This is a genomic window from Streptomyces mabaensis (genome assembly GCF_053763515.1).
In genome coordinates this window covers 1-41926 of record NZ_JBSOPZ010000049.1, presented here as the reverse complement: position 1 = coordinate 41926, position 41926 = coordinate 1, and the positions used below count along the sequence as shown (strand labels likewise).

The 41926-nt window shown below is 72.3% G+C and carries 38 protein-coding genes; 19 read left to right on the top strand and 19 right to left on the bottom strand.

Annotation, left to right across the window (positions count from 1 at the left end; genetic code table 11):
• Nucleotides 1-424 precede the first annotated feature (424 nt).
• The 3 genes from ACWV17_RS30870 to ACWV17_RS30860 all read right to left on the bottom strand — a co-directional run bounded on the left by ACWV17_RS30870 (nucleotide 425) and on the right by ACWV17_RS30860 (nucleotide 2376).
• Nucleotides 425-1240: a sulfite exporter TauE/SafE family protein gene (locus ACWV17_RS30870; protein WP_455362246.1), complete on the bottom strand. Its 816-nt coding sequence runs from the start codon at nucleotides 1238-1240 to the stop codon at nucleotides 425-427.
• Between the two features lie 90 nt (nucleotides 1241-1330).
• The gene (locus ACWV17_RS30865) at nucleotides 1331-2041 is read right to left on the bottom strand and encodes a cation transporter (protein WP_455362247.1); all 711 of its coding nucleotides are present in this window, start codon (nucleotides 2039-2041) and stop codon (nucleotides 1331-1333) included.
• The gene (locus ACWV17_RS30860) at nucleotides 2041-2376 is read right to left on the bottom strand and encodes an ArsR/SmtB family transcription factor (protein WP_455362248.1); all 336 of its coding nucleotides are present in this window, start codon (nucleotides 2374-2376) and stop codon (nucleotides 2041-2043) included. Before ACWV17_RS30860 ends, ACWV17_RS30865 begins: the two co-directional genes overlap by 1 nt.
• Nucleotides 2377-3096: 720 nt before the next feature.
• On the opposite strand from ACWV17_RS30860, the gene ACWV17_RS30855 reads away from it, so the two are divergent.
• On the top strand, nucleotides 3097-3867 hold the full coding sequence (locus ACWV17_RS30855; protein WP_455362249.1) for an HAD family hydrolase: 771 nt from the start codon (nucleotides 3097-3099) through the stop codon (nucleotides 3865-3867).
• Here ACWV17_RS30855 and ACWV17_RS30850 read toward each other — a convergent pair.
• On the bottom strand, nucleotides 3774-4094 hold the full coding sequence (locus tag ACWV17_RS30850) for a hypothetical protein (RefSeq protein WP_455362250.1): 321 nt from the start codon (nucleotides 4092-4094) through the stop codon (nucleotides 3774-3776). The genes ACWV17_RS30855 and ACWV17_RS30850 overlap by 94 nt on opposite strands.
• A 194-nt stretch (nucleotides 4095-4288) precedes the next feature.
• On the opposite strand from ACWV17_RS30850, the gene ACWV17_RS30845 reads away from it, so the two are divergent.
• Nucleotides 4289-4672, top strand: coding sequence for a cold-shock protein (locus tag ACWV17_RS30845; RefSeq protein WP_355825214.1), 384 nt, complete (start codon nucleotides 4289-4291; stop codon nucleotides 4670-4672).
• Nucleotides 4673-4750: 78 nt separating this feature from the next.
• Here the strand turns inward: ACWV17_RS30845 and ACWV17_RS30840 are convergent, their stop codons facing one another.
• Genes ACWV17_RS30840 through ACWV17_RS30825 form a run of 4 tightly spaced genes read right to left on the bottom strand, consistent with a single transcriptional unit; the run spans nucleotide 4751 to nucleotide 8231 of the window.
• On the bottom strand, nucleotides 4751-5632 hold the full coding sequence (locus ACWV17_RS30840; RefSeq protein ID WP_455362251.1) for a 1,4-dihydroxy-6-naphthoate synthase: 882 nt from the start codon (nucleotides 5630-5632) through the stop codon (nucleotides 4751-4753).
• The gene (locus tag ACWV17_RS30835; protein WP_455362260.1) at nucleotides 5625-6302 is read right to left on the bottom strand and encodes a futalosine hydrolase; all 678 of its coding nucleotides are present in this window, start codon (nucleotides 6300-6302) and stop codon (nucleotides 5625-5627) included. Before ACWV17_RS30835 ends, ACWV17_RS30840 begins: the two co-directional genes overlap by 8 nt.
• A gap of 6 nt (nucleotides 6303-6308) precedes the next feature.
• The gene (locus ACWV17_RS30830) at nucleotides 6309-6821 is read right to left on the bottom strand and encodes a DUF2771 domain-containing protein (RefSeq protein ID WP_455362252.1); all 513 of its coding nucleotides are present in this window, start codon (nucleotides 6819-6821) and stop codon (nucleotides 6309-6311) included.
• A 27-nt stretch (nucleotides 6822-6848) separates the two neighbouring features.
• Nucleotides 6849-8231, bottom strand: coding sequence for an MFS transporter (locus ACWV17_RS30825; RefSeq protein WP_455362253.1), 1383 nt, complete (start codon nucleotides 8229-8231; stop codon nucleotides 6849-6851).
• 362 nt (nucleotides 8232-8593) lie between these two features.
• Here ACWV17_RS30825 and ACWV17_RS30820 point away from each other — a divergent pair, with 362 nt between their 5' ends.
• Both ACWV17_RS30820 and ACWV17_RS30815 read left to right on the top strand, forming a co-directional pair.
• Nucleotides 8594-9520 carry a DUF3027 domain-containing protein gene (locus tag ACWV17_RS30820; protein WP_455351089.1) on the top strand — a complete coding sequence of 309 codons (927 nt, stop codon included), beginning with the start codon at nucleotides 8594-8596 and terminating at the stop codon, nucleotides 9518-9520.
• An 889-nt stretch (nucleotides 9521-10409) separates the two neighbouring features.
• Nucleotides 10410-13547, top strand: a complete 3138-nt coding sequence (locus ACWV17_RS30815; protein WP_455362254.1) for a sacsin N-terminal ATP-binding-like domain-containing protein — start codon at nucleotides 10410-10412, stop codon at nucleotides 13545-13547.
• A gap of 13 nt (nucleotides 13548-13560) precedes the next feature.
• On the opposite strand, the gene ACWV17_RS30810 is transcribed toward ACWV17_RS30815, so the two are convergent.
• Nucleotides 13561-15999, bottom strand: a complete 2439-nt coding sequence (locus ACWV17_RS30810; protein ID WP_455362255.1) for an HAD-IC family P-type ATPase — start codon at nucleotides 15997-15999, stop codon at nucleotides 13561-13563.
• A 220-nt stretch (nucleotides 16000-16219) separates the two neighbouring features.
• Nucleotides 16220-16489, bottom strand: coding sequence for a DUF2530 domain-containing protein (locus ACWV17_RS30805; RefSeq protein WP_455362256.1), 270 nt, complete (start codon nucleotides 16487-16489; stop codon nucleotides 16220-16222).
• A gap of 174 nt (nucleotides 16490-16663) precedes the next feature.
• Between ACWV17_RS30805 and ACWV17_RS30800 the strand changes: the two genes are divergently transcribed.
• Complete coding sequence (locus tag ACWV17_RS30800) at nucleotides 16664-18136, top strand: NCS2 family permease (RefSeq protein WP_455362257.1); 1473 nt, start codon at nucleotides 16664-16666, stop codon at nucleotides 18134-18136.
• A gap of 20 nt (nucleotides 18137-18156) precedes the next feature.
• On the opposite strand, the gene ACWV17_RS30795 is transcribed toward ACWV17_RS30800, so the two are convergent.
• Entirely contained in the window at nucleotides 18157-18339 is a 183-nt protein-coding gene (locus ACWV17_RS30795) for a ribbon-helix-helix protein, CopG family (protein ID WP_455351094.1), read from the bottom strand.
• A gap of 157 nt (nucleotides 18340-18496) precedes the next feature.
• Here ACWV17_RS30795 and ACWV17_RS30790 point away from each other — a divergent pair, with 157 nt between their 5' ends.
• The 3 genes from ACWV17_RS30790 (at nucleotide 18497) to thpR (ACWV17_RS30780) (ending at nucleotide 20909) form a co-directional block, all read left to right on the top strand.
• Entirely contained in the window at nucleotides 18497-18934 is a 438-nt protein-coding gene (locus tag ACWV17_RS30790) for a MarR family winged helix-turn-helix transcriptional regulator (RefSeq protein WP_455351095.1), read from the top strand.
• A gap of 63 nt (nucleotides 18935-18997) precedes the next feature.
• A complete protein-coding gene (locus ACWV17_RS30785) occupies nucleotides 18998-20314 on the top strand; it encodes an MFS transporter (RefSeq protein ID WP_455362258.1) in 1317 nt (438 codons plus the stop codon).
• Between the two features lie 31 nt (nucleotides 20315-20345).
• Nucleotides 20346-20909 carry an RNA 2',3'-cyclic phosphodiesterase gene (gene thpR / locus ACWV17_RS30780; RefSeq protein ID WP_455362259.1) on the top strand — a complete coding sequence of 188 codons (564 nt, stop codon included), beginning with the start codon at nucleotides 20346-20348 and terminating at the stop codon, nucleotides 20907-20909.
• 108 nt (nucleotides 20910-21017) lie between these two features.
• Here thpR (ACWV17_RS30780) and thpR (ACWV17_RS30775) read toward each other — a convergent pair whose 3' ends face one another.
• From thpR (ACWV17_RS30775) to ACWV17_RS30765, 3 genes are all read right to left on the bottom strand, one after another.
• Complete coding sequence (thpR, locus tag ACWV17_RS30775; protein WP_455362259.1) at nucleotides 21018-21581, bottom strand: RNA 2',3'-cyclic phosphodiesterase; 564 nt, start codon at nucleotides 21579-21581, stop codon at nucleotides 21018-21020.
• Between the two features lie 31 nt (nucleotides 21582-21612).
• Nucleotides 21613-22929, bottom strand: a complete 1317-nt coding sequence (locus tag ACWV17_RS30770) for an MFS transporter (protein WP_455362258.1) — start codon at nucleotides 22927-22929, stop codon at nucleotides 21613-21615.
• A 63-nt stretch (nucleotides 22930-22992) separates the two neighbouring features.
• On the bottom strand, nucleotides 22993-23430 hold the full coding sequence (locus ACWV17_RS30765; protein WP_455351095.1) for a MarR family winged helix-turn-helix transcriptional regulator: 438 nt from the start codon (nucleotides 23428-23430) through the stop codon (nucleotides 22993-22995).
• A 157-nt stretch (nucleotides 23431-23587) separates the two neighbouring features.
• Between ACWV17_RS30765 and ACWV17_RS30760 the strand changes: the two genes are divergently transcribed.
• The gene (locus ACWV17_RS30760) at nucleotides 23588-23770 is read left to right on the top strand and encodes a ribbon-helix-helix protein, CopG family (protein WP_455351094.1); all 183 of its coding nucleotides are present in this window, start codon (nucleotides 23588-23590) and stop codon (nucleotides 23768-23770) included.
• Nucleotides 23771-23790: 20 nt separating this feature from the next.
• Here ACWV17_RS30760 and ACWV17_RS30755 read toward each other — a convergent pair whose 3' ends face one another.
• On the bottom strand, nucleotides 23791-25263 hold the full coding sequence (locus ACWV17_RS30755) for an NCS2 family permease (RefSeq protein ID WP_455362257.1): 1473 nt from the start codon (nucleotides 25261-25263) through the stop codon (nucleotides 23791-23793).
• A gap of 174 nt (nucleotides 25264-25437) precedes the next feature.
• Between ACWV17_RS30755 and ACWV17_RS30750 the strand changes: the two genes are divergently transcribed.
• Nucleotides 25438-25707: a DUF2530 domain-containing protein gene (locus ACWV17_RS30750; RefSeq protein ID WP_455362256.1), complete on the top strand. Its 270-nt coding sequence runs from the start codon at nucleotides 25438-25440 to the stop codon at nucleotides 25705-25707.
• A gap of 220 nt (nucleotides 25708-25927) precedes the next feature.
• Nucleotides 25928-28366, top strand: coding sequence for an HAD-IC family P-type ATPase (locus ACWV17_RS30745; RefSeq protein ID WP_455362255.1), 2439 nt, complete (start codon nucleotides 25928-25930; stop codon nucleotides 28364-28366).
• Between the two features lie 13 nt (nucleotides 28367-28379).
• On the opposite strand, the gene ACWV17_RS30740 is transcribed toward ACWV17_RS30745, so the two are convergent.
• Both ACWV17_RS30740 and ACWV17_RS30735 read right to left on the bottom strand, forming a co-directional pair.
• Entirely contained in the window at nucleotides 28380-31517 is a 3138-nt protein-coding gene (locus tag ACWV17_RS30740) for a sacsin N-terminal ATP-binding-like domain-containing protein (protein WP_455362254.1), read from the bottom strand.
• Nucleotides 31518-32406: 889 nt separating this feature from the next.
• Complete coding sequence (locus ACWV17_RS30735; RefSeq protein WP_455351089.1) at nucleotides 32407-33333, bottom strand: DUF3027 domain-containing protein; 927 nt, start codon at nucleotides 33331-33333, stop codon at nucleotides 32407-32409.
• Nucleotides 33334-33695: 362 nt separating this feature from the next.
• Here ACWV17_RS30735 and ACWV17_RS30730 point away from each other — a divergent pair, with 362 nt between their 5' ends.
• The 4 genes from ACWV17_RS30730 to ACWV17_RS30715 are packed head-to-tail and all read left to right on the top strand — an operon-like array spanning nucleotide 33696 to nucleotide 37176.
• A complete protein-coding gene (locus ACWV17_RS30730) occupies nucleotides 33696-35078 on the top strand; it encodes an MFS transporter (protein ID WP_455362253.1) in 1383 nt (460 codons plus the stop codon).
• Between the two features lie 27 nt (nucleotides 35079-35105).
• Nucleotides 35106-35618, top strand: coding sequence for a DUF2771 domain-containing protein (locus ACWV17_RS30725; RefSeq protein WP_455362252.1), 513 nt, complete (start codon nucleotides 35106-35108; stop codon nucleotides 35616-35618).
• 6 nt (nucleotides 35619-35624) lie between these two features.
• The gene (locus ACWV17_RS30720) at nucleotides 35625-36302 is read left to right on the top strand and encodes a futalosine hydrolase (RefSeq protein ID WP_455362260.1); all 678 of its coding nucleotides are present in this window, start codon (nucleotides 35625-35627) and stop codon (nucleotides 36300-36302) included.
• Nucleotides 36295-37176, top strand: coding sequence for a 1,4-dihydroxy-6-naphthoate synthase (locus ACWV17_RS30715; RefSeq protein ID WP_455362251.1), 882 nt, complete (start codon nucleotides 36295-36297; stop codon nucleotides 37174-37176). Before ACWV17_RS30720 ends, ACWV17_RS30715 begins: the two co-directional genes overlap by 8 nt.
• A gap of 78 nt (nucleotides 37177-37254) precedes the next feature.
• Here the strand turns inward: ACWV17_RS30715 and ACWV17_RS30710 are convergent, their stop codons facing one another.
• Nucleotides 37255-37638: a cold-shock protein gene (locus ACWV17_RS30710; RefSeq protein WP_355825214.1), complete on the bottom strand. Its 384-nt coding sequence runs from the start codon at nucleotides 37636-37638 to the stop codon at nucleotides 37255-37257.
• A 194-nt stretch (nucleotides 37639-37832) separates the two neighbouring features.
• On the opposite strand from ACWV17_RS30710, the gene ACWV17_RS30705 reads away from it, so the two are divergent.
• Nucleotides 37833-38153, top strand: coding sequence for a hypothetical protein (locus tag ACWV17_RS30705; RefSeq protein WP_455362250.1), 321 nt, complete (start codon nucleotides 37833-37835; stop codon nucleotides 38151-38153).
• Here the strand turns inward: ACWV17_RS30705 and ACWV17_RS30700 are convergent.
• Nucleotides 38060-38830, bottom strand: coding sequence for an HAD family hydrolase (locus ACWV17_RS30700; protein WP_455362249.1), 771 nt, complete (start codon nucleotides 38828-38830; stop codon nucleotides 38060-38062). The two genes, ACWV17_RS30705 and ACWV17_RS30700, sit on opposite strands and share 94 nt — an antisense overlap.
• Nucleotides 38831-39550: 720 nt before the next feature.
• Here ACWV17_RS30700 and ACWV17_RS30695 point away from each other — a divergent pair.
• The 3 genes from ACWV17_RS30695 to ACWV17_RS30685 all read left to right on the top strand — a co-directional run bounded on the left by ACWV17_RS30695 (nucleotide 39551) and on the right by ACWV17_RS30685 (nucleotide 41502).
• A complete protein-coding gene (locus ACWV17_RS30695; RefSeq protein ID WP_455362248.1) occupies nucleotides 39551-39886 on the top strand; it encodes an ArsR/SmtB family transcription factor in 336 nt (111 codons plus the stop codon).
• Nucleotides 39886-40596: a cation transporter gene (locus ACWV17_RS30690; RefSeq protein ID WP_455362247.1), complete on the top strand. Its 711-nt coding sequence runs from the start codon at nucleotides 39886-39888 to the stop codon at nucleotides 40594-40596. Before ACWV17_RS30695 ends, ACWV17_RS30690 begins: the two co-directional genes overlap by 1 nt.
• 90 nt (nucleotides 40597-40686) lie before the next feature.
• Entirely contained in the window at nucleotides 40687-41502 is an 816-nt protein-coding gene (locus ACWV17_RS30685) for a sulfite exporter TauE/SafE family protein (protein ID WP_455362246.1), read from the top strand.
• Nucleotides 41503-41926: the final 424 nt, after the last annotated feature.

The following is a 41926-nucleotide window of genomic DNA, read 5'->3' as shown; positions in this document are numbered from 1 at the left end:
GGGCGCTCCCTTCGGTCGCGTCGCTGCGCGATGGCCTTCGGCCACCCGTGACTGTCCGCCCCGTCCCGCTGGTGCAGATGAGTGTCGGGCGGCCCCGGGGAGCGGGGCCCCACCTGAGCCCCGGCAGTGGCCGCGCTTTCGTCGGTGACCTCAGCCCGGTGGGCAGGGCAAGACACGCACCGGGTTCGGGGGCTGCGCGGCTCGGCTAAGCGGCCGAGGGCCGCCTGTTGTGCTGGAACAACCGGTGTGAGTAGTTGAGGCACAGGAATTGCCCAGCTCCGCGCCGAGGGCCACGACATCAAGGACGAGGACGTCGCCCGGCTCTCGCCGGCCCAACCGGAGAGGAGCAGGCAGAAGGCCAGCGCACGTGACCTCGAATGACGAGGCCCCGGCATCGGGGAATATCCGAGCCGCGTCCGAAGAGTCAGTCGTGACGGGCGAGCTTGACCGCGGAAACGAGCAGGATCACGGCCAGCACGGGGATGAGCACCAGATCCGAGAACACGCCGAGCAGCAGCCCGCCCAGCACCGCACCGGCGATTGAGCCCGTGATCATGACCAGGGTGAAGCGGAGGCTGGCGCCCAGCACCGCGAAGCTGCCGTCACGGCTGTAGCGGGCGAAGGCCACCAGCATCGTCGGCAGCGATACCAGCAGCGACAAGCTCCCCGCCGTCTTGATGTCCACCGCGAACAGCAGCACGATCGTCGGGATCAGCAGCTCGCCCCCGGCTACGCCCATGATGGCCGCGACCACCCCGATGCCGAAGCCGGCCACCACACCGATTGGCACCTGCGCCCACAGTGGCAGCGCGAGCGTCCCCAGGGTGGTGCTGTGCGTGACCAGCAGGGCGGCGGCCATGAGCACCATCAGCCCCGCCAGCACCTTGTACAGGGTGGAGCTGCGCATCCGCACTGCCCAGGCGGCGCCGGCCCAGGCGCCCAGCAGGCTTCCTGCCAGCAGGTTGACCGCGATGGGCCAGTGTGCGGCTACCTCCGAGGCGGGGACCGCTGCCAGGCGGGCAGGCAGCGCCACCAGGACCACCACCAGGCTCATCGCCTTGTTCAGGATGACCGCGGAGAGCGCGGCGAACCCAAACAGACCGATCAGCAGCGGCAGGCGGAACTCCGCGCCGCCCAGACCGATCATCCCGCCCAGGACGCCAACGGCCGCTCCCGCGGCGAACACCCTGGGCATGGAGTGCGTCGAACGTACGGGAATGAGGTCCTCGTCGGTGGCCATGGCGGGCATCCTCCCTGGTCACGGGCACTGCCCGCGATGGCACAGGCTCACCTTCGGGGAAAGGCACCGGGTACTGGCTCACGTGGCCGCTCAGTTGCAGCAGTCGCAGCCGGGGCGGCAGCCGCAGGCGTCCGTCTCCTGCCGCTGGGTGGGGATCGCGGCGGCCGGATCCGCGCAGCAGCCCTTTCCCTGCCAGGCGTCGCGGCCTTCCTTGACGGCGATGGCGGCGATGACGAGGGCGGCGATCGGGTCGGCCCAGGACCAGCCGAGGGTGGCGTTGAGGACCAGGCCCACCAGGAGCACGGCGGACAGGTAGGTGCACAGCAGGGTCTGCTTGGAGTCGGCGACCGCGCTGGCAGAGCCGAGTTCGCGGCCCGCGCGGCGCTGGGCGGCGGACAGGAACGGCATCACCGCGAGCGACAGGGCGGCGATGACGATGCCGGGAACGGAGCGGTCGGCCTCGCCGGTGCCGGCCAGCGCCCGGATCGCGTCGACGGTGACGTACGCGGCAAGCGCGAAGAAGGACACCGCGATGATCCGCAGGGTCGTCTTCTCACGGGCCTCGCGCACGGCATGCTCGCGGGCGGAGAACTGCCAGGCGACCGCGGCAGCGGAGGAGACCTCGATGACCGAGTCCAGGCCGAAGCCAATGAGCGCGGTGGAGGAGGCGAGAGTGCCGGCGATGAGGGCGACGATCGCCTCGATGATGTTGTAGGTGATGGTCGCGGCGACCAGCAGCCGTATCCGGCGAGTAAGCGCGTCGCGGCGGGCCGGGGACGGGCCGAGGGATATCGCGGTCATCAGCAGCACCCTTTCTCGTCCGCCTCGATGCACGCGCGGTCGGCGGCGACTGCCACCACGGCGGAACGCAGGTCGTCCAGCGCGTGTCCGAGGCGCTGGTCGGCGAGTTCGTAGCGGGTGCGGCGGCCGTCGGGCACGGCGACGACCAGCCCACAGTCGCGTAGGCACGCCAGGTGGTTGGACAGCCGGGTACGGGAGATGCCGAGGGTATCGGCGAGGTCCGCGGGGTAGGCCGGAGCCTCGCGCAGCGCGAGCAGGATGCGGCAGCGGATCGGGTCGGCCAGCGCGCGGCCGAAGCGGGTCAGGGCGTCGAGGTCGGCGGCGAGGGTCAGCATGGACAAGACAGTACACTGATTCTTGAATTCAGGAAATCCTGAACCCGCCCTACCTTGAGGTGCTCACCGCCGAGATGACCGTCGCCCACGCTCCGGGGCGGACAGCGACGCGCTCGATCGCGTCGATCGCCAAGCTGCTGGTGTGCGGCAGGCCCGGAAGTGCCCGGACAGGGCTCTGAGCGGCCGTCAGGCCGAGGTATGACTACATCCGTCGGCATGCGGGGTCCGCATCACCCACCACCCGGTGGCCGCTGAGCCGGGGCCGGGCCCCTCCCGGAGAGACCGCGCCCCGCAACCGCCCACCGGCCTGCGGCCGGCAGCGGACCCGAGCCAACCGGCAAGCAGCCCCGGGCCCCGCCCCGGGGGCCGCCCCCCCCAACAAGCAGTAGCGGTGGAGGGACGGGAGTCCAGGGTGGCCGAAGGCCATCGCGCAGCGACGCGACCGTAGGGAGCGCCCTTGACGCCCGGCCCGCAACCGCCATCATCACCAACCGGGCGGCCCCCCACCCGAACCACCCGCCCCCGGGCGCGGATGCCACCCACCCACCGGCCTGCGGCCGCTGAGCCGGGGCCCGGCCCATCCCGGAGTGACCGCGCCCAACCCACCGGCCGGCGCAGCTCCCGCGGGGCGGCAGCGGACATCAAATCCAACTTGAGTTCAAGTCCTGGTAAGGCTTGGCTAAGGCTACGTTCCGCCGTTCCGCGCCCCGACTGGGCACAATGGCCGGCATGACATCCGGCAAGACCCTCAGCACGACGCCCAGCACGACGCCCAGCCCGACACCCGGCACGACACCTGGCACGGCACCCCTGACCGTCGGCTTCGACCTCGATATGACGCTGATCGACTCCCGCCCCGGCATCAAGGCCGCCTACCAGGCGCTTTCCGCCGAGACCGGGACGTTCATAGACGCCGACCTGGCCATCACGCGGCTGGGCCCGCCGCTCGAACAGGAGCTGGCGCACTGGTTCGAGGACGAGCACATCCAGGCGATGGGCGACCGCTACCGCGAGATGTATCCCACACACGCCATCGCCCCGACGCCCGCGATGCCCGGTGCGCGCGAGGCCGTGTCCGCGGTGCAGGCGCTCGGCGGCCGGGCGATCGTCGTCACCGCCAAGCACGAGCCGAACGCCAAGCTCCACCTGGCGCACCTCGGCATCGAGCCGGACGCGGTGATCGGCTGGCTGTGGGCGGAGGCCAAGGCGGAGGCGCTGCGCGAGCACGGCGCGACGGTCTACGTCGGCGACCACACCGGCGACGTGCGCGGGGCCCGTACGGCAGGCGCGCTGTCGGTCGCGGTCCCGACCGGCCCGTGCGACGAGACGGAACTGCGCGCCGAGGGCGCGGATGTGGTGCTGGCCGACCTGACGGTGTTTCCGGAGTGGCTGAAGGACTACACAGCCGGTCCCACGGCCGGTTCCACGGCCGGTTCCACAGCCGGTCCCACGGCCGGTTCCACGGCCGCGTCGCGGGTCGCACGCGCCTGACGGCGCTGCGCGGCGATCGAGCGGAGCACCCCGGCCCCGGCGATCAGGAAGCCGAGCCCCATCAGCATGCACACCGCGTAGGCGACGGAGGGGAACGGCTCCGTCCCCAGGAACAGTGGGGCGACAGTGACCAGAGTGGCCACCGCGCCGATGAAGAAGACGATCGCGCCGACCTGTACGAGCCGGTCGCCGGCGCCGGCGTTGTCCGTTCGGGTTTCGCTAGTCACCCGACCAGGGTAGTTCCCTGCGCGTAGGAACCACCCAGCGACGTCTTGTCACCAGCCCCTGGACCATTAGCCTTGGACGTGGCGGGTCACACGACCCGCTGTAGTGCTATCCAGAGCCGTTTTCCGTGGCCGCTTCCGGCGTGCCGCGGCTACGGCTTGTCAGTACCCCAACGAGCACAAGGACGAGGACAGACGTGCCTACCGGCAAGGTCAAGTGGTTCAACAGTGAGAAGGGCTTCGGCTTTCTCTCCCGCGACGACGGCGGCGACGTCTTCGTGCACTCGTCGGTGCTCCCTGCCGGGGTCGACTCGCTCAAGCCCGGCCAGCGTGTCGAATTCGGCGTCGTGGCAGGCCAGCGCGGCGACCAGGCCCTCTCGGTCACGGTCCTCGACCCGGCCCCCTCGGTCGCGGCCGCACAGCGCCGCAAGCCGGACGAACTGGCCTCCATCGTCCAGGACCTGACGACGCTCCTGGAGAACATCACCCCGATGCTGGAGCGCGGCCGCTACCCCGACAAGGTCCACGGAGCGAAGATCGCCGGCCTGCTGCGAGCGGTGGCGGACCAGCTGGACGTGTGACGCGGCCGGGGCCGATGAGGCAGCTGGGCCGGGGGCGGGGTGCATACCCCGCCCCCGGCCCATGTCGTTCGCCGGGCGTCAGGGGAAGTTCAGTGCGTCCGGTGGCAGGGGCGGGACCAGGCCCTCGGCTGCCGCTCGGGTGAGGAGCCCGCGGACCGCCGCATAGCCCGCGTCGCCCAGGCCGGCCGTGAACTCGTTGACGTACAGGCCGATGTGCTGGTCGGCCACCGACGGGTCCATCTCCTGGGCGTGTTCACGTACGTACGGGCGCGACGCCTCCGGGTCGTCCCAGGCCATCCGCACGGACGTGCGTGCGGCGTCGGCCAGTTGGCGCAGCGTCGCATCACCCAGCGAGCGCTTCGCGATGATCGCGCCGAGCGGGATGGGCAGGCGGGTGGTGGACTCCCAGTGCTCGCCCATGTCCGCGAGGCAGTGCAGTCCGTACTGCTGGTAGGTGAAGCGCGCCTCGTGGATGACCAGTCCGGCGTCGACCCTGCCGTCCCGTACGGCGGGCATGATCTCGTTGAAGGGCAGCACTACGACCTTGCCGACGTCGCCCGGGAGCGTGTCGGCCGCCCAGAGGCGGAAGAGGAGGTAGGCGGTCGAGCGCTCACTCGGTACCGCGACCGTCTTGCCGGTGAGGTCGAGGCCGGGTTGGCGGGTCAGGACGAGCGGGCCGCAGCCGCGGCCGAGCGCGCCGCCGCAGGGGAGCAGGGCGTACTCGTCCAGCACCCAGGGGAGTACCGCGTACGAGACCTTGAGGACGTCGAACTCACCGCGCTCCGCCATGCCGTTGGTGATGTCGATGTCGGCGAAGGTGACGTCGAGCGCGGGCGCGCCCGGGATGCGGCCGTGGGCCCAGGCGTCGAAGACGAAGGTGTCGTTCGGGCAGGGCGAGTACGCGATCCTCAGCGCGTCCTTGAGCGCCTTCTCCGGAGCAGCCCTCTGTGCGTCATCCATGGTCTCCCCAGCCATTCAGTACGGGCACGAGCTTCCCGAACCCCTCCGTGAGGGCGGCGAGCGCGTCGCCGATCCGCCAGGCGGCGCGGTCGCGCGGGCCGACGGTGTTCGAGATGGCGCGGATTTCGAGTACGGGGACGGAGTGCACCGCGGCGGCCTCGGCGACGCCGAAGCCCTCCATCGCCTCGGCCCCGGCGCGCGGGTGGCGGGCGGCGAGTTCGGCGGCGCGGGCGGCGGTGCCGGTCACCGTAGAGACGGTGAGTACGGGAGCGATCAGAGCGCCCAGGGCCCGGGCCACGTGGGCGGTGAGGCCGGGCGGCGGGAGGTGGACCGAGCGCCCGAAGCCGAGTTCCTCGACGGCGAGGTAGCCGTCGGGCGTCTCGGCGCCCAGGTCGGCGGCGACGATCGCGTCCGCGACGACGAGTGAGCCGGGGGGCGCGGCGGGCTGGAAGCCGCCGCCGATCCCGGCGGAGACGACCAGGTCGTACGGGGTGGTGGCGAGGGCGGTGGCGGCCCCGGCCGCGGCGGCGGCGGGCCCCGCACCGACGGCGACGACGTCGAAGACGACGGGCGACGCGGTCGGGTGGTTCAGGCCCGCCGTCGGGTGGTTCAGGCCGGTGGTGACGGCTTCAGCCTCCGCCGGTACCGCGGTCACCACCAGCACACGCACCATGCGTCAGCTGTCGTCGCGCTGGAGCTTGAAGTTCCAGACGGCTTCGGCCTTGCCCTTGCTCGGACCCTTTTCCGAGAACTGGATGATGCTGATCTTCCGGCTCTTCGCGGGCTCGCCCTGGCCGCCCGTGCCGAAGAAGTCGACACCCGGGAAGCTGCGGTACGTCTTGTTCGACTGGTCGGTGATCGGCTGGCCGTCCAGCGCGGCGATCCACTTCTTGCCGTCCTCGACGACCTCGGGCTCGACGCCGATACGCAGGGTCGTGCCCGGGGAGTACTGGATGGTCTTCGACGTCTTCAGGCCCTCGAGGCACTCCTGGAGCTTCTCGTTCGAGAGCCCCTTGCCGTTGTCGGCCCGGCAGGCGGCCTCGGCGGTCACGGTGCTCGTGCCGACCGTAAGGGTCGCCAGCGGCGTCGGCTTGGCGCCGCAGGCGGACAGGACGAGGAGTCCGGCGGACACGGCGCCGAGGGCGGCGGCGGTGCGGCGGCCCTTACCCGAGAAAAGCGGAGCGGTCATGTGCGGAAGGCTATCGCTCGGTCCCGCTCACGCCACGCGGGGGTGCGGCGTGCCGCGCCGGGCTCCCGCCAGCAGGCCCCGTGCGGCGGTCGCCGCGCCCAGGCCGATCAGCCCCGCCGCGACCGACATGCCCACGACTCCGTTGAGCGGCAGCGCCATGCCGATGGCTCCGCCCCCTACCCACGACATCTGGAGCAGCGTCTCGGAGCGGGCGAAGGTGGAGGTCCGTACCTCCTCCGGTACGTCCCGCTGGATCAGCGCGTCCAGCGACAGTTTCGCCAGCGCCTGGGAGAAGCCCGCGGCCGCGCCGAGCACCGCGACCAGGACCGGGCTGAACAGCGCGGCGGCGGTGACGGCTGCGGTCAGAGTGAGGGTCAGCACCGTGGTGATGATCACTTCGGGGGCTCGGGCCTTGAGCCAGGCACCGACCGCCGTACCGCAGGCGTTCCCGACGCCGGCCGACACTCCGACGATGCCCAGCGAGACGGCGGCGGACTGGCCGGCGAGCGGATGCTCGCGCAGCAGGAACGCCAGGAAGAAGATCAGGAAGCCGGAGAGGGCGCGGAACGCGGCGTTCGCGCGCAGCGCGCACGCCACGGACGGGCCGACCGTCCGCAGGCCCGGCTTGCGGCCGTGGGGATGGCGCTCGGGGTGCGTGATGAGCGAGGCCTTCCGCTCGCCCTTCGCCGAGTCGACCTTGTGCGGGAGGGTGAAGGCCAGGAACGTGCCGGCGGCGAACAGGACGAAGGCCCCGTAGAGCGGCCACTGCGGGCCGATGGCCTGCAGCCCCGCGCCGGCCGGGGCGGCGATGCCGGTCGCCACCAGGCCGGCCAGGGTCACTCTGGAGTTCGCCTTGACCAGCGAGAACTTGGGCGGGAGGAGACGCGGGACGACGGCGCTGCGGACGACTCCGTACGACTTGGAGGCGACCAGCACGCCCAGCGCGGCCGGGTAGAGCTCCAGCCCGCCGGTCGCGATCGCGCCGGACATGGTGAGCGCGAGGAGCGCGCGCGCCGCCATCGCGCCCGCCATCGCGGCGCGGCGGCCGTGCGGGAGGCGGTCGAAGAGCGGGCCGATGACGGGCGCGAGGAGGGTGAAGGGGGCCATCGTGATGGCGAGATAGAGCGCGACGCGGCCGCGTGCCTCGTCCGTCGGTACGGAGAAGAAGACCGTCGAGGCGAGCGCGACGGTGATCATCATGTCGCCCGCGCCGTTCACGGCGTGCAGTTCGATCAGCTTGCCGAGGCCCGATTCGCCGGCCCCGTGGGCGTGCGTGGCCCGGCGGATGCCCCTGGCCGTGCCGGTGAAGGGCAGGTGGAGGGCGCGGCCGACCGCCCGCCCGGCTCTGCTGACCGGGCCGGCTCCGTCGTCGGACGACCTTGCCGCTGCCACCCCGTCATAGTGCCCCAACCGACCCGGGGCGAGGGTGTGTACGGCGCGCCGGAACCCCTTCCGAACCCCTTCCGAACCCCTTCCGAACCCCTTCGGAACGCCTTCCGTCCCGAGAATCGGACGTGCAGGTGGGCCACGGGCGGCGGAGAGGGTAGCGTGCGTAGCGCGCCACCGGCGGTTGCTCTTGGCCGCGCGCCTCTTCGCGATCCCGCAGAATGGATGGCAGTAGGTGCGCCCGAGGCCGATCGGGTGCGGACGTCGACGCGGCCCTCTGGTCCGCTCCGCCCGCGCCACGTACGGACATGGACCGACCGGGCTGTACGGACCGGGCTGTATGGACCGGCGCACTCGTGAGACGGCGTAGGAGAGAAGCGAGACCTGTGAGTGCAGCGACGACGCGAAGCCGTACCCCTGACCGCCTGTGCGCCGAGGCGGTCGACCTCGCCCGTGCGGCGGCGGAGGAAGCCGCCGCGCCCGGGGTGGTGGGCGAACATGTCTCCGCTGTCGCGGAGGGTGACCGGGTTGTCACCCACTTCTTCGAGTGCAAGGAACTGGGCTACCGCGGGTGGCGCTGGGCGGTGACGGTCGCGCGGGCCTCCCGCGCGAAGATCGTCACCCTCGACGAAACGGTGTTGCTGCCCGGACCCGACGCGCTCCTTGCCCCCGAGTGGGTGCCGTGGAGCGAGCGGCTGCGTCCCGGTGACATGGGGCCGGGTGACCTGCTGCCCACCGAGGCGGAGGATCTGCGCCTGGAGCCTGGCTACTCCGGCGAGGACGAGCCGCCGCCGAACGCGGCGGTGTCGGACGAGATGTTCGAGCTGGTGGAGGCGGAGGACGCCGAGGTCACGGCGGGCCCGCCGTCCTCGCTGCCGGTCGCCCCGGAGCGGGGCTCGATCGCCGCGGTCGCCGCGGAACTCGGCATGCGCCGGGCGCGGGTGCTGTCGCGGTACGGGCTGCACACGGCGGCCGACCGCTGGGACGAGTCCTTCGGCGCGAAGACGCCGATGGCGCAGGCGGCTCCGGCGTCGTGCGTGTCGTGCGGGTTCCTGGTGCCGCTGGGCGGGTCGCTCGGGCAGGCGTTCGGTATCTGCGGGAACGAGTTCGGTCCGGCGGACGGGCATGTCGTGTCGCTGGCGTACGGCTGCGGTGGGCACTCGGAGGCGGCGGTCATGCCGAAGCCGTTGCGGCCGGCGCCGCCGGTGCTGGATTCGATGCGGGTGGACGAGTTCGCGCTCCGCCCGGTCCGGGACGGCGGATCGGTCCCGGAGGAACCGGAAACGGCGGACGGGGAACTGGGCCACTCGTAGCGCGTGGCCCTGGCGGGCCGTTGGGCCGGGCCGGGGTACGTCGCCCGTGGCGGCCGTTGGGCCGGGTCGGGGTACGTCGGGCGTGGCGCCGTTGGTGCGGCCCGGGGTACGTCGGCCGTTGCGCTTGCCCGGGGGACGCCCAGCCCGGGGCCCGTTGCGCGTGCCCAGGGGTACGTCGGCCCCGGGGCCGGGGTTCGGCTGCCGGGCCAGGGGTGAGGGCCGGGCGCCGGGGCCTCCGGGCGGGGCGTCCGGGACTGCATGATTTACGGCGCGTTCAGCGGTGTCGCATTGGGCGCCCAGAACCCCGCGCCACAAATCACGCTTCCACGTCCCGAACACCCCACCCTCCAACCCCGCCACCCTCCCGTCGGCGCCGGCCGCTCGGGCCGCCGCGAAGCGGTGTGGTGGGGCTTGCCTCGTCCGATCGCGCCTCGCTTGTCCGCGGGCTGCCGCGGAGCGGGCGCGCTCCGTGTTGTTCGCGCGCGGAGCGGCGCGTTGGGCTGGGGGCTTGGCCCCGTGCGTTCCGTCCGGCCGCGCCCCGTTTGCCTCCGGGGCGGGCGAGGTGGGCTTGCGCCCGCCGGCCAGCCTGGCCGTCCGGCCCAGGCCAGGGTGCTCCGGCTGGATGCGCTGCACGTGGGGTGCCCCTTCAGCTTGCGGCGGGCCGGTGCTTCTGTGCCGGACAGCGGGCGCGCTCCCTGTTTTCGCGCGCGGAGCGGCGCGTTGGGGGTGTTTCGTGTTGCGGAGCCGGCGCGGTGGGGCCGGGGGCTTGGCCCCGGGTTCGGGGAGGGGCGGTAGGGGAATTCTCCGCGGCTTGGACGTTCGGCTGCGGTGTGTCGGGTAGGCGTTCGCGCGGTACCTTCAGCCCACCAGACAATTGGAGGCACCAGGCGTGAGCGTAAAGGCGACGGCGACCGACGGGGCCGATCCGTTCGGGACGGCGCGGCTGCGGCGCGGGGTGCTCGACGCGTGGGGGGCCAGCCCCGCACGCTTCCGCGAGGACGCCAACGCCGAGGAGGACCTCGCGCTCGGCGGCTACCGCGACCGGCTGGTCGTCGAGCTGGCGCAGAACGCCGCTGACGCTGCCGCCCGGGCCCGCGTCCCGGGGCGGCTCCGGCTGACCCTGCATCCCGGGGCCGCCGGCGAGCCCACCGTGCTGGCCGCCGCCAACACCGGCGCGCCGCTCGACGCGACCGGCGTCGAGTCGCTGAGCACCCTGCGCGCGTCCGCCAAGCGCGACGCGCAGGACGTGAGCGTCGGACGGTTCGGCGTCGGGTTCGCCGCCGTACTGGCCGTCAGCGACGAGCCCGCCGTCGTGGGACGGCACGGCGGCGTCCGGTGGTCGCTCGCCGAGGCGCGCGGGCTGGCCGCGCAGGCCTCCCTGGGCAGCCCCGGCCTCGGGGACGAGCTGCGGCGCCGCGACGGGCACGTGCCGCTGCTGCGCCTGCCGCTGCCCGCCGAGGGCACCGCACCGGACGGGTACGACACCGTCGTCATCCTCCCGCTGCGCGACGGCAGCGCCGAGGACCTGGTCGGGCGGCTGCTCGGCGGTATCGACGACGCGCTGCTGCTGACCCTGCCGGGCCTCGAAGAGGTGGTGGTGGAGACCCCCGACGGCGCCCGCGTGCTCCGCCGCCGGGAGGAGGGGCCGTACGTCCATGTGGAGGACAGCGCCGGGGTGACGAACCGCTGGCGCACGGTGACGCGCGGCGGCCCTATCGACCCGGCGCTTCTCGTGGGGCGGCCCGTCGAGGAGCGGCTGCGCCCGCAGTGGGCGGTCACCTGGGCCGTGCCCGTGGACCTGGACGGGGCGCCCGAGTATCCGCGTACCGCCGCTGTGGTGCACGCTCCGACGCCCACCGACGAGCCGCTGGGTGTGCCCGCGCTGCTCATCGCCTCGCTGCCGCTCGACACCGCCCGCCGGCACCCCGCGCCCGGCCCGCTGACCGACTTCCTGGTGGAGCGGGCGGCCGACGCGTACGCAGAGCTGCTGGGGGACTGGGATCCGGTCTCGACCGGGACCATCGACCTCGTGCCCGGGCCGCTCGGCAAGGGCGAGCTGGACGGCGCCCTGCGCGGCGCGATCCTGAAGCGGCTGACCCGGGTGGCCTTCCTCGCGCCCGCCGCGCCGTCGGAGGAGCTGACCGCGCTGCGGCCGTTCGAGGCCGAGGTGGTGGAGGGCGCCGGCGCCGACACGGTGCGGGTGCTGGCCGAGGTACTGCCGACGCTGCTGCCCGCCGGGCTGGAGCGCCGCACCGAGCTGCGCGCGCTCGGCGTGGGCCGGCTGCCGCTCGGCGACGCGATCGACCGGCTGGCGGGCGTGGAGCGCGCGCCGCAGTGGTGGCACCGGCTGTACGAGACGCTGGCCGGCGTCGACCCGGACCGGCTGGCCGGCCTGCCGGTGCCGCTGGCTGGGGGCACCTCCCGGACGAAGTCTGGGGGAGGGCGTACCGCGAACGGCCCGCGCCAGGTGCTGCTGCCGCTGCCGGACGCGGCGGACAGCGAACAGCTGGCCCGGCTCGGGCTGAAGGTCGCCCACCCCGACGCCGCTCACCCGCTGCTGGAGAAGCTGGGTGCGCTGCCCGCGACAGCCCGCGCCGTACTGACCACCCCCCAGGTGCGTGCGGCGGTCGCCGCGTCGCTCGACGACGGCGGGATGTGGGAGGACGACACGCTCGACGCCGAGGAGCTGGCCGAGGTCGTGCTCGGGCTGGTCCGGGAGGCGGGTCTGGAGCCCGGCGACGAGCCGTGGCTCGGCGCGCTCGCGCTGCCGGACGAGGACGGCGAACCCGCCCCGGCCGGTGAACTGGTGCTGCCCGGCAGCCCGTTCGCCAAGATCATGCGAGAAGGAGAACTCGCGCTGTGTGATGCCGAGTTGGGCCGGCGGTGGGGTGCTCAACCGCTGACCGCCTGTGGCGTGCTGGGCAACTTCGCCCTCGTCCGCGCCACCGATGTCGTACTGGACCCGGACGAAATCGAACCGCGCGACGGCGACTTCGCCGAGCCCGACGACGCCGGGCTGCTCGACGCCGTCGACGTGTGGTGCGAGGACGTGCTCGACCAGCTGCCGGAGACCCCGGTGCCGCCCGTCGCGACGGAGATCGTCGCGGTACGGGACCTGGATCTGGTGGACGACGACGCCTGGCCGCAGGCACTCGCCCTGCTCGCCCAGCCGCCGCTGCGCGACGCGCTGACCCAGCCGGTGCGGGTGCTGCTGCCGGACGGGACCACCGAGACGGTGCGGTCCTACACGGCCTGGTGGCTGCGCGACCACCCGGTGCTCGACGGCCGCCGGCCGGCCGGGCTGCGCGCGGCGGGCGGCGATCCGCTGCTCGCAGGCCTGTACGACGAGGCGGACGCGACCGGCTTTGAGGACGAGCAGGTGCTGCGCGCCCTGGGCGTACGGACCTCCGTGGCCGCCCTTCTCGACGAGCCCGGTGGCGCCGCCGAACTGCTGGGCCGGCTCGCCGACGGCTCCCGGCACGTCACCGCGCGCCAGCTGCACGCCCTCTACGGGGCTCTGGCCTATCTCGACCCGGACCAGGTCACGCTGCCCGACGAGCTGCGGGCCGTGGTGGACGGCGAGGTGCGGGTGGTCGACGCGGCGGACGCGGTGATCGCCGACGCGCCGGACCTGCTGCCGCTCACCGCGGGCGTACCGCTGCTGCCGGTGTCCCCGTCCCGGGCCGCCGACCTGGCCGAACTGCTCCAGGTCAGGCGCCTGGGCGAGACCGTGCCGGCCGAGGTGACGACGGAGGGCGAGGAGCACCGGGTGCCCGACGCGGTCCGTGTCCTGCTCGGCCCCGGGACCCCCACCTCGTACTACGAGCACGAGGAACTCGTCGCCGGCGGCGTGGAACTGGACTGGCGCCGCACCCCGGACGGCGTCCTGCACGCGGCGACGCTGGAGGGCGTGGCGGCGGGTCTGGCCTGGGCGGCGGGCCAGTGGCCGCGCCGCTTCGAGGTGGCGGCCCTGCTGGAGGACGCGTCGCGTACGGAGGAGCTGGCCCGGGACCGCTGGTTCGACTGACGCGTCCAGGGCCTCAGGCGGGGAAGCGGCGGTCCACCACGCGCCAGGCCAGTTCCAGGACCGCCGCCGCGGTGGCGGCGATGGCCACCGCCGCCCAGGGCATGGTCGTGCCCACCAGCTTCAGGGCGAAGAAGTGCTGAAGCCAGGGCACGATCAGGACGATCAGGAAGCACCCGCCCATCGTCGCGACCAGGCCGACGCGCCACCACGTGTACGGGCGGGCGATGATCGCCAGGACCCAGATGGAGACCAGGAACAGCGTGAGGGTGGCTGCGCTGGTCTCGGCGTCGAGCGCGCCCGGGCCGCTGTAGTGGCTGCGGGCCAGCAGATACGTGCCGAAGGTGGCCGTGGCGGCGATGACGCCGGCCGGGATGGCGTACCGCATGACCCGGCGTACGAAGTGCGGTCTGGCGCGCTCCTTGTTGGGGGCGAGCGCGAGGAAGAATGCCGGCACCCCGATGGTGAGGGTGGACAGCAGGGTCAGATGGCGGGGCAGGAAGGGGTACTCGACCTGCCAGCACACCACCAGGATGGCCAGCAGCACCGAGTAGACCGTCTTGGTCAGGAAGAGGGTGGCGACCCGGGTGATGTTGCCGATCACCCGGCGGCCCTCCGCGACGACCGACGGCAGGGTCGCGAAGCTGTTGTTGAGCAGGACGATCTGGGCGACGGCCTTGGTCGCCTCCGACCCGGAGCCCATCGAGACGCCGATGTCGGCGTCCTTGAGCGCGAGGACGTCGTTGACGCCGTCGCCGGTCATCGCGACCGTGTGACCGCGTGACTGGAGCGCGCCGACCATGTCCCGCTTCTGCTGCGGGGTGACCCGGCCGAAGACGGCGTTGTCGTCGAGGGCCGCGGCCATCTCGGCCCGTTCGGCGGGCAGGCGGCGGGCGTCGACGGTGTTCGCGGCGCCGGAGAGGCCAAGCTTTCCGGCGACCGCGCTCACCGAGACCGCGTTGTCGCCGGAGATGACTTTGGCGTGGACGCGTTGCTCGTCGAAGTAGCGCAGTGTGTCGGCCGCGTCGGGCCGCAGCCGCTGTTCGAGGACGACCAGGGCGGTGGCCCGCGCCCCGGTCACGACCTGCGGATCGTCGAGTTCGCGGACGGTGCGGGCGAGGAGCAGGACCCGCAGGCCCTGTGCGTTGAGGTGGTCGATCTCGGCGAGGGCCGGGTCGTCCGCCGACAGCAGGACGTCCGGGGCGCCGAGCAGCCAGGTGGAGTTCTCGCCGTTGCCCTCGCTGAAGCTGGCGCCGCTGTACTTGCGCGCGGAGGAGAAGGGCAGGGACTCGGTGCAGCGCCAGGTCTCGCTGTCCGGGTAGGCGTTGATGATCGCCTGGAGGCTGGCGTTGGGGCGTGGGTCGGACTCGCCGAGGGCGCCCAGTACCTGACGTACGTACGGCTCGTCGGGGCTCTGTCCTCCGGTGTCCCGGCCGCCCGCGGCCGCGGTGCCGAGCAGCCGCAGCTCGGTGACGTCCATGCCGCCCTCGGTGAGCGTGCCGGTCTTGTCCAGGCACACCACGTCCACCCGGGCCAGGCCCTCGATCGCGGGCAGCTCCTGCACCAGGCACTGCTTGCGGCCCAGCCGGATCACGCCGATGGCGAAGGCGACCGAGGTGAGGAGGACCAGGCCCTCGGGGATCATCGGGACGATGCCGCCGACGGTCCGCGCGACGGACCCCTTGAAGTCGGTCTCCTTGACGACCAGCTGGCTGATGATCAGGCCGATGGCGGTCGGGACCATCATCCAGGTCACGTACTTGAGGATGGTGCTGATACCGCTGCGCAGCTCGGAGTGGACCAGCGTGAAGCGGGAGGCCTCTTCGGCCAGCTGGGCGGCGTACGCCTCGCGGCCGACCTTGGTGGCGGTGAAGCCGCCGCCCCCGGCGACGACGAAACTGCCGGACATGACCTGGTCGCCGCGCCGTTTCAGCACGGGGTCGGCCTCGCCGGTGAGGAGGGACTCGTCGATCTCCAGGCCGTCGGCCTCGGCGACCTCGCCGTCCACGACGACCTTGTCACCGGGCCCGAGTTCGACCAGGTCGCCGAGGACGATCTCGGAGGTGGAGACCTCGCAGGCCACGCCGTCGCGGCGGACGGTGGGTCTGGCCTCTCCGATGAGGGCGAGACTGTCCAGCGTCTTCTTAGCGCGCAGCTCCTGGATGATGCCGATGCCGGTGTTGGCGATGATGACGAAGCCGAAGAGGCTGTCCTGGATCGGCGCGACGATCAGCATGATCACCCAGAGGACGCCGATGATCGCGTTGAAGCGGGTGAAGACGTTGCCGCGGACGATGTCGGCGGTGGAGCGCGAGGAGCGGACGGGGACGTCGTTGACCTCGCCGCGGGCGACCCGTTCGGCCACCTCCGCGGTGGTGAGCCCGGTCGGCCGGTGCCGCACCGGCAGCCGCATGGGATGTACCGGGTCGAGTTCGGATCCGGCGTCGATGGTCATGCCTTCGACGGTACGGCGGCGGGGGCGGCTTCACCCGCCGAAGGCGCGGAGACGAGCTAGGGGGTGTCCGGTCGATCAGGCCGGATCAGCGAGCGGCGTCTGGTGCGTGCAGCTGCAAGGCGGCCGGATTCGGCCATAGCGGAGCTATGGGTGGATTTGGCCAACGCGGCAGATGTGCGTGCCAGACGACGGGAGCCCGGCATGATCGGCCGGCCACCCCCTAGGGGGCGTTGTGGGTGGGCGGGTTCGCCTTGGCGCGCTTGAGTGCCTTGTCGCGCCTGCGGACGTACCAGATGCCGATCAGCCCGAGGCCGCCGCCGGCGGCGCAGGTCCACACCCACCAGAGCAGGTCGCGGTCCTCGAACCAGCCGTAGAAGGGGAGCTGGACGACGAAGAGAACGAACCAGAGGATCGTTCCTCCGGTGATGGTGCTGACGACCGGCCCCTCCAGGGGCTCCGGCGCCTCGTGCTTCGGGGTCCACTTCGCCATGCGGACAGTCTAGGTGCCGGGCCGAGGGGCTTCGTGGTCCCCGGGATCCGGTGGTCAAGCGCGGTCTACGCGCGGAGATAACACTTTCTCCTTTTATCTGTTCATACTGAAACGGTTTGCGTCCGACCGGTTTTGTTCGTACGAACACCCCAAGAACCACCGACGAGGTTTCGCATGTCCCCCACGGCCACCGCTCCTGTGGACGCCAAACAGCCACAGCCACAGCCACAGCCGCAGCGGCCCGACGGTCCCGGCGGCCTCGACCGCTTCTTCAAGATCTCCGAGCGCGGTTCCACCGTCGCCCGTGAGGTCCGCGGCGGTTTCGCCACCTTCTTCGCGATGGCCTACATCATCGTGCTGAACCCGATCATCCTCGGCAGCGCGAAGGACATGTACGGGCATCAGCTCGACGGCGGCCAGCTGGTCACCGCCACCGTGCTCACGGCCGCCTTCTCCACCCTCCTGATGGGCGTCATCGGCAACGTGCCCATCGCCCTGGCGGCGGGCCTCGGCGTCAACACGGTCGTCGCCCTCCAGCTCGCACCCCGGATGAGCTGGCCGGACGCGATGGGCATGGTCGTGCTCGCCGGCTTCGTGGTGATGCTGCTGGTTGCCACCGGCCTGCGGGAGCGCGTGATGAACGCCGTACCGCTCGGCCTGCGCAAGGGCATCGCGATCGGTATCGGCCTCTTCATCATGCTGATCGGCCTGGTGGACTCCGGCTTCGTCTCCCGCATCCCGGACGCCGCCCACACCACCGTGCCGCTTCAGCTCGGCGCCGCCGGGCACCTGGGCGGCTGGCCGGTGCTGGTCTTCGTCCTCGGCACGCTGCTCACCCTGGCGCTGATCATCCGCAAGGTGCCGGGCGCGATCCTGATCTCCATCGTCGTGATGACGGTCGTCGCGGTCGTCATCCAGCTCGTGGCCGGTCTGCCGGGCCAGGCCTGGGGCCTGACCGTGCCGGAGTGGCCGGGCAACCCGGTTGCCGCCCCCGACTTCGGCCTGGTCGGCGAGGTCAGCCTGTTCGGCGGCTTCGCGAAGGTCGGCTACCTGACCGGCGCGCTGTTCGTCTTCACCGTGCTGCTGTCCTGCTTCTTCGACGCGATGGGCACGATCCTCGGCGTCGGCGACGAGGCCAAGCTGATGGACAAGAAGGGCGACTTCCCGGGCATCAACAAGGTCCTGATCGTGGACGGCATCGCGGTGGCGGCCGGCGGCGCGACCTCCTCCTCCGCCAACACCTGCTTCGTGGAGTCCACGGCAGGCGTCGGCGAGGGCGCCCGTACGGGCCTCGCGAGCGTCGTGACCGGCGGTCTCTTCGCGGCGGCGCTGTTCCTCACGCCGCTCGCGACGATGGTCCCGTCCCAGGCGGCGACCCCCGCCCTGCTGGCGGTCGGCTTCCTGATCCTGGCCGGTTCCGTCCGGGACATCGACTGGAGCGACTTCACGATCGCCGTGCCGGCCTTCCTGGCGATGGTGATGATGCCGTTCACGTACTCGATCACCAACGGCATCGGCATCGGCTTCATCAGCTTCTGCGTGCTGAGGCTGGCGGCGGGGCGCGGGCGCGAGGTGCCGGCGGCGATGTACGCGGTGTCGGCGGTGTTCGTCTTCTTCTACGCGATGCCGGCGCTCGGCCTCACGTAAGCCCCTGGTGTGCCGCGTACCTACGTACGCCCGTAGAACTTCTCCGTCGCGTCGACCGCCGTCTTGAAGCGCTCGTCGAAGTCGTCGCGAATGAGCGTCCGGACCACGTAGTCCTGGACGCTCATTCCGCGTTTGGCCGCATGCTGCCGGAGCCGGTCCAGCAGGTCACCGTCTATCCGCAGGCTGAGCACGTCTGTCCCCATGCCGACAGGGTCGGGGCAGAGCCGCGGCCGGTGCGTCACTTTCCGCTGCCCTCTCACTCGTACGGGTGACACGTGACGCACCCCGTGCGGTGCCCCCGGATGGGCTGCCTCGATATGAGGTGGTACTTAGCATGGGTAATGAGTTACGCTAAGGAACATGCCGGACCTCTCCCATGGCGACGACGCCGCCGCCGTGAACTCCCTGCGCTCCGCCGTGATGCGGCTGGGGCGCCGCCTGAAGCATCAGCGAGTCGACGAATCGCTGAGCCCGACCGAGATGTCGGTGCTCGGCACCCTCGCCCGCTGCGGCTCGGCCACCCCCGGTGAGCTGGCCCGCAAGGAGCACGTACAGCCGCCGTCGATGACCCGCATCGTGGCGCTGCTGGAGGCCAAGGGGCTGGTCAGGCTGGAGCCGCACCCGGACGACCGCCGCCAGAAGGTGGTCACCCAGACCGAGACGGCCGAGGCGATGCTCGAGGAGAGCCGCCGCAAGCGCAACGCCTATCTGGCCGAGCTCGCGGCCGAGCTCGACGACGAGGAGTGGGCCAAGCTGCGCGCGGCCGCTCCGGTACTCGAGAAACTCGCGCACCTGTAATCGCCCGTCACCCTTATCCACAGGCACCACCACCTGCCACCAACCGCAAGGAGGCGAACACTTTTGCGTACGGGACACGGAGCAGACTCCGCACCCGCACCCGCCCCTACCACCATGTTCAGCTCGCTGAAGATCCGTAACTACCGGCTCTTCGCCACCGGCCAGGTCGTGTCCAACACCGGCACCTGGATGCAGCGCATCGCCCAGGACTGGCTCGTACTGACCCTGACCGGATCCGCGTCCGCCGTCGGTATCACCATCGCGCTGCAGTTCCTGCCGATGCTGCTCTTCGGCCTGTACGGCGGAGTCCTCGCCGACCGCCTGCCCAAGCGGCGGCTGCTGCTGGTCACCCAGTCCGCGATGGGCCTGACCGGCCTCGCGCTGGCCGTGCTCACCCTCAGCGGGCACGTCCAGGTCTGGCATGTCTACCTCACCGCGTTCGCCCTCGGCCTCGTCACGGTCGTCGACAACCCGGCCCGCCAGTCCTTCGTCTCCGAGATGGTCGGACCGGCGCAGCTGGCCAACGCGGTCAGCCTGAATTCAGCCAACTTCCAGTCCGCCCGGCTGGTCGGGCCCGCAGTCGCCGGTGTGCTCATCACCGCCGTCGGCAGCGGCTACGCCTTCCTGCTCAACGGGCTGTCCTTCCTCGCACCCCTCGTGGGCCTGCTGATGATGCGTAGCTCCGAGCTGCACAAGGTCGAGCGCGCGCCGCGCGGCAAGGGGCAGCTGCGGGAAGGGCTGCGCTATGTCGCCGGCCGTCCCGAACTGGTCTGGCCGATCGTGCTGGTCGGCTTCGTCGGCACCTTCGGCTTCAACTTCCCGATCTGGCTGTCCGCGTTCGTCGACGACGTCTTCCACGGCGACGCCGGCACGTACGGCCTGCTCAACACCCTGATGGCGGCCGGCTCCCTGGCCGGCGCGCTGCTCGCCGCCCGGCGCGGGACCTCCCGGCTGCGGCTGCTGGTCGGCGCCGCCGTGCTCTTCGGCGTACTGGAGATGGTGACCGCCCTCGCGCCGTCCTTCTGGCTGTTCGCGGCGCTCATGGTGCCGATCGGGATGTTCGGCCTGACGGTCAACGTCACGGCGAACTCCAGCGTCCAGATGGCGACCGATCCCGCGATGCGGGGCCGGGTGATGAGCCTGTTCATGATGGTCTTCACCGGCGGTACGCCGCTGGGCGCCCCGCTGGTCGGCTGGATCACCGACACGTACGGGGCCCGGACCGGCTTCGCCGCGGGCGGCGCGGTCTCCGCGCTGGCCGCCGTCGGCGTCGGCGTGATGCTCTGCCGCGTCGGGGGCCTGCGCCTGCGGATCGACCTGCGCCGCGGACGCCGGCACGTGGCGTTCGTACCGCGAGAGCAGTTGACGACGGCGGCGTGAGGGCCTCCCGCGTGCGCGGCATACTCGCGCCATGAGACTCTTCGCCGCCGTACTGCCACCGGACGCCGCACTGGCCGAACTCGCCGTGGCCGTCGACCGGTTGCACGCCCTTCCCGGCGCGGACCGGCTGCGCTGGACCGGGCGGGACGGCTGGCACTTCACGCTGGCCTTCATGGGCGAGGTCGAGGACCGGCTGCTGCCCGAGCTGCGCGAACGACTCGGGCGGGCGGCCCACCGCACCGAACCCTTCCCGCTGCGTCTCCACGGCGGCGGGCGGTTCGGCGGCCGCGCCTTGTGGGCCGGGGCCGCGGGCGGGATCGACGCCATGCGGCTGCTCGCGGAGCGCGCGGACGCGGCGGCCCGGCGGGCGGGCGTCCCGATGGACGGGCACCGGCGCTACACGCCGCACCTGACCGTCGCGCGCAGCCGTACGGACGCGGACCTGCGGCCGTTCGCCGAGGCGCTGGGCGGTCTCGAGGGGGCGCCGTGGGACGTGACCGAACTCTGCCTCGTACGGAGCAACCTGCCGGTGAGCGGGGTGCGGGGAGAGCGGCCGCGCTACGAGGTGGTGGAGGCCTGGCCGCTGGCCGGCTGAGTGCGGCCGGCCGAGTGCGGCCGGCTGAGGAGTGTGCCGGGCCACGGGTGACGGCCGTCACCCGTGGCCCGGCACACTCCTCAGCCGGCCGCACTCGGCCGGCCGCACTCAGCCGGCCAGCGGCCAGGCCTCCACCACCTCGTAGCGCGGCCGCTCTCCCCGCACCCCGCTCACCGGCAGGTTGCTCCGTACGAGGCAGAGTTCGGTCACGTCCCACGGCGCCCCCTCGAGACCGCCCAGCGCCTCGGCGAACGGCCGCAGGTCCGCGTCCGTACGGCTGCGCGCGACGGTCAGGTGCGGCGTGTAGCGCCGGTGCCCGTCCATCGGGACGCCCGCCCGCCGGGCCGCCGCGTCCGCGCGCTCCGCGAGCAGCCGCATGGCGTCGATCCCGCCCGCGGCCCCGGCCCACAAGGCGCGGCCGCCGAACCGCCCGCCGCCGTGGAGACGCAGCGGGAAGGGTTCGGTGCGGTGGGCCGCCCGCCCGAGTCGTTCGCGCAGCTCGGGCAGCAGCCGGTCCTCGACCTCGCCCATGAAGGCCAGCGTGAAGTGCCAGCCGTCCCGCCCGGTCCAGCGCAGCCGGTCCGCGCCGGGAAGGGCGTGCAACCGGTCGACGGCCACGGCGAGTTCGGCCAGTGCGGCGTCCGGTGGCAGTACGGCGGCGAAGAGTCTCATGGCGCGAGTATGCCGCGCACGCGGGAGGCCCTCACGCCGCCGTCGTCAACTGCTCTCGCGGTACGAACGCCACGTGCCGGCGTCCGCGGCGCAGGTCGATCCGCAGGCGCAGGCCCCCGACGCGGCAGAGCATCACGCCGACGCCGACGGCGGCCAGCGCGGAGACCGCGCCGCCCGCGGCGAAGCCGGTCCGGGCCCCGTACGTGTCGGTGATCCAGCCGACCAGCGGGGCGCCCAGCGGCGTACCGCCGGTGAAGACCATCATGAACAGGCTCATCACCCGGCCCCGCATCGCGGGATCGGTCGCCATCTGGACGCTGGAGTTCGCCGTGACGTTGACCGTCAGGCCGAACATCCCGATCGGCACCATGAGCGCCGCGAACAGCCAGAAGGACGGCGCGAGGGCGGTCACCATCTCCAGTACGCCGAAGAGCACGGCGGCGCCGACCAGCAGCCGCAGCCGGGAGGTCCCGCGCCGGGCGGCGAGCAGCGCGCCGGCCAGGGAGCCGGCCGCCATCAGGGTGTTGAGCAGGCCGTACGTGCCGGCGTCGCCGTGGAAGACGTCGTCGACGAACGCGGACAGCCAGATCGGGAAGTTGAAGCCGAAGGTGCCGACGAAGCCGACCAGCACGATCGGCCAGACCAGTTCGGGACGGCCGGCGACATAGCGCAGCCCTTCCCGCAGCTGCCCCTTGCCGCGCGGCGCGCGCTCGACCTTGTGCAGCTCGGAGCTACGCATCATCAGCAGGCCCACGAGGGGTGCGAGGAAGGACAGCCCGTTGAGCAGGAAGGCGTAGCCGCTGCCGACGGCGGTGATGAGCACACCGGCGACTGCGGGCCCGACCAGCCGGGCGGACTGGAAGTTGGCTGAATTCAGGCTGACCGCGTTGGCCAGCTGCGCCGGTCCGACCATCTCGGAGACGAAGGACTGGCGGGCCGGGTTGTCGACGACCGTGACGAGGCCGAGGGCGAACGCGGTGAGGTAGACATGCCAGACCTGGACGTGCCCGCTGAGGGTGAGCACGGCCAGCGCGAGGCCGGTCAGGCCCATCGCGGACTGGGTGACCAGCAGCAGCCGCCGCTTGGGCAGGCGGTCGGCGAGGACTCCGCCGTACAGGCCGAAGAGCAGCATCGGCAGGAACTGCAGCGCGATGGTGATACCGACGGCGGACGCGGATCCGGTCAGGGTCAGTACGAGCCAGTCCTGGGCGATGCGCTGCATCCAGGTGCCGGTGTTGGACACGACCTGGCCGGTGGCGAAGAGCCGGTAGTTACGGATCTTCAGCGAGCTGAACATGGTGGTAGGGGCGGGTGCGGGTGCGGAGTCTGCTCCGTGTCCCGTACGCAAAAGTGTTCGCCTCCTTGCGGTTGGTGGCAGGTGGTGGTGCCTGTGGATAAGGGTGACGGGCGATTACAGGTGCGCGAGTTTCTCGAGTACCGGAGCGGCCGCGCGCAGCTTGGCCCACTCCTCGTCGTCGAGCTCGGCCGCGAGCTCGGCCAGATAGGCGTTGCGCTTGCGGCGGCTCTCCTCGAGCATCGCCTCGGCCGTCTCGGTCTGGGTGACCACCTTCTGGCGGCGGTCGTCCGGGTGCGGCTCCAGCCTGACCAGCCCCTTGGCCTCCAGCAGCGCCACGATGCGGGTCATCGACGGCGGCTGTACGTGCTCCTTGCGGGCCAGCTCACCGGGGGTGGCCGAGCCGCAGCGGGCGAGGGTGCCGAGCACCGACATCTCGGTCGGGCTCAGCGATTCGTCGACTCGCTGATGCTTCAGGCGGCGCCCCAGCCGCATCACGGCGGAGCGCAGGGAGTTCACGGCGGCGGCGTCGTCGCCATGGGAGAGGTCCGGCATGTTCCTTAGCGTAACTCATTACCCATGCTAAGTACCACCTCATATCGAGGCAGCCCATCCGGGGGCACCGCACGGGGTGCGTCACGTGTCACCCGTACGAGTGAGAGGGCAGCGGAAAGTGACGCACCGGCCGCGGCTCTGCCCCGACCCTGTCGGCATGGGGACAGACGTGCTCAGCCTGCGGATAGACGGTGACCTGCTGGACCGGCTCCGGCAGCATGCGGCCAAACGCGGAATGAGCGTCCAGGACTACGTGGTCCGGACGCTCATTCGCGACGACTTCGACGAGCGCTTCAAGACGGCGGTCGACGCGACGGAGAAGTTCTACGGGCGTACGTAGGTACGCGGCACACCAGGGGCTTACGTGAGGCCGAGCGCCGGCATCGCGTAGAAGAAGACGAACACCGCCGACACCGCGTACATCGCCGCCGGCACCTCGCGCCCGCGCCCCGCCGCCAGCCTCAGCACGCAGAAGCTGATGAAGCCGATGCCGATGCCGTTGGTGATCGAGTACGTGAACGGCATCATCACCATCGCCAGGAAGGCCGGCACGGCGATCGTGAAGTCGCTCCAGTCGATGTCCCGGACGGAACCGGCCAGGATCAGGAAGCCGACCGCCAGCAGGGCGGGGGTCGCCGCCTGGGACGGGACCATCGTCGCGAGCGGCGTGAGGAACAGCGCCGCCGCGAAGAGACCGCCGGTCACGACGCTCGCGAGGCCCGTACGGGCGCCCTCGCCGACGCCTGCCGTGGACTCCACGAAGCAGGTGTTGGCGGAGGAGGAGGTCGCGCCGCCGGCCGCCACCGCGATGCCGTCCACGATCAGGACCTTGTTGATGCCCGGGAAGTCGCCCTTCTTGTCCATCAGCTTGGCCTCGTCGCCGACGCCGAGGATCGTGCCCATCGCGTCGAAGAAGCAGGACAGCAGCACGGTGAAGACGAACAGCGCGCCGGTCAGGTAGCCGACCTTCGCGAAGCCGCCGAACAGGCTGACCTCGCCGACCAGGCCGAAGTCGGGGGCGGCAACCGGGTTGCCCGGCCACTCCGGCACGGTCAGGCCCCAGGCCTGGCCCGGCAGACCGGCCACGAGCTGGATGACGACCGCGACGACCGTCATCACGACGATGGAGATCAGGATCGCGCCCGGCACCTTGCGGATGATCAGCGCCAGGGTGAGCAGCGTGCCGAGGACGAAGACCAGCACCGGCCAGCCGCCCAGGTGCCCGGCGGCGCCGAGCTGAAGCGGCACGGTGGTGTGGGCGGCGTCCGGGATGCGGGAGACGAAGCCGGAGTCCACCAGGCCGATCAGCATGATGAAGAGGCCGATACCGATCGCGATGCCCTTGCGCAGGCCGAGCGGTACGGCGTTCATCACGCGCTCCCGCAGGCCGGTGGCAACCAGCAGCATCACCACGAAGCCGGCGAGCACGACCATGCCCATCGCGTCCGGCCAGCTCATCCGGGGTGCGAGCTGGAGGGCGACGACCGTGTTGACGCCGAGGCCCGCCGCCAGGGCGATGGGCACGTTGCCGATGACGCCCATCAGGAGGGTGGAGAAGGCGGCCGTGAGCACGGTGGCGGTGACCAGCTGGCCGCCGTCGAGCTGATGCCCGTACATGTCCTTCGCGCTGCCGAGGATGATCGGGTTCAGCACGATGATGTAGGCCATCGCGAAGAAGGTGGCGAAACCGCCGCGGACCTCACGGGCGACGGTGGAACCGCGCTCGGAGATCTTGAAGAAGCGGTCGAGGCCGCCGGGACCGTCGGGCCGCTGCGGCTGTGGCTGTGGCTGTGGCTGTTTGGCGTCCACAGGAGCGGTGGCCGTGGGGGACATGCGAAACCTCGTCGGTGGTTCTTGGGGTGTTCGTACGAACAAAACCGGTCGGACGCAAACCGTTTCAGTATGAACAGATAAAAGGAGAAAGTGTTATCTCCGCGCGTAGACCGCGCTTGACCACCGGATCCCGGGGACCACGAAGCCCCTCGGCCCGGCACCTAGACTGTCCGCATGGCGAAGTGGACCCCGAAGCACGAGGCGCCGGAGCCCCTGGAGGGGCCGGTCGTCAGCACCATCACCGGAGGAACGATCCTCTGGTTCGTTCTCTTCGTCGTCCAGCTCCCCTTCTACGGCTGGTTCGAGGACCGCGACCTGCTCTGGTGGGTGTGGACCTGCGCCGCCGGCGGCGGCCTCGGGCTGATCGGCATCTGGTACGTCCGCAGGCGCGACAAGGCACTCAAGCGCGCCAAGGCGAACCCGCCCACCCACAACGCCCCCTAGGGGGTGGCCGGCCGATCATGCCGGGCTCCCGTCGTCTGGCACGCACATCTGCCGCGTTGGCCAAATCCACCCATAGCTCCGCTATGGCCGAATCCGGCCGCCTTGCAGCTGCACGCACCAGACGCCGCTCGCTGATCCGGCCTGATCGACCGGACACCCCCTAGCTCGTCTCCGCGCCTTCGGCGGGTGAAGCCGCCCCCGCCGCCGTACCGTCGAAGGCATGACCATCGACGCCGGATCCGAACTCGACCCGGTACATCCCATGCGGCTGCCGGTGCGGCACCGGCCGACCGGGCTCACCACCGCGGAGGTGGCCGAACGGGTCGCCCGCGGCGAGGTCAACGACGTCCCCGTCCGCTCCTCGCGCTCCACCGCCGACATCGTCCGCGGCAACGTCTTCACCCGCTTCAACGCGATCATCGGCGTCCTCTGGGTGATCATGCTGATCGTCGCGCCGATCCAGGACAGCCTCTTCGGCTTCGTCATCATCGCCAACACCGGCATCGGCATCATCCAGGAGCTGCGCGCTAAGAAGACGCTGGACAGTCTCGCCCTCATCGGAGAGGCCAGACCCACCGTCCGCCGCGACGGCGTGGCCTGCGAGGTCTCCACCTCCGAGATCGTCCTCGGCGACCTGGTCGAACTCGGGCCCGGTGACAAGGTCGTCGTGGACGGCGAGGTCGCCGAGGCCGACGGCCTGGAGATCGACGAGTCCCTCCTCACCGGCGAGGCCGACCCCGTGCTGAAACGGCGCGGCGACCAGGTCATGTCCGGCAGTTTCGTCGTCGCCGGGGGCGGCGGCTTCACCGCCACCAAGGTCGGCCGCGAGGCGTACGCCGCCCAGCTGGCCGAAGAGGCCTCCCGCTTCACGCTGGTCCACTCCGAGCTGCGCAGCGGTATCAGCACCATCCTCAAGTACGTGACCTGGATGATGGTCCCGACCGCCATCGGCCTGATCATCAGCCAGCTGGTCGTCAAGGAGACCGACTTCAAGGGGTCCGTCGCGCGGACCGTCGGCGGCATCGTCCCGATGATCCCCGAGGGCCTGGTCCTCCTCACCTCGGTCGCCTTCGCCATCGGCGTGATCCGGCTGGGCCGCAAGCAGTGCCTGGTGCAGGAGCTGCCCGCGATCGAGGGCCTGGCCCGGGTGGACGTGGTGTGCCTGGACAAGACCGGCACGCTCACCGAGGGCGGCATGGACGTCACCGAGCTGCGGCTGCTCGGCACCGCGGCCGCGGGCGGCCGGGACACCGGAGGACAGAGCCCCGACGAGCCGTACGTACGTCAGGTACTGGGCGCCCTCGGCGAGTCCGACCCACGCCCCAACGCCAGCCTCCAGGCGATCATCAACGCCTACCCGGACAGCGAGACCTGGCGCTGCACCGAGTCCCTGCCCTTCTCCTCCGCGCGCAAGTACAGCGGCGCCAGCTTCAGCGAGGGCAACGGCGAGAACTCCACCTGGCTGCTCGGCGCCCCGGACGTCCTGCTGTCGGCGGACGACCCGGCCCTCGCCGAGATCGACCACCTCAACGCACAGGGCCTGCGGGTCCTGCTCCTCGCCCGCACCGTCCGCGAACTCGACGATCCGCAGGTCGTGACCGGGGCGCGGGCCACCGCCCTGGTCGTCCTCGAACAGCGGCTGCGGCCCGACGCGGCCGACACACTGCGCTACTTCGACGAGCAACGCGTCCACGCCAAAGTCATCTCCGGCGACAACGCGGTCTCGGTGAGCGCGGTCGCCGGAAAGCTTGGCCTCTCCGGCGCCGCGAACACCGTCGACGCCCGCCGCCTGCCCGCCGAACGGGCCGAGATGGCCGCGGCCCTCGACGACAACGCCGTCTTCGGCCGGGTCACCCCGCAGCAGAAGCGGGACATGGTCGGCGCGCTCCAGTCACGCGGTCACACGGTCGCGATGACCGGCGACGGCGTCAACGACGTCCTCGCGCTCAAGGACGCCGACATCGGCGTCTCGATGGGCTCCGGGTCGGAGGCGACCAAGGCCGTCGCCCAGATCGTCCTGCTCAACAACAGCTTCGCGACCCTGCCGTCGGTCGTCGCGGAGGGCCGCCGGGTGATCGGCAACATCACCCGGGTCGCCACCCTCTTCCTGACCAAGACGGTCTACTCGGTGCTGCTGGCCATCCTGGTGGTGTGCTGGCAGGTCGAGTACCCCTTCCTGCCCCGCCATCTGACCCTGCTGTCCACCCTCACCATCGGGGTGCCGGCATTCTTCCTCGCGCTCGCCCCCAACAAGGAGCGCGCCAGACCGCACTTCGTACGCCGGGTCATGCGGTACGCCATCCCGGCCGGCGTCATCGCCGCCACGGCCACCTTCGGCACGTATCTGCTGGCCCGCAGCCACTACAGCGGCCCGGGCGCGCTCGACGCCGAGACCAGCGCAGCCACCCTCACGCTGTTCCTGGTCTCCATCTGGGTCCTGGCGATCATCGCCCGCCCGTACACGTGGTGGCGCGTCGGCCTGGTCGCGACGATGGGCGGGTGCTTCCTGATCGTCCTGATCGTGCCCTGGCTTCAGCACTTCTTCGCCCTGAAGCTGGTGGGCACGACCATGCCCTGGGCGGCGGTGGCCATCGCCGCCACCGCGGCGGCGGTCCTGGAACTGGCCTGGCGCGTGGTGGACCGCCGCTTCCCCGCCTGAGGCCCTGGACGCGTCAGTCGAACCAGCGGTCCCGGGCCAGCTCCTCCGTACGCGACGCGTCCTCCAGCAGGGCCGCCACCTCGAAGCGGCGCGGCCACTGGCCCGCCGCCCAGGCCAGACCCGCCGCCACGCCCTCCAGCGTCGCCGCGTGCAGGACGCCGTCCGGGGTGCGGCGCCAGTCCAGTTCCACGCCGCCGGCGACGAGTTCCTCGTGCTCGTAGTACGAGGTGGGGGTCCCGGGGCCGAGCAGGACACGGACCGCGTCGGGCACCCGGTGCTCCTCGCCCTCCGTCGTCACCTCGGCCGGCACGGTCTCGCCCAGGCGCCTGACCTGGAGCAGTTCGGCCAGGTCGGCGGCCCGGGACGGGGACACCGGCAGCAGCGGTACGCCCGCGGTGAGCGGCAGCAGGTCCGGCGCGTCGGCGATCACCGCGTCCGCCGCGTCGACCACCCGCACCTCGCCGTCCACCACGGCCCGCAGCTCGTCGGGCAGCGTGACCTGGTCCGGGTCGAGATAGGCCAGAGCCCCGTAGAGGGCGTGCAGCTGGCGCGCGGTGACGTGCCGGGAGCCGTCGGCGAGCCGGCCCAGCAGTTCGGCGGCGCCACCGGGCTCGTCGAGAAGGGCGGCCACGGAGGTCCGTACGCCCAGGGCGCGCAGCACCTGCTCGTCCTCAAAGCCGGTCGCGTCCGCCTCGTCGTACAGGCCTGCGAGCAGCGGATCGCCGCCCGCCGCGCGCAGCCCGGCCGGCCGGCGGCCGTCGAGCACCGGGTGGTCGCGCAGCCACCAGGCCGTGTAGGACCGCACCGTCTCGGTGGTCCCGTCCGGCAGCAGCACCCGCACCGGCTGGGTCAGCGCGTCGCGCAGCGGCGGCTGGGCGAGCAGGGCGAGTGCCTGCGGCCAGGCGTCGTCGTCCACCAGATCCAGGTCCCGTACCGCGACGATCTCCGTCGCGACGGGCGGCACCGGGGTCTCCGGCAGCTGGTCGAGCACGTCCTCGCACCACACGTCGACGGCGTCGAGCAGCCCGGCGTCGTCGGGCTCGGCGAAGTCGCCGTCGCGCGGTTCGATTTCGTCCGGGTCCAGTACGACATCGGTGGCGCGGACGAGGGCGAAGTTGCCCAGCACGCCACAGGCGGTCAGCGGTTGAGCACCCCACCGCCGGCCCAACTCGGCATCACACAGCGCGAGTTCTCCTTCTCGCATGATCTTGGCGAACGGGCTGCCGGGCAGCACCAGTTCACCGGCCGGGGCGGGTTCGCCGTCCTCGTCCGGCAGCGCGAGCGCGCCGAGCCACGGCTCGTCGCCGGGCTCCAGACCCGCCTCCCGGACCAGCCCGAGCACGACCTCGGCCAGCTCCTCGGCGTCGAGCGTGTCGTCCTCCCACATCCCGCCGTCGTCGAGCGACGCGGCGACCGCCGCACGCACCTGGGGGGTGGTCAGTACGGCGCGGGCTGTCGCGGGCAGCGCACCCAGCTTCTCCAGCAGCGGGTGAGCGGCGTCGGGGTGGGCGACCTTCAGCCCGAGCCGGGCCAGCTGTTCGCTGTCCGCCGCGTCCGGCAGCGGCAGCAGCACCTGGCGCGGGCCGTTCGCGGTACGCCCTCCCCCAGACTTCGTCCGGGAGGTGCCCCCAGCCAGCGGCACCGGCAGGCCGGCCAGCCGGTCCGGGTCGACGCCGGCCAGCGTCTCGTACAGCCGGTGCCACCACTGCGGCGCGCGCTCCACGCCCGCCAGCCGGTCGATCGCGTCGCCGAGCGGCAGCCGGCCCACGCCGAGCGCGCGCAGCTCGGTGCGGCGCTCCAGCCCGGCGGGCAGCAGCGTCGGCAGTACCTCGGCCAGCACCCGCACCGTGTCGGCGCCGGCGCCCTCCACCACCTCGGCCTCGAACGGCCGCAGCGCGGTCAGCTCCTCCGACGGCGCGGCGGGCGCGAGGAAGGCCACCCGGGTCAGCCGCTTCAGGATCGCGCCGCGCAGGGCGCCGTCCAGCTCGCCCTTGCCGAGCGGCCCGGGCACGAGGTCGATGGTCCCGGTCGAGACCGGATCCCAGTCCCCCAGCAGCTCTGCGTACGCGTCGGCCGCCCGCTCCACCAGGAAGTCGGTCAGCGGGCCGGGCGCGGGGTGCCGGCGGGCGGTGTCGAGCGGCAGCGAGGCGATGAGCAGCGCGGGCACACCCAGCGGCTCGTCGGTGGGCGTCGGAGCGTGCACCACAGCGGCGGTACGCGGATACTCGGGCGCCCCGTCCAGGTCCACGGGCACGGCCCAGGTGACCGCCCACTGCGGGCGCAGCCGCTCCTCGACGGGCCGCCCCACGAGAAGCGCCGGGTCGATAGGGCCGCCGCGCGTCACCGTGCGCCAGCGGTTCGTCACCCCGGCGCTGTCCTCCACATGGACGTACGGCCCCTCCTCCCGGCGGCGGAGCACGCGGGCGCCGTCGGGGGTCTCCACCACCACCTCTTCGAGGCCCGGCAGGGTCAGCAGCAGCGCGTCGTCGATACCGCCGAGCAGCCGCCCGACCAGGTCCTCGGCGCTGCCGTCGCGCAGCGGGAGGATGACGACGGTGTCGTACCCGTCCGGTGCGGTGCCCTCGGCGGGCAGCGGCAGGCGCAGCAGCGGCACGTGCCCGTCGCGGCGCCGCAGCTCGTCCCCGAGGCCGGGGCTGCCCAGGGAGGCCTGCGCGGCCAGCCCGCGCGCCTCGGCGAGCGACCACCGGACGCCGCCGTGCCGTCCCACGACGGCGGGCTCGTCGCTGACGGCCAGTACGGCGGCGAACCCGACGCCGAACCGTCCGACGCTCACGTCCTGCGCGTCGCGCTTGGCGGACGCGCGCAGGGTGCTCAGCGACTCGACGCCGGTCGCGTCGAGCGGCGCGCCGGTGTTGGCGGCGGCCAGCACGGTGGGCTCGCCGGCGGCCCCGGGATGCAGGGTCAGCCGGAGCCGCCCCGGGACGCGGGCCCGGGCGGCAGCGTCAGCGGCGTTCTGCGCCAGCTCGACGACCAGCCGGTCGCGGTAGCCGCCGAGCGCGAGGTCCTCCTCGGCGTTGGCGTCCTCGCGGAAGCGTGCGGGGCTGGCCCCCCACGCGTCGAGCACCCCGCGCCGCAGCCGCGCCGTCCCGAACGGATCGGCCCCGTCGGTCGCCGTCGCCTTTACGCTCACGCCTGGTGCCTCCAATTGTCTGGTGGGCTGAAGGTACCGCGCGAACGCCTACCCGACACACCGCAGCCGAACGTCCAAGCCGCGGAGAATTCCCCTACCGCCCCTCCCCGAACCCGGGGCCAAGCCCCCGGCCCCACCGCGCCGGCTCCGCAACACGAAACACCCCCAACGCGCCGCTCCGCGCGCGAAAACAGGGAGCGCGCCCGCTGTCCGGCACAGAAGCACCGGCCCGCCGCAAGCTGAAGGGGCACCCCACGTGCAGCGCATCCAGCCGGAGCACCCTGGCCTGGGCCGGACGGCCAGGCTGGCCGGCGGGCGCAAGCCCACCTCGCCCGCCCCGGAGGCAAACGGGGCGCGGCCGGACGGAACGCACGGGGCCAAGCCCCCAGCCCAACGCGCCGCTCCGCGCGCGAACAACACGGAGCGCGCCCGCTCCGCGGCAGCCCGCGGACAAGCGAGGCGCGATCGGACGAGGCAAGCCCCACCACACCGCTTCGCGGCGGCCCGAGCGGCCGGCGCCGACGGGAGGGTGGCGGGGTTGGAGGGTGGGGTGTTCGGGACGTGGAAGCGTGATTTGTGGCGCGGGGTTCTGGGCGCCCAATGCGACACCGCTGAACGCGCCGTAAATCATGCAGTCCCGGACGCCCCGCCCGGAGGCCCCGGCGCCCGGCCCTCACCCCTGGCCCGGCAGCCGAACCCCGGCCCCGGGGCCGACGTACCCCTGGGCACGCGCAACGGGCCCCGGGCTGGGCGTCCCCCGGGCAAGCGCAACGGCCGACGTACCCCGGGCCGCACCAACGGCGCCACGCCCGACGTACCCCGACCCGGCCCAACGGCCGCCACGGGCGACGTACCCCGGCCCGGCCCAACGGCCCGCCAGGGCCACGCGCTACGAGTGGCCCAGTTCCCCGTCCGCCGTTTCCGGTTCCTCCGGGACCGATCCGCCGTCCCGGACCGGGCGGAGCGCGAACTCGTCCACCCGCATCGAATCCAGCACCGGCGGCGCCGGCCGCAACGGCTTCGGCATGACCGCCGCCTCCGAGTGCCCACCGCAGCCGTACGCCAGCGACACGACATGCCCGTCCGCCGGACCGAACTCGTTCCCGCAGATACCGAACGCCTGCCCGAGCGACCCGCCCAGCGGCACCAGGAACCCGCACGACACGCACGACGCCGGAGCCGCCTGCGCCATCGGCGTCTTCGCGCCGAAGGACTCGTCCCAGCGGTCGGCCGCCGTGTGCAGCCCGTACCGCGACAGCACCCGCGCCCGGCGCATGCCGAGTTCCGCGGCGACCGCGGCGATCGAGCCCCGCTCCGGGGCGACCGGCAGCGAGGACGGCGGGCCCGCCGTGACCTCGGCGTCCTCCGCCTCCACCAGCTCGAACATCTCGTCCGACACCGCCGCGTTCGGCGGCGGCTCGTCCTCGCCGGAGTAGCCAGGCTCCAGGCGCAGATCCTCCGCCTCGGTGGGCAGCAGGTCACCCGGCCCCATGTCACCGGGACGCAGCCGCTCGCTCCACGGCACCCACTCGGGGGCAAGGAGCGCGTCGGGTCCGGGCAGCAACACCGTTTCGTCGAGGGTGACGATCTTCGCGCGGGAGGCCCGCGCGACCGTCACCGCCCAGCGCCACCCGCGGTAGCCCAGTTCCTTGCACTCGAAGAAGTGGGTGACAACCCGGTCACCCTCCGCGACAGCGGAGACATGTTCGCCCACCACCCCGGGCGCGGCGGCTTCCTCCGCCGCCGCACGGGCGAGGTCGACCGCCTCGGCGCACAGGCGGTCAGGGGTACGGCTTCGCGTCGTCGCTGCACTCACAGGTCTCGCTTCTCTCCTACGCCGTCTCACGAGTGCGCCGGTCCATACAGCCCGGTCCGTACAGCCCGGTCGGTCCATGTCCGTACGTGGCGCGGGCGGAGCGGACCAGAGGGCCGCGTCGACGTCCGCACCCGATCGGCCTCGGGCGCACCTACTGCCATCCATTCTGCGGGATCGCGAAGAGGCGCGCGGCCAAGAGCAACCGCCGGTGGCGCGCTACGCACGCTACCCTCTCCGCCGCCCGTGGCCCACCTGCACGTCCGATTCTCGGGACGGAAGGCGTTCCGAAGGGGTTCGGAAGGGGTTCGGAAGGGGTTCGGAAGGGGTTCCGGCGCGCCGTACACACCCTCGCCCCGGGTCGGTTGGGGCACTATGACGGGGTGGCAGCGGCAAGGTCGTCCGACGACGGAGCCGGCCCGGTCAGCAGAGCCGGGCGGGCGGTCGGCCGCGCCCTCCACCTGCCCTTCACCGGCACGGCCAGGGGCATCCGCCGGGCCACGCACGCCCACGGGGCCGGCGAATCGGGCCTCGGCAAGCTGATCGAACTGCACGCCGTGAACGGCGCGGGCGACATGATGATCACCGTCGCGCTCGCCTCGACGGTCTTCTTCTCCGTACCGACGGACGAGGCACGCGGCCGCGTCGCGCTCTATCTCGCCATCACGATGGCCCCCTTCACCCTCCTCGCGCCCGTCATCGGCCCGCTCTTCGACCGCCTCCCGCACGGCCGCCGCGCCGCGATGGCGGGCGCGATGGCGGCGCGCGCGCTCCTCGCGCTCACCATGTCCGGCGCGATCGCGACCGGCGGGCTGGAGCTCTACCCGGCCGCGCTGGGCGTGCTGGTCGCCTCCAAGTCGTACGGAGTCGTCCGCAGCGCCGTCGTCCCGCGTCTCCTCCCGCCCAAGTTCTCGCTGGTCAAGGCGAACTCCAGAGTGACCCTGGCCGGCCTGGTGGCGACCGGCATCGCCGCCCCGGCCGGCGCGGGGCTGCAGGCCATCGGCCCGCAGTGGCCGCTCTACGGGGCCTTCGTCCTGTTCGCCGCCGGCACGTTCCTGGCCTTCACCCTCCCGCACAAGGTCGACTCGGCGAAGGGCGAGCGGAAGGCCTCGCTCATCACGCACCCCGAGCGCCATCCCCACGGCCGCAAGCCGGGCCTGCGGACGGTCGGCCCGTCCGTGGCGTGCGCGCTGCGCGCGAACGCCGCGTTCCGCGCCCTCTCCGGCTTCCTGATCTTCTTCCTGGCGTTCCTGCTGCGCGAGCATCCGCTCGCCGGCCAGTCCGCCGCCGTCTCGCTGGGCATCGTCGGAGTGTCGGCCGGCGTCGGGAACGCCTGCGGTACGGCGGTCGGTGCCTGGCTCAAGGCCCGAGCCCCCGAAGTGATCATCACCACGGTGCTGACCCTCACTCTGACCGCAGCCGTCACCGCCGCCGCGCTGTTCAGCCCGGTCCTGGTCGCGGTGCTCGGCGCGGCCGCGGGCTTCTCCCAGGCGCTGGCGAAACTGTCGCTGGACGCGCTGATCCAGCGGGACGTACCGGAGGAGGTACGGACCTCCACCTTCGCCCGCTCCGAGACGCTGCTCCAGATGTCGTGGGTAGGGGGCGGAGCCATCGGCATGGCGCTGCCGCTCAACGGAGTCGTGGGCATGTCGGTCGCGGCGGGGCTGATCGGCCTGGGCGCGGCGACCGCCGCACGGGGCCTGCTGGCGGGAGCCCGGCGCGGCACGCCGCACCCCCGCGTGGCGTGAGCGGGACCGAGCGATAGCCTTCCGCACATGACCGCTCCGCTTTTCTCGGGTAAGGGCCGCCGCACCGCCGCCGCCCTCGGCGCCGTGTCCGCCGGACTCCTCGTCCTGTCCGCCTGCGGCGCCAAGCCGACGCCGCTGGCGACCCTTACGGTCGGCACGAGCACCGTGACCGCCGAGGCCGCCTGCCGGGCCGACAACGGCAAGGGGCTCTCGAACGAGAAGCTCCAGGAGTGCCTCGAGGGCCTGAAGACGTCGAAGACCATCCAGTACTCCCCGGGCACGACCCTGCGTATCGGCGTCGAGCCCGAGGTCGTCGAGGACGGCAAGAAGTGGATCGCCGCGCTGGACGGCCAGCCGATCACCGACCAGTCGAACAAGACGTACCGCAGCTTCCCGGGTGTCGACTTCTTCGGCACGGGCGGCCAGGGCGAGCCCGCGAAGAGCCGGAAGATCAGCATCATCCAGTTCTCGGAAAAGGGTCCGAGCAAGGGCAAGGCCGAAGCCGTCTGGAACTTCAAGCTCCAGCGCGACGACAGCTGACGCATGGTGCGTGTGCTGGTGGTGACCGCGGTACCGGCGGAGGCTGAAGCCGTCACCACCGGCCTGAACCACCCGACGGCGGGCCTGAACCACCCGACCGCGTCGCCCGTCGTCTTCGACGTCGTCGCCGTCGGTGCGGGGCCCGCCGCCGCCGCGGCCGGGGCCGCCACCGCCCTCGCCACCACCCCGTACGACCTGGTCGTCTCCGCCGGGATCGGCGGCGGCTTCCAGCCCGCCGCGCCCCCCGGCTCACTCGTCGTCGCGGACGCGATCGTCGCCGCCGACCTGGGCGCCGAGACGCCCGACGGCTACCTCGCCGTCGAGGAACTCGGCTTCGGGCGCTCGGTCCACCTCCCGCCGCCCGGCCTCACCGCCCACGTGGCCCGGGCCCTGGGCGCTCTGATCGCTCCCGTACTCACCGTCTCTACGGTGACCGGCACCGCCGCCCGCGCCGCCGAACTCGCCGCCCGCCACCCGCGCGCCGGGGCCGAGGCGATGGAGGGCTTCGGCGTCGCCGAGGCCGCCGCGGTGCACTCCGTCCCCGTACTCGAAATCCGCGCCATCTCGAACACCGTCGGCCCGCGCGACCGCGCCGCCTGGCGGATCGGCGACGCGCTCGCCGCCCTCACGGAGGGGTTCGGGAAGCTCGTGCCCGTACTGAATGGCTGGGGAGACCATGGATGACGCACAGAGGGCTGCTCCGGAGAAGGCGCTCAAGGACGCGCTGAGGATCGCGTACTCGCCCTGCCCGAACGACACCTTCGTCTTCGACGCCTGGGCCCACGGCCGCATCCCGGGCGCGCCCGCGCTCGACGTCACCTTCGCCGACATCGACATCACCAACGGCATGGCGGAGCGCGGTGAGTTCGACGTCCTCAAGGTCTCGTACGCGGTACTCCCCTGGGTGCTGGACGAGTACGCCCTGCTCCCCTGCGGCGGCGCGCTCGGCCGCGGCTGCGGCCCGCTCGTCCTGACCCGCCAACCCGGCCTCGACCTCACCGGCAAGACGGTCGCGGTACCGAGTGAGCGCTCGACCGCCTACCTCCTCTTCCGCCTCTGGGCGGCCGACACGCTCCCGGGCGACGTCGGCAAGGTCGTAGTGCTGCCCTTCAACGAGATCATGCCCGCCGTACGGGACGGCAGGGTCGACGCCGGACTGGTCATCCACGAGGCGCGCTTCACCTACCAGCAGTACGGACTGCACTGCCTCGCGGACATGGGCGAGCACTGGGAGTCCACCACCCGCCTGCCCATCCCGCTCGGCGCGATCATCGCGAAGCGCTCGCTGGGTGATGCGACGCTGCGCCAACTGGCCGACGCCGCACGCACGTCCGTGCGGATGGCCTGGGACGACCCGGAGGCGTCGCGCCCGTACGTACGTGAACACGCCCAGGAGATGGACCCGTCGGTGGCCGACCAGCACATCGGCCTGTACGTCAACGAGTTCACGGCCGGCCTGGGCGACGCGGGCTATGCGGCGGTCCGCGGGCTCCTCACCCGAGCGGCAGCCGAGGGCCTGGTCCCGCCCCTGCCACCGGACGCACTGAACTTCCCCTGACGCCCGGCGAACGACATGGGCCGGGGGCGGGGTATGCACCCCGCCCCCGGCCCAGCTGCCTCATCGGCCCCGGCCGCGTCACACGTCCAGCTGGTCCGCCACCGCTCGCAGCAGGCCGGCGATCTTCGCTCCGTGGACCTTGTCGGGGTAGCGGCCGCGCTCCAGCATCGGGGTGATGTTCTCCAGGAGCGTCGTCAGGTCCTGGACGATGGAGGCCAGTTCGTCCGGCTTGCGGCGCTGTGCGGCCGCGACCGAGGGGGCCGGGTCGAGGACCGTGACCGAGAGGGCCTGGTCGCCGCGCTGGCCTGCCACGACGCCGAATTCGACACGCTGGCCGGGCTTGAGCGAGTCGACCCCGGCAGGGAGCACCGACGAGTGCACGAAGACGTCGCCGCCGTCGTCGCGGGAGAGAAAGCCGAAGCCCTTCTCACTGTTGAACCACTTGACCTTGCCGGTAGGCACGTCTGTCCTCGTCCTTGTGCTCGTTGGGGTACTGACAAGCCGTAGCCGCGGCACGCCGGAAGCGGCCACGGAAAACGGCTCTGGATAGCACTACAGCGGGTCGTGTGACCCGCCACGTCCAAGGCTAATGGTCCAGGGGCTGGTGACAAGACGTCGCTGGGTGGTTCCTACGCGCAGGGAACTACCCTGGTCGGGTGACTAGCGAAACCCGAACGGACAACGCCGGCGCCGGCGACCGGCTCGTACAGGTCGGCGCGATCGTCTTCTTCATCGGCGCGGTGGCCACTCTGGTCACTGTCGCCCCACTGTTCCTGGGGACGGAGCCGTTCCCCTCCGTCGCCTACGCGGTGTGCATGCTGATGGGGCTCGGCTTCCTGATCGCCGGGGCCGGGGTGCTCCGCTCGATCGCCGCGCAGCGCCGTCAGGCGCGTGCGACCCGCGACGCGGCCGTGGAACCGGCCGTGGGACCGGCTGTGGAACCGGCCGTGGAACCGGCCGTGGGACCGGCTGTGTAGTCCTTCAGCCACTCCGGAAACACCGTCAGGTCGGCCAGCACCACATCCGCGCCCTCGGCGCGCAGTTCCGTCTCGTCGCACGGGCCGGTCGGGACCGCGACCGACAGCGCGCCTGCCGTACGGGCCCCGCGCACGTCGCCGGTGTGGTCGCCGACGTAGACCGTCGCGCCGTGCTCGCGCAGCGCCTCCGCCTTGGCCTCCGCCCACAGCCAGCCGATCACCGCGTCCGGCTCGATGCCGAGGTGCGCCAGGTGGAGCTTGGCGTTCGGCTCGTGCTTGGCGGTGACGACGATCGCCCGGCCGCCGAGCGCCTGCACCGCGGACACGGCCTCGCGCGCACCGGGCATCGCGGGCGTCGGGGCGATGGCGTGTGTGGGATACATCTCGCGGTAGCGGTCGCCCATCGCCTGGATGTGCTCGTCCTCGAACCAGTGCGCCAGCTCCTGTTCGAGCGGCGGGCCCAGCCGCGTGATGGCCAGGTCGGCGTCTATGAACGTCCCGGTCTCGGCGGAAAGCGCCTGGTAGGCGGCCTTGATGCCGGGGCGGGAGTCGATCAGCGTCATATCGAGGTCGAAGCCGACGGTCAGGGGTGCCGTGCCAGGTGTCGTGCCGGGTGTCGGGCTGGGCGTCGTGCTGGGCGTCGTGCTGAGGGTCTTGCCGGATGTCATGCCGGCCATTGTGCCCAGTCGGGGCGCGGAACGGCGGAACGTAGCCTTAGCCAAGCCTTACCAGGACTTGAACTCAAGTTGGATTTGATGTCCGCTGCCGCCCCGCGGGAGCTGCGCCGGCCGGTGGGTTGGGCGCGGTCACTCCGGGATGGGCCGGGCCCCGGCTCAGCGGCCGCAGGCCGGTGGGTGGGTGGCATCCGCGCCCGGGGGCGGGTGGTTCGGGTGGGGGGCCGCCCGGTTGGTGATGATGGCGGTTGCGGGCCGGGCGTCAAGGGCGCTCCCTACGGTCGCGTCGCTGCGCGATGGCCTTCGGCCACCCTGGACTCCCGTCCCTCCACCGCTACTGCTTGTTGGGGGGGGCGGCCCCCGGGGCGGGGCCCGGGGCTGCTTGCCGGTTGGCTCGGGTCCGCTGCCGGCCGCAGGCCGGTGGGCGGTTGCGGGGCGCGGTCTCTCCGGGAGGGGCCCGGCCCCGGCTCAGCGGCCACCGGGTGGTGGGTGATGCGGACCCCGCATGCCGACGGATGTAGTCATACCTCGGCCTGACGGCCGCTCAGAGCCCTGTCCGGGCACTTCCGGGCCTGCCGCACACCAGCAGCTTGGCGATCGACGCGATCGAGCGCGTCGCTGTCCGCCCCGGAGCGTGGGCGACGGTCATCTCGGCGGTGAGCACCTCAAGGTAGGGCGGGTTCAGGATTTCCTGAATTCAAGAATCAGTGTACTGTCTTGTCCATGCTGACCCTCGCCGCCGACCTCGACGCCCTGACCCGCTTCGGCCGCGCGCTGGCCGACCCGATCCGCTGCCGCATCCTGCTCGCGCTGCGCGAGGCTCCGGCCTACCCCGCGGACCTCGCCGATACCCTCGGCATCTCCCGTACCCGGCTGTCCAACCACCTGGCGTGCCTACGCGACTGTGGGCTGGTCGTCGCCGTGCCCGACGGCCGCCGCACCCGCTACGAACTCGCCGACCAGCGCCTCGGACACGCGCTGGACGACCTGCGTTCCGCCGTGGTGGCAGTCGCCGCCGACCGCGCGTGCATCGAGGCGGACGAGAAAGGGTGCTGCTGATGACCGCGATATCCCTCGGCCCGTCCCCGGCCCGCCGCGACGCGCTTACTCGCCGGATACGGCTGCTGGTCGCCGCGACCATCACCTACAACATCATCGAGGCGATCGTCGCCCTCATCGCCGGCACTCTCGCCTCCTCCACCGCGCTCATTGGCTTCGGCCTGGACTCGGTCATCGAGGTCTCCTCCGCTGCCGCGGTCGCCTGGCAGTTCTCCGCCCGCGAGCATGCCGTGCGCGAGGCCCGTGAGAAGACGACCCTGCGGATCATCGCGGTGTCCTTCTTCGCGCTTGCCGCGTACGTCACCGTCGACGCGATCCGGGCGCTGGCCGGCACCGGCGAGGCCGACCGCTCCGTTCCCGGCATCGTCATCGCCGCCCTGTCGCTCGCGGTGATGCCGTTCCTGTCCGCCGCCCAGCGCCGCGCGGGCCGCGAACTCGGCTCTGCCAGCGCGGTCGCCGACTCCAAGCAGACCCTGCTGTGCACCTACCTGTCCGCCGTGCTCCTGGTGGGCCTGGTCCTCAACGCCACCCTCGGCTGGTCCTGGGCCGACCCGATCGCCGCCCTCGTCATCGCCGCCATCGCCGTCAAGGAAGGCCGCGACGCCTGGCAGGGAAAGGGCTGCTGCGCGGATCCGGCCGCCGCGATCCCCACCCAGCGGCAGGAGACGGACGCCTGCGGCTGCCGCCCCGGCTGCGACTGCTGCAACTGAGCGGCCACGTGAGCCAGTACCCGGTGCCTTTCCCCGAAGGTGAGCCTGTGCCATCGCGGGCAGTGCCCGTGACCAGGGAGGATGCCCGCCATGGCCACCGACGAGGACCTCATTCCCGTACGTTCGACGCACTCCATGCCCAGGGTGTTCGCCGCGGGAGCGGCCGTTGGCGTCCTGGGCGGGATGATCGGTCTGGGCGGCGCGGAGTTCCGCCTGCCGCTGCTGATCGGTCTGTTTGGGTTCGCCGCGCTCTCCGCGGTCATCCTGAACAAGGCGATGAGCCTGGTGGTGGTCCTGGTGGCGCTGCCTGCCCGCCTGGCAGCGGTCCCCGCCTCGGAGGTAGCCGCACACTGGCCCATCGCGGTCAACCTGCTGGCAGGAAGCCTGCTGGGCGCCTGGGCCGGCGCCGCCTGGGCAGTGCGGATGCGCAGCTCCACCCTGTACAAGGTGCTGGCGGGGCTGATGGTGCTCATGGCCGCCGCCCTGCTGGTCACGCACAGCACCACCCTGGGGACGCTCGCGCTGCCACTGTGGGCGCAGGTGCCAATCGGTGTGGTGGCCGGCTTCGGCATCGGGGTGGTCGCGGCCATCATGGGCGTAGCCGGGGGCGAGCTGCTGATCCCGACGATCGTGCTGCTGTTCGCGGTGGACATCAAGACGGCGGGGAGCTTGTCGCTGCTGGTATCGCTGCCGACGATGCTGGTGGCCTTCGCCCGCTACAGCCGTGACGGCAGCTTCGCGGTGCTGGGCGCCAGCCTCCGCTTCACCCTGGTCATGATCACGGGCTCAATCGCCGGTGCGGTGCTGGGCGGGCTGCTGCTCGGCGTGTTCTCGGATCTGGTGCTCATCCCCGTGCTGGCCGTGATCCTGCTCGTTTCCGCGGTCAAGCTCGCCCGTCACGACTGACTCTTCGGACGCGGCTCGGATATTCCCCGATGCCGGGGCCTCGTCATTCGAGGTCACGTGCGCTGGCCTTCTGCCTGCTCCTCTCCGGTTGGGCCGGCGAGAGCCGGGCGACGTCCTCGTCCTTGATGTCGTGGCCCTCGGCGCGGAGCTGGGCAATTCCTGTGCCTCAACTACTCACACCGGTTGTTCCAGCACAACAGGCGGCCCTCGGCCGCTTAGCCGAGCCGCGCAGCCCCCGAACCCGGTGCGTGTCTTGCCCTGCCCACCGGGCTGAGGTCACCGACGAAAGCGCGGCCACTGCCGGGGCTCAGGTGGGGCCCCGCTCCCCGGGGCCGCCCGACACTCATCTGCACCAGCGGGACGGGGCGGACAGTCACGGGTGGCCGAAGGCCATCGCGCAGCGACGCGACCGAAGGGAGCGCCC

Bases quoted from the DNA above. Each gene is read 5' to 3' on its own strand.
- ACWV17_RS30870 (WP_455362246.1), bottom strand. From the start codon at position 1,240: ATGGCCACCGACGAGGACCTCATTCCCGTACGTTCGACGCACTCCATG.
- ACWV17_RS30865 (WP_455362247.1), bottom strand. From the start codon at position 2,041: ATGACCGCGATATCCCTCGGCCCGTCCCCGGCCCGCCGCGACGCGCTT.
- ACWV17_RS30860 (WP_455362248.1), bottom strand. From the start codon at position 2,376: ATGCTGACCCTCGCCGCCGACCTCGACGCCCTGACCCGCTTCGGCCGC.
- ACWV17_RS30855 (WP_455362249.1), top strand. From the start codon at position 3,097: ATGGCCGGCATGACATCCGGCAAGACCCTCAGCACGACGCCCAGCACG.
- ACWV17_RS30840 (WP_455362251.1), bottom strand. From the start codon at position 5,632: ATGGATGACGCACAGAGGGCTGCTCCGGAGAAGGCGCTCAAGGACGCG.
- ACWV17_RS30830 (WP_455362252.1), bottom strand. From the start codon at position 6,821: ATGACCGCTCCGCTTTTCTCGGGTAAGGGCCGCCGCACCGCCGCCGCC.
- ACWV17_RS30810 (WP_455362255.1), bottom strand. From the start codon at position 15,999: ATGACCATCGACGCCGGATCCGAACTCGACCCGGTACATCCCATGCGG.
- ACWV17_RS30805 (WP_455362256.1), bottom strand. From the start codon at position 16,489: ATGGCGAAGTGGACCCCGAAGCACGAGGCGCCGGAGCCCCTGGAGGGG.
- ACWV17_RS30800 (WP_455362257.1), top strand. From the start codon at position 16,664: ATGTCCCCCACGGCCACCGCTCCTGTGGACGCCAAACAGCCACAGCCA.
- ACWV17_RS30795 (WP_455351094.1), bottom strand. From the start codon at position 18,339: ATGGGGACAGACGTGCTCAGCCTGCGGATAGACGGTGACCTGCTGGAC.
- ACWV17_RS30790 (WP_455351095.1), top strand. From the start codon at position 18,497: ATGCCGGACCTCTCCCATGGCGACGACGCCGCCGCCGTGAACTCCCTG.
- thpR (WP_455362259.1), top strand. From the start codon at position 20,346: ATGAGACTCTTCGCCGCCGTACTGCCACCGGACGCCGCACTGGCCGAA.
- thpR (WP_455362259.1), bottom strand. From the start codon at position 21,581: ATGAGACTCTTCGCCGCCGTACTGCCACCGGACGCCGCACTGGCCGAA.
- ACWV17_RS30765 (WP_455351095.1), bottom strand. From the start codon at position 23,430: ATGCCGGACCTCTCCCATGGCGACGACGCCGCCGCCGTGAACTCCCTG.
- ACWV17_RS30760 (WP_455351094.1), top strand. From the start codon at position 23,588: ATGGGGACAGACGTGCTCAGCCTGCGGATAGACGGTGACCTGCTGGAC.
- ACWV17_RS30755 (WP_455362257.1), bottom strand. From the start codon at position 25,263: ATGTCCCCCACGGCCACCGCTCCTGTGGACGCCAAACAGCCACAGCCA.
- ACWV17_RS30750 (WP_455362256.1), top strand. From the start codon at position 25,438: ATGGCGAAGTGGACCCCGAAGCACGAGGCGCCGGAGCCCCTGGAGGGG.
- ACWV17_RS30745 (WP_455362255.1), top strand. From the start codon at position 25,928: ATGACCATCGACGCCGGATCCGAACTCGACCCGGTACATCCCATGCGG.
- ACWV17_RS30725 (WP_455362252.1), top strand. From the start codon at position 35,106: ATGACCGCTCCGCTTTTCTCGGGTAAGGGCCGCCGCACCGCCGCCGCC.
- ACWV17_RS30715 (WP_455362251.1), top strand. From the start codon at position 36,295: ATGGATGACGCACAGAGGGCTGCTCCGGAGAAGGCGCTCAAGGACGCG.
- ACWV17_RS30700 (WP_455362249.1), bottom strand. From the start codon at position 38,830: ATGGCCGGCATGACATCCGGCAAGACCCTCAGCACGACGCCCAGCACG.
- ACWV17_RS30695 (WP_455362248.1), top strand. From the start codon at position 39,551: ATGCTGACCCTCGCCGCCGACCTCGACGCCCTGACCCGCTTCGGCCGC.
- ACWV17_RS30690 (WP_455362247.1), top strand. From the start codon at position 39,886: ATGACCGCGATATCCCTCGGCCCGTCCCCGGCCCGCCGCGACGCGCTT.
- ACWV17_RS30685 (WP_455362246.1), top strand. From the start codon at position 40,687: ATGGCCACCGACGAGGACCTCATTCCCGTACGTTCGACGCACTCCATG.